71 protein-coding genes, 2 rRNA genes and 2 other annotated features (2 of these 75 only partly in view) are annotated in these 54473 nt (G+C 45.1%); of the genes, 1 reads left to right on the top strand and 72 read right to left on the bottom strand.

Annotated elements, in window-relative coordinates:
* A protein-coding gene (cwlD, locus tag H7F26_RS07110) for an N-acetylmuramoyl-L-alanine amidase CwlD (RefSeq protein WP_003178401.1) crosses the window boundary here: on the bottom strand, positions 1–90 show its start. 624 nt of this gene lie to the left of the window's left edge; 90 of the gene's 714 nt are visible here — the first part of the coding sequence; its start codon is at positions 88–90; its stop codon lies beyond the left edge, outside the window.
* Between the two features lie 92 nt (positions 91–182).
* Positions 183–626, bottom strand: a complete 444-nt coding sequence (locus H7F26_RS07105; RefSeq protein ID WP_003178399.1) for a YbaK family protein — start codon at positions 624–626, stop codon at positions 183–185.
* 111 nt (positions 627–737) lie between these two features.
* Here H7F26_RS07105 and H7F26_RS07100 point away from each other — a divergent pair, with 111 nt between their 5' ends.
* Positions 738–1196, top strand: coding sequence for a DinB family protein (locus H7F26_RS07100; RefSeq protein ID WP_009330341.1), 459 nt, complete (start codon positions 738–740; stop codon positions 1194–1196).
* Between the two features lie 50 nt (positions 1197–1246).
* Here the strand turns inward: H7F26_RS07100 and rpsI are convergent, their stop codons facing one another.
* From rpsI to H7F26_RS06750, 70 genes are all read right to left on the bottom strand, one after another.
* Complete coding sequence (gene rpsI / locus H7F26_RS07095; protein ID WP_003178395.1) at positions 1247–1639, bottom strand: 30S ribosomal protein S9; 393 nt, start codon at positions 1637–1639, stop codon at positions 1247–1249.
* Between the two features lie 20 nt (positions 1640–1659).
* Positions 1660–2097, bottom strand: a complete 438-nt coding sequence (rplM, locus tag H7F26_RS07090; RefSeq protein WP_003178393.1) for a 50S ribosomal protein L13 — start codon at positions 2095–2097, stop codon at positions 1660–1662.
* A 160-nt stretch (positions 2098–2257) separates the two neighbouring features.
* Positions 2258–3001, bottom strand: a complete 744-nt coding sequence (gene truA / locus H7F26_RS07085; RefSeq protein ID WP_017474561.1) for a tRNA pseudouridine(38-40) synthase TruA — start codon at positions 2999–3001, stop codon at positions 2258–2260.
* Between the two features lie 10 nt (positions 3002–3011).
* Positions 3012–3809 (bottom strand): energy-coupling factor transporter transmembrane component T family protein, encoded by a 798-nt coding sequence (locus tag H7F26_RS07080; protein WP_003178389.1) that lies wholly within the window; start codon positions 3807–3809, stop codon positions 3012–3014.
* Entirely contained in the window at positions 3806–4675 is an 870-nt protein-coding gene (locus H7F26_RS07075) for an energy-coupling factor ABC transporter ATP-binding protein (RefSeq protein WP_003178387.1), read from the bottom strand. The genes H7F26_RS07080 and H7F26_RS07075 overlap by 4 nt, the downstream gene beginning before the upstream one ends.
* The gene (locus H7F26_RS07070; RefSeq protein ID WP_003178386.1) at positions 4651–5496 is read right to left on the bottom strand and encodes an energy-coupling factor ABC transporter ATP-binding protein; all 846 of its coding nucleotides are present in this window, start codon (positions 5494–5496) and stop codon (positions 4651–4653) included. The genes H7F26_RS07075 and H7F26_RS07070 overlap by 25 nt, the downstream gene beginning before the upstream one ends.
* A gap of 141 nt (positions 5497–5637) precedes the next feature.
* Positions 5638–6000, bottom strand: coding sequence for a 50S ribosomal protein L17 (rplQ, locus tag H7F26_RS07065; protein WP_003178384.1), 363 nt, complete (start codon positions 5998–6000; stop codon positions 5638–5640).
* A 77-nt stretch (positions 6001–6077) separates the two neighbouring features.
* A complete protein-coding gene (locus H7F26_RS07060; protein WP_003178382.1) occupies positions 6078–7022 on the bottom strand; it encodes a DNA-directed RNA polymerase subunit alpha in 945 nt (314 codons plus the stop codon).
* Positions 7023–7196: 174 nt separating this feature from the next.
* Entirely contained in the window at positions 7197–7592 is a 396-nt protein-coding gene (rpsK, locus tag H7F26_RS07055) for a 30S ribosomal protein S11 (protein ID WP_003178380.1), read from the bottom strand.
* 20 nt (positions 7593–7612) lie between these two features.
* Complete coding sequence (gene rpsM, locus H7F26_RS07050; RefSeq protein ID WP_003178378.1) at positions 7613–7978, bottom strand: 30S ribosomal protein S13; 366 nt, start codon at positions 7976–7978, stop codon at positions 7613–7615.
* Between the two features lie 22 nt (positions 7979–8000).
* Positions 8001–8114 (bottom strand): 50S ribosomal protein L36, encoded by a 114-nt coding sequence (gene rpmJ, locus H7F26_RS07045; protein ID WP_003156543.1) that lies wholly within the window; start codon positions 8112–8114, stop codon positions 8001–8003.
* A 33-nt stretch (positions 8115–8147) separates the two neighbouring features.
* Positions 8148–8366: a translation initiation factor IF-1 gene (infA, locus tag H7F26_RS07040; protein ID WP_003178377.1), complete on the bottom strand. Its 219-nt coding sequence runs from the start codon at positions 8364–8366 to the stop codon at positions 8148–8150.
* The gene (locus tag H7F26_RS07035) at positions 8344–8673 is read right to left on the bottom strand and encodes a KOW domain-containing RNA-binding protein (protein ID WP_003178375.1); all 330 of its coding nucleotides are present in this window, start codon (positions 8671–8673) and stop codon (positions 8344–8346) included. Before H7F26_RS07035 ends, infA begins: the two co-directional genes overlap by 23 nt.
* A 10-nt stretch (positions 8674–8683) precedes the next feature.
* A complete protein-coding gene (map, locus tag H7F26_RS07030; RefSeq protein ID WP_003178373.1) occupies positions 8684–9430 on the bottom strand; it encodes a type I methionyl aminopeptidase in 747 nt (248 codons plus the stop codon).
* Complete coding sequence (locus H7F26_RS07025) at positions 9427–10080, bottom strand: adenylate kinase (protein WP_003178371.1); 654 nt, start codon at positions 10078–10080, stop codon at positions 9427–9429. The genes map and H7F26_RS07025 overlap by 4 nt, the downstream gene beginning before the upstream one ends.
* Before the next feature lie 53 nt (positions 10081–10133).
* Positions 10134–11429 carry a preprotein translocase subunit SecY gene (secY, locus tag H7F26_RS07020; protein WP_003178368.1) on the bottom strand — a complete coding sequence of 432 codons (1296 nt, stop codon included), beginning with the start codon at positions 11427–11429 and terminating at the stop codon, positions 10134–10136.
* A gap of 1 nt (position 11430) precedes the next feature.
* Positions 11431–11871, bottom strand: coding sequence for a 50S ribosomal protein L15 (rplO, locus tag H7F26_RS07015; protein WP_003178364.1), 441 nt, complete (start codon positions 11869–11871; stop codon positions 11431–11433).
* Positions 11872–11901: 30 nt separating this feature from the next.
* Positions 11902–12081: a 50S ribosomal protein L30 gene (gene rpmD / locus H7F26_RS07010; RefSeq protein ID WP_003178363.1), complete on the bottom strand. Its 180-nt coding sequence runs from the start codon at positions 12079–12081 to the stop codon at positions 11902–11904.
* Between the two features lie 13 nt (positions 12082–12094).
* Positions 12095–12595, bottom strand: coding sequence for a 30S ribosomal protein S5 (gene rpsE, locus H7F26_RS07005; RefSeq protein WP_025805814.1), 501 nt, complete (start codon positions 12593–12595; stop codon positions 12095–12097).
* A 24-nt stretch (positions 12596–12619) separates the two neighbouring features.
* Positions 12620–12982: a 50S ribosomal protein L18 gene (gene rplR / locus H7F26_RS07000; protein WP_003178358.1), complete on the bottom strand. Its 363-nt coding sequence runs from the start codon at positions 12980–12982 to the stop codon at positions 12620–12622.
* A gap of 31 nt (positions 12983–13013) precedes the next feature.
* Positions 13014–13550 carry a 50S ribosomal protein L6 gene (gene rplF, locus H7F26_RS06995; protein ID WP_003178356.1) on the bottom strand — a complete coding sequence of 179 codons (537 nt, stop codon included), beginning with the start codon at positions 13548–13550 and terminating at the stop codon, positions 13014–13016.
* Between the two features lie 29 nt (positions 13551–13579).
* Positions 13580–13978 carry a 30S ribosomal protein S8 gene (gene rpsH, locus H7F26_RS06990; protein ID WP_003178355.1) on the bottom strand — a complete coding sequence of 133 codons (399 nt, stop codon included), beginning with the start codon at positions 13976–13978 and terminating at the stop codon, positions 13580–13582.
* Positions 13979–14009: 31 nt separating this feature from the next.
* On the bottom strand, positions 14010–14195 hold the full coding sequence (gene rpsN, locus H7F26_RS06985; protein WP_003178353.1) for a 30S ribosomal protein S14: 186 nt from the start codon (positions 14193–14195) through the stop codon (positions 14010–14012).
* A 22-nt stretch (positions 14196–14217) separates the two neighbouring features.
* Positions 14218–14757: a 50S ribosomal protein L5 gene (gene rplE / locus H7F26_RS06980; protein ID WP_003178352.1), complete on the bottom strand. Its 540-nt coding sequence runs from the start codon at positions 14755–14757 to the stop codon at positions 14218–14220.
* Positions 14758–14782: 25 nt separating this feature from the next.
* Complete coding sequence (rplX, locus tag H7F26_RS06975) at positions 14783–15094, bottom strand: 50S ribosomal protein L24 (protein ID WP_003178350.1); 312 nt, start codon at positions 15092–15094, stop codon at positions 14783–14785.
* Positions 15095–15129: 35 nt separating this feature from the next.
* The gene (gene rplN, locus H7F26_RS06970; RefSeq protein ID WP_003178347.1) at positions 15130–15498 is read right to left on the bottom strand and encodes a 50S ribosomal protein L14; all 369 of its coding nucleotides are present in this window, start codon (positions 15496–15498) and stop codon (positions 15130–15132) included.
* Positions 15499–15538: 40 nt separating this feature from the next.
* Positions 15539–15802 (bottom strand): 30S ribosomal protein S17, encoded by a 264-nt coding sequence (rpsQ, locus tag H7F26_RS06965; RefSeq protein WP_003178345.1) that lies wholly within the window; start codon positions 15800–15802, stop codon positions 15539–15541.
* A 24-nt stretch (positions 15803–15826) separates the two neighbouring features.
* Positions 15827–16027 (bottom strand): 50S ribosomal protein L29, encoded by a 201-nt coding sequence (gene rpmC / locus H7F26_RS06960; RefSeq protein ID WP_003178343.1) that lies wholly within the window; start codon positions 16025–16027, stop codon positions 15827–15829.
* Complete coding sequence (gene rplP / locus H7F26_RS06955; protein WP_003178341.1) at positions 16017–16451, bottom strand: 50S ribosomal protein L16; 435 nt, start codon at positions 16449–16451, stop codon at positions 16017–16019. Before rplP ends, rpmC begins: the two co-directional genes overlap by 11 nt.
* A 1-nt stretch (position 16452) precedes the next feature.
* A complete protein-coding gene (rpsC, locus tag H7F26_RS06950) occupies positions 16453–17109 on the bottom strand; it encodes a 30S ribosomal protein S3 (RefSeq protein WP_003178339.1) in 657 nt (218 codons plus the stop codon).
* A gap of 3 nt (positions 17110–17112) precedes the next feature.
* Positions 17113–17457: a 50S ribosomal protein L22 gene (gene rplV, locus H7F26_RS06945; protein ID WP_003178337.1), complete on the bottom strand. Its 345-nt coding sequence runs from the start codon at positions 17455–17457 to the stop codon at positions 17113–17115.
* Positions 17458–17474: 17 nt separating this feature from the next.
* The gene (rpsS, locus tag H7F26_RS06940) at positions 17475–17753 is read right to left on the bottom strand and encodes a 30S ribosomal protein S19 (RefSeq protein ID WP_003178334.1); all 279 of its coding nucleotides are present in this window, start codon (positions 17751–17753) and stop codon (positions 17475–17477) included.
* A gap of 57 nt (positions 17754–17810) precedes the next feature.
* Positions 17811–18644 (bottom strand): 50S ribosomal protein L2, encoded by an 834-nt coding sequence (rplB, locus tag H7F26_RS06935; protein ID WP_003178332.1) that lies wholly within the window; start codon positions 18642–18644, stop codon positions 17811–17813.
* A gap of 31 nt (positions 18645–18675) precedes the next feature.
* On the bottom strand, positions 18676–18963 hold the full coding sequence (gene rplW / locus H7F26_RS06930) for a 50S ribosomal protein L23 (RefSeq protein ID WP_003178328.1): 288 nt from the start codon (positions 18961–18963) through the stop codon (positions 18676–18678).
* A complete protein-coding gene (rplD, locus tag H7F26_RS06925; protein ID WP_003178327.1) occupies positions 18963–19586 on the bottom strand; it encodes a 50S ribosomal protein L4 in 624 nt (207 codons plus the stop codon). Before rplD ends, rplW begins: the two co-directional genes overlap by 1 nt.
* Positions 19587–19613: 27 nt before the next feature.
* Entirely contained in the window at positions 19614–20243 is a 630-nt protein-coding gene (rplC, locus tag H7F26_RS06920; RefSeq protein WP_003178324.1) for a 50S ribosomal protein L3, read from the bottom strand.
* Positions 20244–20281: 38 nt separating this feature from the next.
* On the bottom strand, positions 20282–20590 hold the full coding sequence (rpsJ, locus tag H7F26_RS06915) for a 30S ribosomal protein S10 (protein WP_003156464.1): 309 nt from the start codon (positions 20588–20590) through the stop codon (positions 20282–20284).
* A gap of 321 nt (positions 20591–20911) precedes the next feature.
* The gene (tuf, locus tag H7F26_RS06910; RefSeq protein WP_003178321.1) at positions 20912–22102 is read right to left on the bottom strand and encodes an elongation factor Tu; all 1191 of its coding nucleotides are present in this window, start codon (positions 22100–22102) and stop codon (positions 20912–20914) included.
* A gap of 119 nt (positions 22103–22221) precedes the next feature.
* Positions 22222–24300, bottom strand: coding sequence for an elongation factor G (gene fusA, locus H7F26_RS06905; RefSeq protein WP_003178319.1), 2079 nt, complete (start codon positions 24298–24300; stop codon positions 22222–22224).
* A gap of 49 nt (positions 24301–24349) precedes the next feature.
* Complete coding sequence (gene rpsG, locus H7F26_RS06900) at positions 24350–24820, bottom strand: 30S ribosomal protein S7 (protein ID WP_003178317.1); 471 nt, start codon at positions 24818–24820, stop codon at positions 24350–24352.
* A 165-nt stretch (positions 24821–24985) separates the two neighbouring features.
* Positions 24986–25402: a 30S ribosomal protein S12 gene (gene rpsL / locus H7F26_RS06895; protein ID WP_003178315.1), complete on the bottom strand. Its 417-nt coding sequence runs from the start codon at positions 25400–25402 to the stop codon at positions 24986–24988.
* A 104-nt stretch (positions 25403–25506) separates the two neighbouring features.
* Positions 25507–25755: a 50S ribosomal protein L7ae-like protein gene (locus tag H7F26_RS06890; protein WP_011197481.1), complete on the bottom strand. Its 249-nt coding sequence runs from the start codon at positions 25753–25755 to the stop codon at positions 25507–25509.
* A gap of 119 nt (positions 25756–25874) precedes the next feature.
* Complete coding sequence (gene rpoC / locus H7F26_RS06885; protein WP_185855243.1) at positions 25875–29474, bottom strand: DNA-directed RNA polymerase subunit beta'; 3600 nt, start codon at positions 29472–29474, stop codon at positions 25875–25877.
* Between the two features lie 59 nt (positions 29475–29533).
* Positions 29534–33115: a DNA-directed RNA polymerase subunit beta gene (rpoB, locus tag H7F26_RS06880; RefSeq protein ID WP_011197480.1), complete on the bottom strand. Its 3582-nt coding sequence runs from the start codon at positions 33113–33115 to the stop codon at positions 29534–29536.
* Positions 33116–33365: 250 nt separating this feature from the next.
* Positions 33366–33971: a class I SAM-dependent methyltransferase gene (locus H7F26_RS06875; protein ID WP_003178307.1), complete on the bottom strand. Its 606-nt coding sequence runs from the start codon at positions 33969–33971 to the stop codon at positions 33366–33368.
* A 139-nt stretch (positions 33972–34110) separates the two neighbouring features.
* A complete protein-coding gene (gene rplL / locus H7F26_RS06870) occupies positions 34111–34482 on the bottom strand; it encodes a 50S ribosomal protein L7/L12 (RefSeq protein ID WP_003178305.1) in 372 nt (123 codons plus the stop codon).
* Positions 34483–34526: 44 nt separating this feature from the next.
* On the bottom strand, positions 34527–35027 hold the full coding sequence (rplJ, locus tag H7F26_RS06865; RefSeq protein WP_003178304.1) for a 50S ribosomal protein L10: 501 nt from the start codon (positions 35025–35027) through the stop codon (positions 34527–34529).
* 69 nt (positions 35028–35096) lie between these two features.
* Positions 35097–35238, bottom strand: a sequence feature (ribosomal protein L10 leader region).
* A gap of 50 nt (positions 35239–35288) precedes the next feature.
* The gene (gene rplA, locus H7F26_RS06860; RefSeq protein ID WP_003178302.1) at positions 35289–35987 is read right to left on the bottom strand and encodes a 50S ribosomal protein L1; all 699 of its coding nucleotides are present in this window, start codon (positions 35985–35987) and stop codon (positions 35289–35291) included.
* A 101-nt stretch (positions 35988–36088) separates the two neighbouring features.
* The gene (gene rplK / locus H7F26_RS06855) at positions 36089–36514 is read right to left on the bottom strand and encodes a 50S ribosomal protein L11 (RefSeq protein WP_003178300.1); all 426 of its coding nucleotides are present in this window, start codon (positions 36512–36514) and stop codon (positions 36089–36091) included.
* A 169-nt stretch (positions 36515–36683) separates the two neighbouring features.
* Positions 36684–37217 carry a transcription termination/antitermination protein NusG gene (nusG, locus tag H7F26_RS06850; protein WP_003178298.1) on the bottom strand — a complete coding sequence of 178 codons (534 nt, stop codon included), beginning with the start codon at positions 37215–37217 and terminating at the stop codon, positions 36684–36686.
* A gap of 177 nt (positions 37218–37394) precedes the next feature.
* Positions 37395–37574: a preprotein translocase subunit SecE gene (gene secE, locus H7F26_RS06845; RefSeq protein ID WP_003178291.1), complete on the bottom strand. Its 180-nt coding sequence runs from the start codon at positions 37572–37574 to the stop codon at positions 37395–37397.
* A gap of 35 nt (positions 37575–37609) precedes the next feature.
* On the bottom strand, positions 37610–37759 hold the full coding sequence (gene rpmG / locus H7F26_RS06840; protein ID WP_003178289.1) for a 50S ribosomal protein L33: 150 nt from the start codon (positions 37757–37759) through the stop codon (positions 37610–37612).
* Positions 37760–37841: 82 nt separating this feature from the next.
* Positions 37842–38513 (bottom strand): RNA polymerase sporulation sigma factor SigH, encoded by a 672-nt coding sequence (gene sigH, locus H7F26_RS06835; RefSeq protein WP_003178288.1) that lies wholly within the window; start codon positions 38511–38513, stop codon positions 37842–37844.
* Between the two features lie 63 nt (positions 38514–38576).
* The gene (rae1, locus tag H7F26_RS06830) at positions 38577–39089 is read right to left on the bottom strand and encodes a ribosome-dependent mRNA decay endonuclease Rae1/YacP (protein ID WP_003178286.1); all 513 of its coding nucleotides are present in this window, start codon (positions 39087–39089) and stop codon (positions 38577–38579) included.
* 5 nt (positions 39090–39094) lie between these two features.
* Entirely contained in the window at positions 39095–39844 is a 750-nt protein-coding gene (gene rlmB / locus H7F26_RS06825) for a 23S rRNA (guanosine(2251)-2'-O)-methyltransferase RlmB (RefSeq protein WP_003178285.1), read from the bottom strand.
* Entirely contained in the window at positions 39841–40257 is a 417-nt protein-coding gene (locus H7F26_RS06820) for a Mini-ribonuclease 3 (protein ID WP_003178284.1), read from the bottom strand. The genes rlmB and H7F26_RS06820 overlap by 4 nt, the downstream gene beginning before the upstream one ends.
* Before the next feature lie 2 nt (positions 40258–40259).
* Entirely contained in the window at positions 40260–41663 is a 1404-nt protein-coding gene (gene cysS, locus H7F26_RS06815; protein ID WP_003178283.1) for a cysteine--tRNA ligase, read from the bottom strand.
* Entirely contained in the window at positions 41660–42310 is a 651-nt protein-coding gene (gene cysE / locus H7F26_RS06810; RefSeq protein ID WP_003178282.1) for a serine O-acetyltransferase, read from the bottom strand. Before cysE ends, cysS begins: the two co-directional genes overlap by 4 nt.
* Before the next feature lie 69 nt (positions 42311–42379).
* Positions 42380–42611, bottom strand: a binding site (T-box leader).
* Complete coding sequence (gene gltX, locus H7F26_RS06805) at positions 42612–44069, bottom strand: glutamate--tRNA ligase (RefSeq protein WP_003178281.1); 1458 nt, start codon at positions 44067–44069, stop codon at positions 42612–42614.
* Between the two features lie 81 nt (positions 44070–44150).
* Positions 44151–44627, bottom strand: a complete 477-nt coding sequence (gene ispF / locus H7F26_RS06800) for a 2-C-methyl-D-erythritol 2,4-cyclodiphosphate synthase (RefSeq protein ID WP_003178280.1) — start codon at positions 44625–44627, stop codon at positions 44151–44153.
* Positions 44620–45315, bottom strand: coding sequence for a 2-C-methyl-D-erythritol 4-phosphate cytidylyltransferase (ispD, locus tag H7F26_RS06795; RefSeq protein WP_003178279.1), 696 nt, complete (start codon positions 45313–45315; stop codon positions 44620–44622). Before ispD ends, ispF begins: the two co-directional genes overlap by 8 nt.
* 16 nt (positions 45316–45331) lie before the next feature.
* Complete coding sequence (locus tag H7F26_RS06790) at positions 45332–46420, bottom strand: PIN/TRAM domain-containing protein (RefSeq protein ID WP_003178278.1); 1089 nt, start codon at positions 46418–46420, stop codon at positions 45332–45334.
* Positions 46421–46551: 131 nt separating this feature from the next.
* Positions 46552–47628 carry a DNA integrity scanning diadenylate cyclase DisA gene (gene disA, locus H7F26_RS06785; RefSeq protein WP_003178277.1) on the bottom strand — a complete coding sequence of 359 codons (1077 nt, stop codon included), beginning with the start codon at positions 47626–47628 and terminating at the stop codon, positions 46552–46554.
* Positions 47629–47631: 3 nt separating this feature from the next.
* The gene (gene radA, locus H7F26_RS06780) at positions 47632–49011 is read right to left on the bottom strand and encodes a DNA repair protein RadA (RefSeq protein ID WP_003178276.1); all 1380 of its coding nucleotides are present in this window, start codon (positions 49009–49011) and stop codon (positions 47632–47634) included.
* A gap of 79 nt (positions 49012–49090) precedes the next feature.
* Positions 49091–51523 carry an ATP-dependent protease ATP-binding subunit ClpC gene (clpC, locus tag H7F26_RS06775; protein ID WP_003178275.1) on the bottom strand — a complete coding sequence of 811 codons (2433 nt, stop codon included), beginning with the start codon at positions 51521–51523 and terminating at the stop codon, positions 49091–49093.
* Positions 51520–52611 carry a protein-arginine kinase McsB gene (locus H7F26_RS06770; RefSeq protein ID WP_003178273.1) on the bottom strand — a complete coding sequence of 364 codons (1092 nt, stop codon included), beginning with the start codon at positions 52609–52611 and terminating at the stop codon, positions 51520–51522. The genes clpC and H7F26_RS06770 overlap by 4 nt, the downstream gene beginning before the upstream one ends.
* Positions 52611–53165, bottom strand: a complete 555-nt coding sequence (locus tag H7F26_RS06765; protein WP_003178271.1) for a protein-arginine kinase activator protein McsA — start codon at positions 53163–53165, stop codon at positions 52611–52613. Before H7F26_RS06765 ends, H7F26_RS06770 begins: the two co-directional genes overlap by 1 nt.
* Positions 53166–53179: 14 nt before the next feature.
* Positions 53180–53644, bottom strand: coding sequence for a CtsR family transcriptional regulator (locus tag H7F26_RS06760; RefSeq protein WP_003178269.1), 465 nt, complete (start codon positions 53642–53644; stop codon positions 53180–53182).
* A 176-nt stretch (positions 53645–53820) separates the two neighbouring features.
* Positions 53821–53936: ribosomal RNA gene (gene rrf, locus H7F26_RS06755) — 5S ribosomal RNA — on the bottom strand.
* A gap of 131 nt (positions 53937–54067) precedes the next feature.
* Positions 54068–54473: ribosomal RNA gene (locus H7F26_RS06750) — 23S ribosomal RNA — on the bottom strand (it continues 2525 nt past the right edge of the window).

Raw genomic sequence — 54473 nt, 5'->3', positions numbered from 1 at the left:
AGAATCATCATTGTTGAATTGATATTGAAATAAACATAATAAAACGACAAAGCCGAGTAAAAACCCGAGCCATTTTATTTTTTTCTTCATCCCTTTCCCTCCCGCTCGTCCTTACTACAAGATATGGGACAAGGAAAGGAAATATGATTAAGCTTGGCCTCACTTTTTCATAAAACTTTGTTTTATCTGAGCCGAAGCTTAAAGCGTCTTTCCCGCTGGCTGAAGCCTTCCTTCCACCAGCTTTGGATGAAGTATTCGCAGGCATAATAGAGCGGTTCATAAGCAGCTTGAACATTAAAAGCCTCAGACCAGCTGACAGCATATTCATAAAGCTCGTGCAGTAGCTGTTTTTCTTCTTTTTCTGAGCGGATCATCGCTCGATGAACGGGTTCTCCGTGATAGCCGAACTTCCCGTACTCGGCTCCCAGCAAATATGCCTCAATGGCAAAGTCGATGCAGCCGTCATATAAGATATCCGTATGCTTAGAAAAAAAGTGAAAAAGAGGAGCAAAGCATTCCTCTGCAGAATTCAGCATTTTTTCCAAAGACAGTTCGCGCAGAAGCTGTTTTTCCAAATTGATCTGCTTCTTTTGTTTTTCATTGTTAAAAGATACGACCGTCCCCATAGAAACCGCCTCCTTTTTACCTTGTATTGTGCAGTCAGGAGCCGGAAATCATGCTCTTCTAAGGAAGGGAAACGGAGGAAGAAGCCGAAAATATTAGAAGAGGTGAGATGAGTGAAAGGATTGTTTCAATATAATTGGGAAGTTCGACATGCATGGTTTAAGTGGTGCCTCAGCCAGCCGCAAGAGGAGCTGGTCAAGAAGCGTTCAGGCGGAATGGGAAGCATTAAGAAAAATCTGTTTCATATTGTAGATGTGGAAGTAAGCTGGATCTACGCCATTTTAGAAAAACCGGATATTCAACCTGATTACTCTCATTACCAGACGATTCAGCAGATCGCTCGGTTTTCCGACCTGCACCGCTCAGAAATAGAAAGTGTAATTTTTAATTATTCCAGCGCCTTCGAACATCTGCCGGTTAAAGCGGCTTGGTCAGACGAAGTCTGTACGCAAGGCGATATTTTAAGGCATTTAATCGCACACGAGATCCACCATATCGGCCAAATCTCCGTCTGGACGAGGGAATCGGGCTCTGCTCCAGTATCCGCTTCATATATAGGGCGGAAAATATAATAAAAAAACTCCCAAACCAAATGGCTTGAGAGTTTTTGAAACGCCAGAAATTAACGTTTTGAGAACTGAGGTGCACGGCGTGCGCCTTTAAGTCCGTATTTTTTACGCTCTTTCATACGTGCGTCACGAGTCAGTAGACCGGCACGTTTTAGAGTTGAACGGTATTCCGGATCTGCTTCAAGCAAAGCGCGGGCGATACCGTGACGGATTGCTCCAGCTTGACCGGAGAAGCCGCCTCCATGTACGTTTACTAAAACGTCATAAGTACCAGCTGTTTCAGTCAAAGTTAATGGTTGTTTGATATCTTCGATTAGAGCTGCAGATGGGATGTGCTCGCTGATTTCACGATTATTCACGATGATACGGCCTTCTCCTGGAACTAAACGCACGCGCGCTACAGAGCTTTTACGACGGCCAGTACCGTAATATTGAACCTGTGCCAAATTGGTAACCTCCTTTTTAATTAACCGCGAAGTTCGTAAACTTCAGGTTTTTGTGCTTGGTGTGGATGCTCAGAACCACGGTATACGTTCAATTTTTTGAACATTTGACGACCTAGAGAACCTTTTGGAAGCATGCCTTTGATCGCAAGTTCAAGCATTTTCTCAGGGTAGTTTGTACGCATTTCAAGAGCAGTTCTTGATTTTAAACCGCCTGGATGTTGAGTGTGACGGTAGTAGATTTTGTCCGTTAACTTTTTACCAGTTAACTCGATTTTTTCAGCGTTGATGATGATCACATGATCTCCAGTGTCAACGTGTGGTGTGTAAGTTGGTTTATGTTTTCCGCGAAGGATAGATGCAACTTCAGTAGAAAGACGTCCTAGCGTCTTGCCAGCAGCATCAACAACTAACCACTTGCGTTCAATATTACTTGCGTTAGCCATAGGTGTTGTACGCATTAAATTTCCCTCCTAAATGATCTGCCATTTTCAATAAACTTCAATTACGTTCTATTTCAAAACACAATAAGTTTCCGGGGCTTATCGTGGGGTTGAAATACATACCATATGATATCTTATAACTTTCTGTACTCTCTGTCAAGAAAATGTTACACCTGGTTTAGTTGTCATAGATAACACGCCATAAATATAAGCCGTGTGCCGGTGCAGTGCGCCCTGCGGCATCGCGGTTTTTGGCAAGAATCATCTTTTCAATGTCACCAGGGGAAAATTTGCCGGTTCCTACATCAAGAAGCGTACCGGCAATGATTCTAACCATGTTATACAAAAATCCGCTTCCCACAATTCTCATCTGCAGTCCGTCCCCTGTGTCAGACCATTCCAGTTCATGGACCGTTCTGACTTTATCCTTCACTTCGGTTTTGGTCGCACAAAAGCTTGTGAAGTCATGGGTTCCGACCAGATAGCGGGAGGCTTCCTTAACTTTCTCCATATCAATGTCATAAGGAACATGGTATGCATAGTAGCGTTTAAAAACGTCCGGATGTCTGCCCCTGTATATCATATACCGGTATTCTTTTCTTTTCGCAGAAAACCTCGCATGAAATTGATCATTGACAGCTTCCGCCTTGCGGACCGATATATCATCGGGCAGCAGGGCATTCAATGCATACGGCCATTTCGCCTCAGGAATGGATAGCGGACTGTCAAAATGAATCGTCTGTCCGACTGCGTGGACGCCGCTGTCGGTGCGCCCGGATGAAACGACAGGAATACGCTCCTTCGCTTTATGGAGCGTTTGCAGCGCTTTTTCAAGCTCATCCTGAACCGTTCTTTGCCCAGGCTGCACTTGGTAGCCGTAAAAAAGGTGTCCGTCATATGAAATCGTGCACTTCATTCTCATCGTCCATCACCTAAGTCCGCAATAAAATTAGCAAAACGCCAAGAACAGCTAAAATGAGGAGCACGGAAGTATCCTTCCATTTCCATGTCAGCTGCCTGTATTTTGTACGGCCTTCTCCTCCCCTGTATCCTCGCGCCTCCATCGCGGTTGCAAGCTCTTCAGCTCTTTTAAAGGCACTGACAAAAAGCGGGACAAGGAGAGGAACGATCGCTTTGACGCGTTCTTTGACCGGGCCGTTCGCAAAATCGACGCCTCTTGCCATTTGCGCTTTCATGATCTTATCCGTCTCTTCGATCAAAGTCGGTATAAATCTGAGGGAGATGGACATCATGAGAGCGAGTTCATGGACGGGAAGCTTCAATTTTTTAAACGGACCGAGCAAATGCTCCAAACCATCGGTCACTTCGATTGGAGTCGTCGTCAATGTTAAAATCGTTGTGATCATGATGAGGTAAACAAAGCGCAGAGAAATAAAAATCCCTTGAACAAGCCCCTGTTCATAAATTTTAAACAGGCCGAGATCGGCGAGAACCGGTCCTTCCCTTGTCATAAAAATATGAAGCAGAAACGTAAACAGCACAATCCAGAACACCGGCTTCATTCCTTTTATAAGGAATCGCACCGGAACGCCTGACAAAGCGGCGGCTGCAACCGTAAACAGGCCGAGCAATGCATATGTTTCCGTATTATTCGCGAAAAAAACGATAAAGACAAAAAGGAAAATGGTTAACAGCTTTGTACGCGGATCGAGCCGATGAATGACCGATTTCCCGGGTACGTATTTGCCGATAATGATATTGTCCATCATAGGGCATTTTCCTCCTGAAAAAGAGCTTTAACTTCGGAGGCTGCTTCTTCAATCGTCAAAATCGGCGCTTTGAACGTAATCCCCAGCGTCTCTTCAAGGCGTTTTTGGAATTTAATCGTTTCCGGCAAATCAAGCCCTAAAGCGGCAATGTCGTCTTTCCTTGAAAAAAGCTCCCGCGGCGTCCCTTTTGCTTTGACCGTCCCTTTATGCATCACAATCAGTTCATCTGCATACGCTGCCGCGTCTTCCATACTGTGGGTGACGAGAATTGTCGTCAGGTTCCTCTGCTTATGGAGGCTGTAGAACATGTCCATGATCTCCTTGCGGCCTCTTGGGTCAAGCCCTGCCGTCGGTTCATCGAGGACAAGAACCTCAGGCTCCATCGCCAGCACTCCCGCAATGGCCACGCGGCGCATTTGCCCTCCGCTTAGTTCAAACGGAGACCTGTCGGACAGCTCTGCACCCAAACCTACCAGCTTCAGCATTTCCCTCGCTTTTTCTTCCGCCTTTTCCCGGCTCATGCCAAAGTTGATCGGACCGAATGCGATATCCTTTAAAATTGTTTCTTCAAACAGCTGATGTTCAGGAAACTGAAAGACAATGCCGACCTTTTTCCGCAAAGCTTTTAGATGTTTATTCTTTTTGCCTGCTTCAAGAACGTCCTCGCCGAGGCGTATCTGTCCTTTTGTCGGTTTTAAAAGCCCGTTCAGGTGCTGAAGCAAAGTCGATTTTCCCGATCCTGTATGGCCGATTACGGCGACATAGCTTCCTTCTTTAATCACAGCGTTGACATCATAGATCGCCAGGCGTTCAAAAGGCGTTTTCATCTGGTATCGGTGCTCTACATCTTTGATTTCAATGTCCATAGCTCATTCACCAATCCTTCTTGTGTCAGATGATCGCCTTTCAGAGCCAGACCGCTTTCCTTCAGCATTTGGGTGAGCTGAAAAGAAAATGGCAAATCAAGCCCGATTTTAATCAGATCTTGATTCAGACGAAAGACTTCCTGCGGCGTGCCTTCGGCAAATTTTCTACCGCTGTTCATGACGATGATCCGGTCGGCCTTCGCGGCTTCGTTTAAGTCATGGGTAATCGAAATGACCGTAACCATTCCTTGGTCTTTCAGCCTTCTGACCGTATCCAGCACTTCTTCCCGCCCCATCGGGTCGAGCATGGAAGTCGCTTCGTCGAGAATCATGATGTCAGGCCGGGCAGCAAGCACTCCCGCAATCGCAACACGCTGCTTTTGTCCTCCCGAGAGATGGTGCGGCTCTTGATCGAGAAATTCTTGCATGTTCACCTGTTGAACGGCCCAATCCACCCTTTCCACCATGTCTTCTCTTGGAACTCCGCTGTTTTCTAAACCAAAAGCCACATCATCGCGGACGGTTGTCCCGACAAATTGGTTATCCGGATTTTGAAACACCATGCCGACCTTTTTTCGGACATCCCAGACCGTCTCTTCCGTCAGCTTGATACCGCCTACTTTAATCGATCCTTCATCAGGCAGAATCAGTCCGTTTAAAGCACGGGCGAGCGTCGACTTTCCTGAACCGTTGTGACCGACGATCGCAAGCCATTCTCCTTTCGACACATGGAAAGATACGTGATCAAGCGCAGGCCTGTCTGCATCTTTCTGGTAGCGAAACGTGATATCTTCTGCAGCGATTAATCGCTCTTGATTCATTTGCCCGTCCGGCCTCCTCTCCTCTAAAGCTCTGCTTTTCTGACTATTCTTTTATCATAGAAAATTCCCCGGTATCTAAAAAAAGGGCATAGATCCAGTTAAAAACTGTCCCGCCCTTCTTTAGACACACAAAATATGTGATTAAACCAATTCGATGATAGCCATTGGTGCTCCGTCACCACGGCGAGGACCAAGCTTCATAATACGTGTGTATCCGCCTTGGCGCTCTTCATAACGAGGTGCTACATCAGAGAAAAGTTTTTGAAGTGCATCTTGGTTTTTCTCTGCATCTGCAACCTCATTGCGGATGTATGCAGCTGCTTGGCGGCGTGCGTGTAAATCTCCGCGCTTGCCAAGTGTAATCATTTTTTCTACAACAGAGCGAAGTTCTTTCGCGCGAGCTTCTGTTGTTTCAATTCTCTCGTTGATGATCAAGTCTGTTGTAAGATCACGCAGCATTGCTTTACGCTGTGCACTAGTGCGTCCTAGTTTTCTGTATGACATGTGGTGTCCCCTCCTTTATTGAAATACTCTATCTGAAATAAAAAACACACGAAAATCCTAGTTCACATGGAAACTAGTCAATCGTCTTTGCGAAGGCCAAGTCCAAGTTCTTCAAGTTTCGCTTTTACTTCTTCAAGCGACTTGCGGCCCAGGTTGCGAACTTTCATCATATCTTCTTCAGTTTTGTTCGCAAGTTCTTGAACTGTATTGATTCCTGCACGCTTCAAGCAGTTGTAAGAACGGACTGAAAGATCGAGTTCTTCAATAGTCATTTCAAGAACTTTTTCTTTTTGATCCTCTTCTTTTTCTACCATGATTTCAGCGTGCTGAGCTTCGTCGGTCAAACCGACAAAAATATTAAGGTGTTCAGTCAAAATCTTTGAACCAAGTGCAATAGCTTCTTTTGGTCCAGTGCTTCCATCTGTCCATACGTCAAGCGTAAGTTTGTCATAGTTTGTAATCTGACCCACACGAGTATTCTCAACTTGATAAGATACGCGAGAAACAGGTGTAAAGATGGAATCAATCGGGATGACGCCAATCGGCTGATCGTCTCTTTTATTCGCGTCAGCTGGTGTATACCCGCGACCTCTTTGAGCAGTTAAGCGAACTCGAAAACTCGCATTTTGGCCAAGAGTCGCAATGTGAAGATCAGGATTCAAAATCTCAACATCACTGTCGTGGGTAATATCAGCAGCTGTTACAACTCCTTCACCCTGAACATCAATCTCAAGCGTCTTCTCTTCTTCAGAGTAGATTTTCAGTGCAAGTTTTTTAATGTTTAAGATAATCGTTGTAACATCTTCAACAACGCCTTCGATCGTCGAGAATTCATGCAGTACACCATCTATTTGGATCGATGTTACAGCGGCACCAGGGAGTGAGGATAAAAGGATACGACGTAAGGAGTTACCCAAAGTTGTACCATATCCACGCTCAAGTGGCTCTACGACAAATTTACCATACTTGGCATCGTCGCTGATTTCAACCGTTTCGATTTTTGGTTTTTCAATCTCGATCATTTCATAAAACCCTCCTTCAAAACGTCGAAACCCCGGAAAGAATTTCTCTGATTCTATCCGAAATTCCCCATTGTTTAGTCCCGTATGTGCTCAGGCAACGAGTGTGCATTCGTTTTATAAATTAACTGTATCATAACCCATTATTGACAGGGACACAAAATCTATACAAACAAATTACACGCGGCGACGTTTTGGCGGACGGCATCCGTTATGAGGAACAGGCGTTACGTCTCTGATCGCTGTAACTTCTAGTCCAGCAGCTTGAAGTGCACGAATTGCAGCTTCACGGCCGGAACCTGGTCCTTTTACAGTAACTTCAAGAGTTTTAAGTCCATGTTCGATAGAACCTTTAGCAGCTGTTTCAGCAGCCATTTGTGCAGCGAATGGAGTGGATTTTTTAGAACCTTTAAATCCTAAAGCTCCGGCACTTGACCAAGAAAGAGCATTGCCATGAACATCTGTGATAGTAACAATCGTGTTGTTGAAAGTTGAACGGATATGAGCAATTCCAGATTCAATATTCTTTTTCACGCGACGTTTACGCGTGTTTGTTTTACGTGCAGCAGCCATTGTTTAATTACCTCCCTTGCTTATTTTTTCTTGTTAGCTACAGTACGACGCGGACCTTTACGAGTACGCGCGTTATTTTTAGTATTTTGACCGCGAACAGGCAATCCGCGACGATGACGAATTCCGCGGTAGCTTCCGATTTCGATCAGACGTTTGATGTTAAGAGACACTTCACGGCGAAGGTCACCTTCTACTTTCAATTTGTCGATCACGTCACGGATTTTACCAAGTTCTTCTTCAGTCAAATCACGAACGCGAGTATCTTCAGAAACTCCAGCTTCTTTTAAGATTTGCTGAGCCGTTGTACGACCGATTCCAAAGATGTATGTTAATGAAATAACAACACGTTTATCACGTGGGATATCTACACCAGCAATACGAGCCATCTCTCTCGCACCTCCTTAAAAATTATCCTTGTTTTTGTTTATGCTTTGGATTTTCACAGATCACCATTACTTTTCCTTTTCTGCGAATGACCTTGCATTTTTCACAGATCGGTTTAACTGATGGTCTCACTTTCATGTGTTTCCAACCTCCTTCAATTTCCGGAGTGCTTTATTTGTAACGGTACGTAATTCTACCACGAGTTAAGTCATATGGAGATAATTCTACCGTAACTTTGTCTCCAGGTAAAATGCGAATGAAGTGCATGCGGATTTTACCAGATACGTGAGCCAAAACCGTGTGGCCATTCTCAAGTTCAACTTTGAACATTGCGTTTGGCAGCGTTTCGACTACAGTACCTTCCACTTCAATTACATCGTCTTTCGCCATTCAAGTGTTCTCCCTTCTTCAAATCAGTAACTTGCTCTCTGACAAATTTCAAAAGAGAAAATCTCAATTTTCCGTTTGTCACACGCCCTGTTTCGTTTATACTGTTCTGAACTTCCGGAGATACGCAATCATAAAAGGTTAAATGATTGATATTCTTTTTCTTAGGAGAATGAAATTTACGCTTTTCTCCGTCTGCTACCAGCACATGATGATGATCGACTATATCAATAACAACTGCGTATTGGTTCATTTCGCGGCCTCTTGTCATGCGTACGAACTGTCCAATTTCAGGTGTTTTCCGATACATCTCATTTCACCTAGGCTTTTGTCAGTATCTCAAAACCGGCATCCGTAATGGCAATCGTGTGTTCAAAGTGAGCACACTTCTTCCCGTCCACAGTTACAACCGTCCAGTTGTCAGCCAATGTTTTGACATAGCGTGTACCTGCATTGACCATCGGCTCAATGGCCAAGACCATGCCAGGCTTTAAACGCGGGCCTTTGTTCGGCGGACCGTAGTGAGGAATTTGCGGATCCTCATGCAGATCCTGCCCTACCCCGTGTCCTACATATTCCCTGACGACTGAAAATTGTTCGCTTTCGACATACGTTTGTATTGCGTGGGAAATATTCGACAAACGTTCTCCCGGTTTTGCTTCCTTCAAGCCTCTATATAAAGACTCCTCTGTCACATCCAGCAGCTTCTGATCATCATCGCTGATCGTACCCACTGGATAAGTCCAAGCGGAGTCACCATGATAACCGTTTAGCTTCGCACCGATATCGATGCTGATGATGTCCCCGTCGCGAAGGACTCGTTTTCCCGGAATACCGTGCACGAGTTCTTCGTTGACCGAAACGCAAATGCTCCCGCGAAAACCATTATACCCTTTAAAAGATGGGATTGCACCTTGCTTTGTAATAAAACGTTCGGCAATTTGATCCAATTCTTTTGTCGAGATGCCGGGTTTAATGTGCTTTTTTAGCTCCTGATGAGTTAAAGCGACAATTCGTCCGGCCTCCCGCATGATTTCGATTTCTCGGGGAGTTTTACAAATAATCATTTGTCCCGGCCTCCGAGAAGCTCCTTTATATCAGCGTAAACTTCATTGATGTGCTTCTGCCCGTCAATGTTTACGAGATATCCTTTATCTTCATAGAAATCGAGTAAAGGCTGGGTTTGCTTCATGTTGACCTCTAACCGCGTGGATACGGTAGCTTCATTATCGTCTTCACGCTGATAAAGCTCTCCTCCACACTTGTCGCATACATTTTCTTTTGCAGGCGGATTAAAGACTAAATGATAAGTTGCACCGCAGTTTTTGCAGATTCTGCGTCCTGTCAGACGTTCCATCAATGCATCTTTATCGACTTGAATGTTGATGACATGGTCAATCGACTTGCCAAGTCCTTTAAGAATTTCCTCAAGTGCTTCAGCTTGAGCGACTGTTCTCGGAAATCCGTCCAGAAGAAAACCTCCGTCACAATCATTCTTGCCAAGTCTCTCCCTGACAATACCAATTGTCACTTCATCCGGAACAAGCTCGCCTTTATCAATGTATGATTTGGCTTCGAGTCCCAGATCCGTTTCTTCTTTCATCGCAGCGCGGAACATGTCTCCTGTTGAGATATGAGGTATCCCAAAATCTTCAACAATCCGTTCAGCCTGTGTCCCTTTACCGGCTCCAGGCAGTCCCATTAAGACTAAGTTCATTTCGGATTCCCCGTCCTCTCTATTTTAGAGGGAATGGGCGCGCCCCATTTCCTCTAGTGCTTCATAAATCCACGATAGTTTCGTTTTACCAGCTGGCTTTCAAGCTGCTTCATTGTTTCAAGTGCAACCCCGATGACAATCAGCAAACTTGTTCCACCAATTTGTGCAGAAGAAGGCAGCCCAGCAATATTAACGAACAAGACAGGAAGAATGGCAATCACGGCCAAGAATATGGAGCCTACAAATGTAAGTCGATACAAAATGCTCGTAATTCTATCTTGAGTCATTTTTCCTGGACGAACTCCCGGAATATAGCCGCCTTGTTTTTTAAGATTATCGGCCATTTGCTCAGGGTTAACCTGCACAAATGCATAGAAATAGGTAAAGGCGATGATCAATGCTGCATAAACTCCCATTCCGACCGGATGCGTGTAATCAAACGTTTTTTGAATCCAATTCGTGACGTCATTGGAGCCAAAGAATGTTGCCACGGTCCGCGGAGTGGTGATAAATGCTACGGCAAAGATAACCGGAATAACTCCCGCCGGGTTAACCTTCAGCGGCAAGTGTGTAGACTGGCCGCCAGGAACCGGTGAACGGCCTGAACCTTTCGCATATTGAATTGAGATTTTTCTAACCGCCTGTTGGATGAAAATAACGCCAACGACAATCGCTAAAATCGCAACCAATATAACGACAACCTTTATGATTTGCAAGAATAACTGATCTCCAGCATCTACAAACTGCTGAGCGTAGATCTGATTAATCGTCTGCGGAATACCGGCAACGATACCGGCGAAGATGATAATGGATATTCCGTTACCAACTCCATGAGACGTAATTTGTTCTCCCAGCCACATTAAAAAAGCAGTTCCAGCAGTTAGTACAATCGCAATAAGCAAATAAGTACCGACTCCCGGGTCTGTAATCAACGCGCCGCCGGCCATGTTGTTAAACCCGTAAGACATACCTAAAGCCTGGATAAATCCAAGAACGATCGTGAAGTACCTTGTGAACTGAGCTAGTTTTCGGCGACCAACTTCCCCCTGCTTAGACCATTCGGTAAACTTCGGCACAACATCCATCTGCAGGAGCTGGATGATGATAGAAGCTGTGATGTAAGGCATGATTCCCATCGCAAGAATGGAGAAGTTGAACAATGCACCGCCGCCAAATGTGTTTAGAATCCCAAATACGCTCATTTGATCCTGTGCCTTTAAAACTTCTGTGTTTACGTGCGGCACAGGAATGAACGAACCGAGACGAAAGACGATAAGCATTAAAAGAGTGAAGATAATCTTATTCCGAATATCCTTCACACGCATAAAATTGGAGATTGTCTTAAACAAGTTAGATCACCTCAGCTGTACCGCCAGCAGCCTCAATTGCTTGTTTAGCAGAAGCGGAGAATTTATTGGCTTTAACAGTTAATTTCTTTTCTAATTTACCGTCGCCAAGAATTTTCACTCCAGATTTCAACTTGCTGATTACACCTGTTTCTAAAAGAAGTTCAGGAGTAACTTCCGTCCCTTCTGCAAAGCTGTTGAGTTTGTCTAGGTTGACCACAGCGAATTCCTTGCGGTTGATGTTTGTGAAACCGCGTTTAGGAAGACGTTGGAATAAAGGCATTTGTCCACCCTCGAATCCAGGACGTACACCGCCGCCAGAACGAGCGTTTTGACCTTTATGACCTTTACCAGCTGTTTTACCGTTACCAGAACCAATACCACGACCTACGCGGTTGCGCGTTTTACGTGAACCTTCTGCGGGCTTTAATTCATGAAGTTTCATTTGGACACCTCCTTAGCCTATCGTTTATTTTTAAAGTTCTTTAACAGAAACTAAATGAGATACTTTGTTAATCATACCGCGGATTGCAGCGTTGTCTTCATGAACGACAGTTTGGTTTGTTTTCTTTAAACCAAGCGTTCTTACAGTAATGCGCTGATCTTCCGGGCGTCCGATTACACTGCGTTTGAGGGTAATTTCTAATTTAGCCATTAATGTTCCCTCCTTATCCTAACAGTTCTTCTACAGATTTTCCACGAAGCTTCGCAACGTCCTCAGCGCGTTTCAGCTCGCTTAAACCTTGGACTGTTGCACGGATCATGTTGATCGGTGTGTTAGAACCTAAAGACTTAGAAAGGATATCAGATACACCTGCAAGCTCAAGTACCGCACGTACTGGGCCTCCAGCGATGACTCCCGTACCTTCAGAAGCAGGTTTTAACAAGATGTTTCCTGCACCGAAACGTCCGATGATTTCGTGTGGAATTGTAGTTCCAACCATTGGTACTTCGATCAAATTCTTTTTCGCATCTTCAACAGCTTTGCGAATCGCTTCCGGAACTTCTTGTGCTTTACCAGTTCCGAAACCAACGTGACCGTTTTTGTCACCGACAACGACTAGAGCTGCGAAACGGAAACGACGACCACCTTTAACAACTTTCGCTACGCGGTTAACGGTAACTAAGCGTTCTTCTAACTCTAATTTGCTTGGGTCAATACGACGCATATTCATATGTCCCTCCTTCTTTTATTAAAATTCTAATCCAGCTTCGCGTGCAGCATCAGCCAATGCTTTTACACGTCCATGATAAAGGTAACCGCCACGGTCGAACACGACATTTGTGATACCTTTTTCAGAAGCGCGCTTTGCAACAAGCTCTCCAACTTTTGCAGCCGCAGCCGTATCGCTGCCATTTTCAGCGTTAAAGTCTTTATCAAGAGTAGATGCACTCACAAGTGTAACACCGTTCACGTCATCGATCACTTGTGCGTAAATATGTTTGTTTGAACGGAAAACATTTAGACGAGGTCTTTCAGGGGTTCCTGAAAGCTTCGCACGAACACGAGCGTGTCTTTTAAGACGTGCAGCATTCTTGCTTGTTTTCGTAATCATCTGGGTCACTCCTTTCTCACATTAAGCGGTTTTACTTAGCAGATTTACCTTCTTTACGACGAACCATTTCTCCTTCATAGCGGATCCCTTTGCCTTTGTAAGGCTCTGGAGAACGTACAGCGCGAATGTTTGCAGCAGTAGCTCCAACACGTTCTTTATCTGTACCTTTTACAACCACTTTTGTTTGAGATGGAACTTCGATTTCAATTCCGTTTTCAGGAACGATTTCTACAGGGTGAGAGTATCCAACGTTCAAAACAAGTTTGTTTCCGGATTTAGAAGCACGGTAACCGACACCGACTAATTCCAAACCTCTTTCAAAACCTTTAGATACACCTTCAACCATGTTTCCGATGATGCTGCGAGTTGTGCCATGCAGCGCACGGTGTTCTTTATTATCTGAAGGACGTTCTACAGTAAGTACATTGTCCTCAATTTTAATCTTCATATCAGGATGAAACGTACGAGTTAATTCTCCTTTTGGTCCTTTCACGGTTACAGTGTTGTCGTTCAGAGTAACTGTAACGCCTGAAGGAATCTCAAGTAGCTTCTTACCTACACGAGACATACCAAACACCTCCATTCATGTTAAACTTCTTACCAAACGTATGCTAATACTTCTCCGCCAGCCTGTTTAGCGCGGGCTTCTTTATCCGTTAACACACCTTGTGATGTAGAAAGAATTGCGATTCCAAGTCCGTTAAGCACGCGAGGCACTTCGTTTGACTTAGCGTAAACGCGCAGACCTGGTTTGCTGATTCTTTTAAGGCCAGTGATGACACGCTCGTTGTTTTGTCCGTATTTCAAGAAAACACGGATGATGCCTTGTTTGTTATCTTCAATGAATTCTACGTCACGGATGAAACCTTCTCTTTTCAAGATTTCAGCGATCTCTCTTTTCAACTTAGAAGCAGGAATTTCGAGCTTCTCATGACGTACCATGTTTGCATTACGAATACGAGTCAGCATATCTGCAATCGGATCTGTCATAACCATTATTTAATAACCTCCTTCCCATAAACGGGGATTACCAGCTGGCTTTTTTAACGCCAGGAATTTGTCCTTTATATGCAAGTTCACGGAAACAAATACGGCAAAGTTTAAATTTACGAATAACAGAGTGCGGACGGCCGCAGCGTTCGCAGCGAGTGTACTCTTGTACTTTAAACTTCGGTGTGCGTTTTTGTTTCGCAATCATTGACTTTTTAGCCACGATTTCGCCTCCCTTTCATTGATTATTTCTGGAATGGCATACCTAATTGAGTTAACAGTTCACGAGCTTCTTCATCAGTGTTGGCAGTCGTTACAATAACGATATCCATACCGCGAACTTTAGTTACCTTATCATAGTCAATTTCAGGGAAGATCAGCTGTTCTTTGATTCCTAGTGTGTAGTTTCCGCGACCGTCAAAAGATTTTTTTGAAATTCCGCGGAAGTCACGTACACGCGGTAAAGAAACAGAAATTAGTTTATCAAGGAAATCGTACATGCGCTCTCCGCGAAGAGTTACTTTCGCACCGATTGGCATTCCTTCACGAAGACGGAATCCAGCAATAGATTTCTTCGCACGAGTAACGACAGGTTTCTGACCAGCGATAAACGTTAGTTCTTCAACAGCGCTATCGATAGCTTTAGCGTTTTGAACAGCGTCACCAACACCCATGTTGATTACGATTTTTTCGATTTTAGGCACTTGCATCACAGATTTGTATTCGAACTTTTTCATTAATGCAGGTGTAATTTCTTTATTGTACTTTTCTTTAAGGCGGTTCATGAGATAGACCTCCCTTCCTTTATTACTAGTTATCTAGAACTTGCCCAGATTTTTTTGCAATACGAACTTTTTTGCCATTTTCTACTTTGTATCCTACGCGAGTCACTTCACCTGTTTTAGGATCGAGCGGCATTACGTTTGACACATGAATTGGCGCCTCTTGATTTAAAATTCCGCCTTGAGGGTTTGCTTGAGTCGGCTTTGAGTGCTTCTTCACCATGTTGACACCCTCAACGATTACGCGGTCTTTTTTAGGGAAAGCTGCAAGAATTACACCTTGCTTCCCTTTGTCTTTACCAGAGATAACCATTACTTTATCGCCTTTTTTAACATGCATCCTGATCGCACCTCCTTAGTCCGGCATTGATATCATTAAAGTACTTCTGGAGCTAGAGAAACAATTTTCATGAAGTTGTTATCACGAAGTTCACGTGCTACAGGTCCGAAGATACGAGTTCCGCGCGGGCTTTTGTCGTCACGGATGATAACACATGCATTCTCATCGAATTTGATGTAAGATCCGTCATTTCTGCGTGCACCGCTCTTAGAACGTACGACTACAGCTCTCACGACATCACCTTTTTTGACAACGCCTCCTGGTGTTGCTTGTTTAACCGTGCAAACAATGACATCACCAATGTTAGCTGTTTTGCGTCCAGAACCACCAAGCACCTTGATTGTTAACACTTCACGGGCACCAGAGTTATCAGCTACTTTTAAACGAGTCTCTTGTTGAATCATTATTTGTTACCTCCCTTCGGAAAAAAGTTTCCGAACTTTATTAGATAATAACAGCTTCTTCGACAACTTCAACTAGACGAAAACGTTTAGTCGCAGATAATGGACGAGTTTCCATGATCTTTACGATGTCTCCGATTTTAGCTTGGTTATTTTCATCATGTGCTTTGAATTTTTTAGAGTACTTTACGCGTTTACCGTAGAGTGAATGCTTTTTGTATGTTTCTACAACAACAGTAATGGTTTTATCCATTTTGTCAGAAACAACACGTCCTTGGTAGACTTTGCGCTGATTGCGTTCGCTCATGTTTTAGAGAACCTCCCTCCGGAATTATTTGTTGGCAGCAATTTCTCTTTCCCGAATCACAGTTTTCATGCGCGCGATTGACTTGCGCACTTCACGAATGCGAGCAGTGTTTTCAAGTTGTCCTGTCGCTAATTGAAAGCGAAGATTGAAAAGTTCTTCTTTAAGAGACTTTACTTTTTGTTCAATTTCAGCAGTGGTAAGGTCACGAATTTCATTAGCTTTCATTTGATTCACCACCAATTTCTTCACGTTTTACGAACTTCGTTTTAATTGGCAATTTGTGAGATGCAAGACGAAGAGCTTCGCGAGCGACTTCCTCAGACACACCAGAAATTTCAAATAAAACTTTGCCCGGTTTTACAACAGCTACCCATCCTTCAGGAGCACCTTTACCGGAACCCATCCGAACCTCTAGAGGCTTAGCTGTATAAGGCTTAGAAGGGAAAATTTTGATCCAAACTTTACCGCCACGTTTCATGTAACGAGTCATCGCAATACGTGCTGCTTCGATTTGGCGGTTTGTGATCCAAGAAGATTCTTGAGCTTGGATACCGTATTCACCGAAATGCACTTCAGTGCCGCCTTTCGCACGGCCGCGCATTTTTCCGCGATGCTCTCTGCGATATTTAACGCGTTTTGGCATTAACATATTATTTTCCTCCTTCCTCAGTTTTCTTCTTAGTAGGAAGAACCTCTCCACGATAGATCCAGACTTTTACACCAAGCTTACCGTAAGTTGTGTCAGCTTCAGATGTAGCATAGTCGATGTCTGCACGAAGTGTGTGCAATGGAACAGTTCCTTCACTGTAGTATTCAGAACGAGCGATGTCAGCGCCGCCAAGACGACCGGAAACCATTGTTTTAATTCCTTGTGCACCAGCGCGCATTGTGCGTTGGATTTGTTGCTTTTGCGCACGACGGAAAGAGATACGGTTTTCCAATTGACGAGCAATGTTATCAGCAACTAGCTGAGCATCAAGATCAGCTCTTTTGATTTCAAGAATGTTAATGTGTACACGCTTGCCAGTAAGGCTGTTAAGGGCTTTGCGAAGCGCTTCGACTTCGGAACCGCCTTTACCGATAACCATACCAGGCTTAGCTGTGTGGATCGTAATATTTACACGGTTTGCCGCACGCTCGATTTCTACTTTAGAAACTGAAGCGTCAGACAGGCGTTGATTAATAAATTCACGGATTTTCAGATCTTCGTGAAGGAAGTCAGCGTAATCTTTGCCAGCGTACCACTTAGATTCCCAATCACGTATAACCCCAATACGAAGACCGACTGGATTTACCTTTTGACCCACGAGTTATCCCTCCTTCTTTTCTGATACAACGATAGTAATGTGGCTCGTACGTTTGTTGATTTGGCTTGCACGTCCCATAGCGCGCGGACGGAATCTTTTCAACGTAGGGCCTTCGTTCACGTAAGCTTGAGTAACAACCAGGTTGTTTGCATCCATTTCGTAGTTGTGCTCAGCGTTGGCGATAGCAGATTTTAAAACTTTTTCAATAATCGGGGAAGCAGCTTTTGGCGTATGGTTTAAGATCGATACTGCTTCACCTACTTGCTTGCCTCGAATCAGGTCCATTACTAGACGTGCCTTACGAGGAGCAATACGGACTGTTCTTGCGACAGCTTTAGCTTGTTGCATTTAAAAGCCTCCTCTCATTAGCGTCTTGTTTTCTTGTCATCACTAGCATGACCTTTGTAAGTGCGAGTCGGTGCGAATTCACCCAACTTGTGACCTACCATATCTTCAGAGATGTAAACAGGCACATGTTTGCGTCCATCATAGACTGCGATTGTGTGACCGATAAATTGCGGGAAAATAGTAGAACGGCGAGACCAAGTTTTCACAACTTGTTTCTTATCCGCTTCATTTAATTTCTCGATTTTTGTCATTAGATGATCATCGACAAATGGTCCTTTTTTTAAGCTGCGAGCCATTTTGGAACCTCCCTTCGTGATTGCACTACGGTCCGATATGAACCGTAGACAACCCCGTTATTTATTTTTACGACGACGTACGATGAATTTATCTGATTTGTTCTTTTTCTTACGAGTTTTGAATCCAAGAGTTGGTTTACCCCATGGAGACATAGGTGATTTACGTCCGATTGGAGCGCGTCCTTCACCACCACCGTGCGGGTGATCGTTAGGGTTCATAACAGAACCGCGAACTGTAGGGCGAACGCCTTTCCAGCGAGAACGTCCGGCTTTACCGATGTTGATCAGTTCATGCTGTTCGTTACCCACTTGACCGATTGTTGCGCGGCAAGCAGAAAGAATCATGCGAACTTCACCGGAGTTAAGACGTACAAGAACGTATTTACCTTCTTTACCAAGAACTTGAGCAGATGTACCAGCTGAACGTACAAGCTGTCCGCCTTTTCCAGGTTTTAATTCAATGTTGTGCACAACTGTACCAACAGGGATGTTGATCAGTGGAAGTGCGTTACCTACTTTAATGTCAGCTTCTGGACCTGACATGATTTCAGTGCCTACTTGAAGCCCCTTAGGAGCTAGGATGTAGCGTTTTTCTCCGTCTACATAGTTAATTAGAGCAATGTTAGCTGAACGGTTTGGATCGTACTCAACTGTAGCAACGCGTCCAGGTATACCATCTTTATCGCGCTTGAAGTCGATAATACGGTATTGGCGTTTATGTCCGCCGCCTTGATGACGTACAGTTAATTTACCTTGGTTGTTGCGTCCGCCTTTTTTGTGAAGCGGGGCAAGCAAGGATTTTTCCGGCTGATCTGTCGTGATTTCCGCGAAATCAGAAGAAGTCATGCCGCGACGTCCGTTAGAGGTCGGTTTGTACTTTTTAATCGCCATTTTGAATTTCCCTCCTTCTTTTTACAAGTGATTAAGCTTCAAAAATTTCGATTTCTTTGCTGTCTTCAGTAAGCTTAACAATCGCTTTTCTGCGTTTGTTTGTCATACCAGAGTAGCGGCCGACACGTTTGAATTTCCCTTTGTAGTTCATGATGTTGACTTTTTCAACTTTCACTCCAAAGATTTGTTCAACAGCGTCTTTCACTTCTGTTTTGTTGGCTTTTACGTCAACTTCAAACGTATATTTTTTTTCAGTCATTAAATCAGCAGAACGTTCAGTAATGACGGGGCGCTTTAGAACATCACGAGGATCTTTCATTATGCAAGCACCTCCTCTACTTTTTCAACCGCTGCTTTCGTCATCACAAGCTTCTCGTGACCGACAACATCGAGGACGTTGATTCCGTTAGCTTCAACAACAGTAACTCCTGGAAGGTTGCGAGCAGATAGTTCAACTGTCTCGTTTGCATCCGCAGTTACGATTAAAGCTTTCTTCTCGATAGACAGACCTTTAAGGATAGCTGCCATTTCTTTTGTTTTAACCGCATCAAGATTAAGATCTTCAAGAACGATCAAGTTGTTGTCATTCACTTTAGAAGACAATGCTGATTTGATAGCCAAGCGGCGAACTTTTTTCGGTAATTTATATGCATAGCTGCGTGGTGTAGGACCGAATACGATACCACCTCCGCGCCATTGCGGTGAACGGATAGATCCTTGACGAGCACGGCCGGTACCTTTTTGACGCCAAGGTTTGCGACCTCCGCCACGTACTTCCGAACGATTTTTTACTTTATGAGTTCCTTGACGCAAGGAAGCTCTTTGCATAAGAATAGCGTCGAATACTACGCTCTCATTTGGCTCGATTCCAAATACAGAGTCGTTTAATTCGATATCACCAGCAGTAGAACCGTTTTGGTTATATAAAGCTACTTTTGGCATGATCAATTTCCTCCTTTCCTAAGAGAATTATTTAGATTTAACAGCACTTTTAACAGTGACTAGTGATTTTTTGGCACCAGGAACGTTACCTTTAACTAAAAGAAGGTTGCGCTCTGCATCTACTTTTACGATTTCAAGGTTTTGAACAGTGATTTGCTCTCCGCCCATACGTCCAGGCAACAGCTTTCCTTTGAATACACGGTTAGGGTCTACCGGTCCCATTGAACCAGGACGGCGGTGGTAGCGTGAACCGTGAGACATTGGTCCGCGAGATTGTCCGTGGCGTTTGATAGCGCCTTGGAAACCTTTACCTTTCGATGTTCCTGTTACATCTACGATTTCTCCGTTAGAGAAAATATCAACTTTGACTTCCTGACCAACTTCATACGCATCCATATCCACTCCGCGTAATTCCTTAACGAAGCGCTTAGGAGCAGTTTCCGCTTTTGCAACGTGTCCTTTTTCTGGTTTGTTGGCAAGCTTTTCACGCTTGTCGTCAAAACCGATCTGAATCGCTTCATAGCCGTCGTTTTCAGAAGTTTTCTTCTGAAGCACAACGTTAGGAGCAGCTTCGATAACAGTTACCGGAATAAGATCACCGTTTTCTGCGAAAACTTGCGTCATACCAATTTTTCTTCCTAAGATTCCTTTGGTCATTCGTCACACCTCCTATAAAGATCATTCTATATTTTAGATTAAAGTTTAATTTCGATATCGACACCAGATGGTAAATCTAATCGCATTAGAGCATCAACAGTTTGTGGTGTTGGGTTCACAATGTCGATCAAACGTTTATGTGTACGCATTTCGAATTGCTCACGAGAATCTTTGTATTTGTGCACCGCACGAAGGATTGTGTAAACTGATTTCTCAGTTGGCAACGGAATCGGACCAGAAACGCTGGCTCCGGAACGTTTAGCCGTTTCAACAATCTTCTCAGCAGATTGATCAAGGATTCTATGATCATACGCTTTTAAACGAATACGAATTTTTTGTTTTGCCATTATTTTCCCTCCTTTTCGCCTACTTACATTAGACAATTCTCCGTGAGAAAAACCTGAATCACCTTGCCATGGCAAAGCGGCCGGGTGTGTCAGCAACCTCTCACTTCATCGCAGTCAAAGACCAACATGCACTATTATACAAAATTTATAGGCATGTTGCAAGGTAATATTGAATATTACCGGCTTTTGCACACTTTTTTTATTATACAGATTCAAGCAGTGTTAATCAAGGACTTACAGGCGGAAAATAAATCCCTTTAGCATAGCGGCTCAAAATAAAAAACGAGACCCGGCTGGATCTCGTTTTTTATTTTATAAGTATTATTCGATGATTGAAGAAACAACGCCAGAACCAACTGTACGTCCGCCTTCACGGATAGAGAAGCGAGTTCCGTCTTCGATCGCGATTGTTGAAATCAATTCAACAGTCATTTCGATGTTGTCTCCAGGCATAACCATTTCTACGCCTTCTGGAAGCTGAATGATACCAGTTACGTCAGTTGTACGGAAGTAGAACTGAGGGCGGTAGTTAGAGAAGAATGGAGTGTGACGTCCACCCTCTTCTTTAGAAAGAACGTAAACTTCAGCTTTGAATTTTTTGTGCGGAGTGATTGTACCTGGTTGAGCAAGTACTTGACCGCGTTGGATTTCTTCACGAGATACACCGCGAAGAAGTGCACCGATGTTGTCTCCAGCTTCTGCATAGTCAAGAAGCTTGCGGAACATTTCAACACCTGTAACAGTTGTTTTCTTGTTTTCTTCTTGAAGACCGATGATTTCAACTTCGTCACCGACTTTAACTTGTCCGCGCTCTACGCGTCCAGTAGCAACTGTTCCACGACCTGTGATTGAGAATACGTCCTCAACAGGCATCATGAATGGCTTGTCAGTTTCACGCTCTGGAGTTGGGATGTACTCGTCAACAGCAGCCATCAGTTCAAAGATTTTTTCTTCGTACTGAGCATCTCCTTCAAGAGCTTTAAGAGCAGAACCTTTGATAACTGGTACATCGTCACCAGGGAACTCATACTCAGAAAGAAGATCGCGAACTTCCATTTCAACTAGCTCAAGAAGCTCTTCGTCGTCTACCATGTCGCATTTGTTCAAGAATACTACGATGTAAGGCACACCTACGTTACGAGAAAGAAGGATGTGCTCACGAGTTTGTGGCATTGGGCCGTCAGCAGCAGAAACAACAAGGATCGCACCGTCCATTTGCGCAGCACCAGTGATCATGTTTTTAACATAGTCAGCGTGTCCTGGGCAGTCAACGTGTGCATAGTGACGGTTGTCAGTTTCGTACTCAACGTGTGCAGTAGAAATTGTGATACCGCGCTCGCGCTCTTCTGGAGCACCGTCGATTTGGTCGTATGCCATAGCAGTACCTTTACCAGATTTCTTATGAAGCACAGTAGTGATAGCAGCTGTTAATGTAGTTTTACCATGGTCAACGTGTCCAATTGTACCAATGTTGGCATGTGATTTGGAACGGTCGAATTTTTCTTTAGCCATTCTGAAAATCCTCCTTAAAAAGGTTAGTTTTTGTTATATAGAGTGATAGAAAGTGAAAGCAATGTTTCACTTTCTCATCTTACAATAGTAGTTATACTTTAATGAAGAGGCAAAATCAATTATTCACCTTGATTTTTTTTGATGATCTCATCAGCGATGCTCTTAGGCACTTCTTCATAGTGGTCAAAGACCATTGTGAACGTACCGCGTCCTTGTGTGTTTGAACGGAGAGCCGTAGCGTAACCGAACATTTCAGAAAGTGGAACCATCGCGCGAACGACCTGAGCGTTTCCGCGTCCTTCCATACCTTCTACGCGACCGCGGCGTGACGTAATGTCGCCCATGATGTCTCCCATGTATTCTTCTGGGATAACGACTTCAACTTTGGAGATCGGCTCAAGAATAACTGGGTTACACTTGCTTGCCGCGTTTTTAAGCGCCATGGAAGCAGCGATTTTAAACGCCATTTCGTTAGAGTCGACATCGTGGTAAGAACCGTCAAAAAGTTTCGCTTTGATGTCGATAACAGGGTAACCTGCGACTACACCGTTTTGAAGTGCATCTTCAAGTCCTGCTTGAACAGCCGGAATGTATTCACGAGGAACGACACCACCGACGATTGCGTTTTCGAACTCAAAGCCTTTTCCTTCTTCGTTTGGAGAGAATTCGATCCAAACGTGTCCGAACTGTCCGCGTCCACCAGACTGACGTACGAATTTACCTTCAACTTGCGCGCTCGCACGGAATGTTTCACGATACGCAACTTGAGGAGCACCGACGTTGGCTTCAACTTTAAATTCGCGTTTCATACGGTCAACGATGATATCAAGGTGAAGCTCACCCATACCGCCGATGATCGTTTGACCTGTTTCAGGGTCAGTATGCGCACGGAATGTTGGATCCTCTTCAGCCAATTTAGCCAGTGCAGTAGACATTTTGTCTTGGTCAGCCTTAGATTTAGGCTCGATTGCAACGTGGATAACAGGCTCAGGGAATTCCATTGATTCCAGGATAACAAGGTTTTTCTCGTCGCAAAGCGTGTCCCCTGTAGTCGTGTCTTTCAAACCTACAGCAGCAGCGATATCCCCTGCGTACACAGTAGAGATTTCTTCACGGCTGTTGGCGTGCATTTGCAGGATACGGCCGACGCGCTCACGTTTGCCTTTTGTTGAGTTTCTTACGTATGAACCGGAATCAAGTGTTCCTGAGTACACACGGAAGAACGTCAATTTACCAACGTAAGGGTCAGTCATAACTTTAAATGCAAGCGCTGAGAAAGGTGCATCGTCAGAAGACTCACGAGTAACCTCTTCATCAGAATCAGGCAGAGTACCTTTGATTGCTGGTACGTCAGTTGGAGCTGGCAGGTAGTCAAGAACTGCGTCAAGCACTAATTGAACACCTTTGTTTTTGAAAGCTGAACCACATAGAACCGGATAGAACTCAACGTTACAAGTTCCTTTGCGGATTGCTGCTTTCAGCTCGTCAACTGTGATTTCTTCACCTTCCAAGTACTTCATCATAAGCTCTTCATCAAGCTCAGCAACAGCTTCAATCAAGCTAGCGCGAAGCTCTTCAGCTTTGTCTTTGTACTCAGCAGGGATTTCACGCGCTTCAGAGCGTGTTCCAAGGTCATCTTCATAGTAGTACGCAACGTTTTCTACAAGGTCGATGATCCCTTCGAAATTGTCTTCGGCGCCAATCGGTAATTGGATCGCGTGAGCGTTCGCCTCAAGACGGTCTCTAAGAGTTCCTACAGAGTAAAGGAAGTCCGCACCCGTTTTGTCCATCTTGTTGACAAATACGATACGAGGTACTCCGTAAGTTGTCGCCTGACGCCAAACTGTTTCAGTTTGCGGCTCAACGCCTGATTGTGCGTCAAGAACGGCAACGGCACCATCAAGTACGCGCAGGGAACGTTCAACCTCAACTGTGAAGTCTACGTGTCCTGGTGTGTCGATGATGTTTACGCGGTAGCCTTTCCACTGTGCAGTTGTTGCAGCAGATGTGATTGTGATACCGCGTTCTTGTTCCTGCTCCATCCAGTCCATTTGGGAAGCCCCTTCGTGAGTTTCACCAATTTTATGGATACGGCCTGTGTAGAACAAGATACGTTCAGTTGTTGTCGTTTTACCGGCATCGATGTGAGCCATGATTCCGATATTACGAGTTTTTTCTAAGGAGAACTCTCTTGCCATTGGGTCTTTTCTCCTTCCTTCTTAGGGAATAATATTTTGTCGTGTGAGATTACCAGCGATAGTGAGCGAACGCTTTGTTTGCTTCAGCCATCTTATGAGTATCTTCACGTTTCTTAACAGCAGCACCAGTGTTGTTAGCTGCATCAAGGATTTCGTTAGCTAAACGCTCTTCCATCGTTTTTTCTCCGCGAAGACGAGCGTAGTTTACTAACCAGCGAAGTCCAAGAGTCGTACGGCGTTCAGGACGAACCTCTACAGGTACTTGGTAGTTCGCACCACCTACGCGGCGTGCTTTAACTTCAAGCACTGGCATGATGTTCTTCAATGCTTGTTCGAAAACCTCCATTGCATCGTTGCCGGTACGTTCTTTAATAATATCGAATGACTTGTATAGGATTGTTTGAGCTTTACCTTTTTTACCGTCGATCATCATTTTGTTGATCAAACGAGTAACCAGTTTAGAGTTGTAAAGCGGATCAGGTAAAACGTCTCTTTTTGCTACAGGACCTTTACGTGGCATCTGATTATCCTCCCTTCTCTTGTTACGGGTTTACAGCAAGCAGAGGGATTTCACGGTTCAGCTGCCGGGATCAAACTGACGCTTGGCGCGAAAAGCCCGACGCCCTTAACAGCATTGCCAGAACTCCTTGCTTTTAAAAACCCTTTTATTTGTATTCAAACGGAATTATTTTTTCTTAGGACGTTTTGTACCGTATTTAGAACGGCCTTGTGCACGGTTTTCAACTCCGGCAGTATCAAGTGCGCCACGCACGATGTGGTAGCGTACCCCCGGTAGGTCTTTTACACGTCCACCGCGGATCAATACGACACTGTGCTCTTGCAGGTTGTGTCCGATACCAGGAATGTAGGCTGTAACCTCGATTCCGTTAGTTAAGCGAACACGGGCATATTTACGAAGCGCTGAGTTCGGCTTCTTCGGTGTCATTGTACCAACACGGGTACATACTCCGCGTTTTTGTGGTGAAGATACGTTAGTGTGCTCTTTCTTGAAGCTGTTGTATCCTTTGTTAAGTGCTGGAGACTTAGAAGTTTCAACTTTGCTTACGCGTCCTTTGCGGACTAGCTGATTAATTGTAGGCATTTTGTATTTCCTCCCTTCATTACGTTTTATAACCCACATACCCAGGTGGTTCATTTAAAAGCAAAAAACAATGCCTTTGCATAAAAGCAAAAACAACGAGTACGTTATTGAATAATGGCAACAGCTGCAGCTCCGACTTCAATTCCGCAGGCTTTGCCGAGCTTTTTCATGGACTCTGCCATTGAGACTGGAACCCCTTGTTCATTTGCCAGATTGATAACACCTGACGTCAGACAAGGATCAGCGTCCTTTGCTACGACGACTTCCTTAACAGAATTGCGCTTCAGTGCTTTGACTGTCTGCTTCGTACCGATAATAATAGATTGAGCCTGTGATACTTTATCATAAGACATCATATATCCTCCAAAGTAACAGGTTTAAATTGAGCACCTTGGTTATATTATCATCCTGAAAGAAGGATGTCAACATATGATGACAATTTTTAGTGACATCCTTCTTTAGGATTTTTTATTTATTCAGCCGGAACCATTTCATCAGATGATTGGACTTGCAATACCGGCTTCACTTTACGATAGTTCAGCATACCCGTTCCAGCAGGAACAAGCTTACCGATGATAACATTCTCTTTCAGGCCGAGAAGCTCGTCACGTTTTCCTTTGATCGCTGCATCTGTCAGGACACGTGTTGTTTCCTGGAATGACGCGGCAGACAGGAAGGAATCCGTTTCAAGCGATGCTTTGGTGATACCGAGAAGCACCGGACGGCCAGTTGCAGGGCGTTTGCCTTCAAGCAGAACTTTTTTGTTTGCTTCTGTAAACTGGTGAATATCGAGCAGCGTGCCTGGCAGCACTTCCGTGTCGCCGGCATCGATGACGCGCACTTTGCGAAGCATCTGGCGAACCATAACCTCGACGTGCTTATCTCCGATTTCAACCTCCTGCATACGATAAACCTTCTGCACTTCATGAAGCAGGTATTCTTGGACCGTGGTGATGTCAGTGACTTTCAGAAGCTCTTTCGGATCAACCGAACCTTCTGTCAGCACTTGACCACGAGAAATCTTCTCTCCTTCAGTGACTTTCAAGCGCGCGTTGTAAGGCGCCGTATATGAACGGCTTTCGACTTCGCCCTGAACGACGATTTCCTGCTGTTTATCGCGAACCTCATTGATTTCGGCCACGACACCGTCAATTTCAGAGATCGTCGCTTGACCTTTAGGGTTTCGCGCTTCAAACAATTCCTGGATACGCGGCAAACCTTGTGTAATATCGTCTCCGGCAACCCCGCCCGTATGGAAGGTACGCATCGTTAACTGTGTACCCGGCTCACCAATGGACTGGGCAGCGATGATTCCGACTGCTTCTCCGACTTCGACATCGGTTCCTGTTGCCAGGTTGCGGCCGTAGCATCGTTTACATACACCATGTGACGTATTACATGTAAATGCGGAGCGGATCCACACTTCTTCAATGCCTGCTTCGACAATTTCAATCGCTTTATCTTCGTCGATCAGCTCGTTTTCATTCACGAGCACTTCACCTGTTTCCGGATGTTTAACAGGCTTTCTCGCGAATCGGCCGACAAGACGCTCTTCAAGACGCTCGATCACTTCTGTGCCTTCCGTGATGGCTTTGGCAAGAATGCCTCGGTCTGTGCCGCAGTCAGTCTCACGAATGATGACGTCTTGGGCTACGTCTACGAGACGGCGTGTCAGGTAACCTGAGTCGGCTGTCTTAAGGGCCGTATCCGCAAGACCTTTACGCGCACCGTGAGTAGAGATAAAGTACTCGAGTACCGTTAAACCTTCACGGAAACTTGACTTGATCGGAAGTTCGATGATCCGTCCGGCCGGGTTGGCCATCAGACCGCGCATACCCGCAAGCTGCGTAAAGTTTGATGCGTTACCCCGGGCTCCGGAATCACTCATCATGTAGATCGGGTTGATTTCATCCAAGGATTTCATCAGCTTGCCTTGGATCGTATCCTTAGCTGCACTCCAGATGGAAATGACCCGTTCATAACGCTCTTCTTCAGTAATCAGACCGCGTCTGAACTGCTTCATCACGTTATCGACTTTTCCTTGCGCTTCTTCAAGGATTTCCTGTTTGTCGTCCAATACGACGATATCGGAAACACCGACCGTAATTCCGGCTTTTGTAGAGTATTTAAAGCCGAGGTTTTTCATGCGGTCAAGCATTTTTGATGTTTCTGTAATATGGAACCTTTTGAAGATCTCCGCAATGATTTTACCCAAAATGCCTTTTTTGAACGGCGGGTTGATTTCTTGGTTCTTAATGGCTTCTTTAACATCTGCACCGTAATCCAAGAAGAAACGGTCAGGCGTTTTTTCTTCAATGTTGCTCTTCGTCGGTTCGTTCATGTATGGGAACGACGGCGGAAGAATTTCGTTGAAGATCAGTTTTCCGACAGTTGTAATGAGCAGCTTGGAACGCTGTTCTTCGGTAAACGTTTCATTTTTCAATGAGTTAACCGCGACGGCTACTCTCGTATGCAAATGAACATATCCGTTTTGGTAAGCAAGCAGCGCTTCATCCGTATCTTTGAAAATCATACCTTCGCCGACTGCACCAGGGCGTTCTAGCGTCAGATAGTAGTTTCCAAGTACCATATCCTGAGACGGTGTAACAACCGGTTTTCCGTCTTTAGGGTTCAGGATGTTTTGCGCAGCAAGCATAAGGATGCGCGCCTCAGCTTGCGCTTCTGCTGATAAAGGAACGTGAACCGCCATTTGGTCACCGTCAAAGTCAGCGTTGTATGCCGTACATACAAGCGGATGAAGACGGATGGCACGGCCTTCAACAAGCGTTGGTTCAAACGCTTGAATACCTAATCTGTGAAGCGTAGGTGCACGGTTGAGAAGCACAGGGTGTTCTTTGATAACTGATTCAAGGACATCCCAGACTTCCGGCTGAACGCGCTCAATTTTACGCTTCGCGCTCTTAATATTGTGGGCAAGGCCCTTTTCAACAAGCTCTTTCATGACGAATGGCTTGAACAGTTCCAGCGCCATTTCTTTCGGAAGACCGCATTGATACATTTTCAGGTTCGGACCTACGACGATAACCGAACGTCCTGAGTAGTCAACACGTTTACCGAGAAGGTTTTGACGGAAACGGCCTTGTTTACCTTTCAGCATGTGAGAAAGGGATTTTAACGGTCTGTTTCCTGGACCTGTAACAGGACGTCCTCTGCGTCCGTTATCGATCAATGCGTCCACGGCTTCCTGAAGCATGCGCTTTTCGTTTTGAACGATAATGCTTGGCGCTCCAAGGTCCAGAAGACGTTTTAAACGATTGTTACGGTTGATTACGCGGCGATACAAATCGTTCAGATCGGAAGTTGCAAAACGTCCACCGTCAAGCTGTACCATTGGTCGCAGCTCAGGCGGAATGACCGGAAGAACGTCGAGGATCATCCATGACGGCTTATTTCCGGAATTGCGGAAGGCTTCCAATACTTCCAGACGTTTGATCGCACGTGTGCGGCGCTGTCCTTGTGACGTTTTAAGCTCTTCTTTCAGCATATCCACTTCTTTATCGAGGTCGATATCTTGAAGGAGCTTATGAATCGCTTCAGCACCCATTGACGCTTGGAATTTATTTCCGTATTTATCGAGGTACGCCCGATACTCTTTTTCAGAAAGAAGCTGTTTTTTCTCGAGCGGTGTATTGGCCGGATCTGTTACGACGTAAGAAGCAAAGTAAATGACTTCTTCCAATGCGCGCGGAGACATATCCAGCACAAGACCCATACGGCTCGGAATTCCTTTAAAATACCAGATGTGAGAAACCGGGGCTGCCAGCTCGATATGCCCCATTCTCTCACGACGGACTTTAGCCCGGGTTACTTCAACTCCACAACGGTCGCAGACTACGCCTTTATAACGAACCCGCTTGTACTTTCCGCAGTGGCATTCCCAGTCCTTTTGAGGACCGAAAATGCGCTCGCAGAATAGACCATCTTTTTCAGGTTTCAAAGTACGATAGTTGATTGTTTCAGGCTTTTTCACTTCTCCGTAAGACCATGAACGGATTTTGTCAGGTGAAGCGAGACCGATGTTCATATACTCAAAATTGTTCACATCCAGCAAGGGGCCTACCTCCCTTTTTATCTTCGGGTTATACCCTGTCACTTGCGTATAAAATTCGTTTATTCTTTTGTAACGACATCGCGTTCTGCGTCAGCAGAAACCAACTCTTCGGACTCTTCATCATTCGGCAGAGAAAGCCCTTCGTTTTGTTTCGCGTCTTCGTCGTCTTCCAAGTCTCTCATTTCGATTTCTTCTTCGTCGCTTGATAGAATTTTGACGTCCATACCTAAGCTTTGAAGCTCTTTGATCAATACTTTGAACGATTCCGGAACACCAGGTTCTGGAACATTGTCGCCTTTTACGATGGCTTCATATGTTTTCACACGGCCTACGACATCATCCGATTTAACAGTCAGGATCTCTTGTAGCGTATATGCTGCACCATAAGCTTCAAGCGCCCAAACTTCCATCTCTCCAAAACGCTGTCCGCCGAACTGCGCTTTACCTCCGAGAGGCTGCTGGGTAACGAGTGAGTAAGGACCGGTTGAACGTGCGTGCAATTTGTCGTCAACCATGTGTGCCAGTTTGATCATGTACATGATGCCGACAGAAACCCGGTTGTCAAACGGCTCCCCAGTTCGGCCGTCGTAAAGGACGGTTTTTGCGTCTCTTGACATGCCGGCTTCTTCAAGGGTTTCCCACACATCTTCTTCGCGGGCACCGTCAAATACAGGTGACGCGACATGCAGACCGAGGCGGCGTGCAGCCATACCAAGGTGCAGCTCCAACACCTGCCCGATGTTCATACGCGATGGTACGCCCAGCGGGTTTAACATGATGTCAATCGGCGTTCCGTCAGGCAGATACGGCATATCTTCCTCCGGAAGAATTTTCGAAATAACACCTTTGTTACCGTGGCGTCCGGCCATTTTGTCCCCTTCAGAAATTTTACGCTTCTGAACGATGTAGACGCGGACGAGCTGGTTAACGCCCGGAGGCAGTTCGTCTCCGTCTTCGCGGTTGAACACTTTTACATCAAGGATGATACCGCCGCCTCCGTGAGGTACACGCAGCGACGTATCACGCACTTCACGCGCTTTTTCCCCGAAGATGGCATGAAGCAGGCGTTCTTCCGCCGTAAGCTCTGTAACACCTTTAGGGGTTACTTTACCAACAAGAAGATCTCCGTCTTTTACTTCAGCACCGACACGGATAATTCCGCGTTCATCGAGATTGCGAAGAGCGTCCTCACCGACGTTCGGAATATCGCGAGTGATTTCTTCAGGTCCGAGTTTTGTATCCCGGGCCTCTGATTCGTATTCTTCAATATGAATAGACGTGTATACGTCGTCTTTTACAAGGCGTTCGCTCATGATGATGGCATCCTCATAGTTGTAGCCATCCCATGTCATAAAGCCGACCATGACGTTGCGTCCAAGGGCAAGCTCACCTTTTTCCATGGACGGACCGTCAGCTAAAATTTCACCTTTTTCAACCTCATCACCGACGCTTACGATCGGACGCTGGTTGTAGCAAGTTCCCTGGTTGGAACGGACAAACTTCAGCAGGCTGTATTTATCAAGGTTCCCTTTGACTTTCTGGCCGTCGACTTCTTCATAGCGGCGCACCCAGATGTTCTTCGCTTCCACCCGTTCAACGATTCCAGGGTGGCGGCAAATAACAGCGGCACCGGAGTCTTTCGCAGATACATATTCCATCCCGGTTCCGACGATCGGCGATTCAGGCTGCATAAGAGGTACGGCCTGACGTTGCATGTTCGCTCCCATAAGGGCGCGGTTTGAGTCATCGTTTTCCAAGAAAGGAATACATGCAGTCGCGGCAGAGACAACCTGTTTAGGCGAAACGTCCATATAGTCGACGCGGTCTTTCGGAACAACGGTGTTCTCCCCTCTGAAACGGGCGACGATGCTGTCATCCACAAAAGAACCGTCATCATTCAGGCGTGCGTTTGCCTGGGCAACGACATAGTTGTCTTCTTCATCAGCTGTCAAGTAATCGATTCTCGGCGTTACTTTTCCAGTTTCAGGATCGACGCGGCGATACGGCGTTTCGATGAAGCCGAAACGGTTCACTTTCGCGAATGAAGAAAGCGAGTTGATCAAGCCGATGTTTGGACCCTCAGGGGTTTCAATCGGACACATCCGGCCGTAGTGTGAATAGTGAACGTCACGGACTTCCATTCCGGCGCGCTCACGAGTCAAACCGCCCGGTCCGAGCGCTGACAGACGGCGCTTATGCGTCAGCTCAGCAAGCGGATTCGTCTGATCCATAAACTGAGAAAGCTGCGAGCTTCCGAAAAACTCTTTGATTGATGCGATGACAGGGCGAATATTGATCAGCTGCTGCGGCGTGATCGTGTTTGTATCTTGAATAGACATTCTTTCACGAACAACGCGCTCCATTCTGCTTAAACCAATACGGAATTGGTTTTGCAGAAGCTCTCCCACTGAACGGAGACGGCGGTTTCCTAGATGGTCGATATCGTCGGTATCGCCCACTCCGTGAAGCAGGTTAAAGAAATAGCTGATGGAAGCGATAATATCAGAAGGTGTAATATTCTTAACGCCTTCTTCGATATAAGCATTTCCAATCACATTGATTGTCTGCTCCCCTTCTTGGTCTGTCGGAGCATAGATTTTGATAGACTGAAGCGTTACTTCGTCTTCGACAACTCCGCCGTTCGGATAAAGCTTTTTAAAACCGATTCCGTTTTCAAGGTACGGCAGAACTTTATCAAGCGTTCTTCTGTCTAAAATCGCTCCTTTTTCGGCAAGGATTTCGCCTGTTTCAGGGTCGACTAGCGTTTCAGCAAGCCGCTGATTAAAAAGTCGGTTTTTGATGTGAAGCTTTTTATTAATTTTATAACGTCCTACACTCGCAAGGTCATATCTTTTCGGATCAAAGAACCTTGAATCAAGCAGGCTTTTTGCGTTTTCTACGGTAGGCGGCTCCCCTGGACGAAGACGCTCGTAGATTTCAAGAAGCGCTTTATCGGTGTTTTCCGTATTATCTTTATCAAGCGTATTGCGCAGATACTCGTTTTCACCGATGAGATCAATGATCTCTTGGTCAGATCCGAAGCCAAGAGCACGCAAAAGAACCGTAACCGGCAACTTACGTGTGCGATCGATGCGTACGTAAACAACATCTTTCGCATCAGTCTCGTATTCTAACCATGCGCCACGGTTTGGAATGACAGTCGCGGTAAAACCTTTCTTACCGTTTTTGTCTACTTTACCACTAAAATATACACTTGGAGAACGAACGAGCTGAGATACGATGACCCGTTCTGCACCGTTGATAATGAAGGTTCCAGTGTCTGTCATAATAGGGAAATCGCCCATGAAGACATCCTGATCCTTTACTTCGCCGGTTTCTTTGTTGATTAAGCGGACTTTAACCCGCAGCGGAGCTGAATAGGTCACATCCCGCTCTTTTGATTCTTCTACCGGATACTTAGGCTCGCCCAAGCTGTAGTCGATAAATTCCAGAGAGAGGTTACCAGTGAAATCCTCAATTGGCGATATGTCTTGAAACATCTCTCTAAGACCCTCATCAAGAAACCACTGATAAGAAGAGGTTTGAATTTCAATGAGATTTGGTAATTCTAACACTTCGCTAATGCGTGCATAGCTTCTGCGCTGGCGGTGTCGTCCATACTGAACTAGTTGACCTGTCAACTGATTCACCCCTCAAATCATGCGTAATATATGTGTAACAAGCATTTCTTCCTCAAATATGTAAGAAATACTTTTACAAGACAAAAGAAAAAAGGGTTTCTAATTTAGAAAACCACATCCAAAAACAAAATACCGATTTTATTAGTGTTCCCAATAATGTATATTTTATACAAACCTAGGCGTTTCTTAAAAACGGCAGCAAAATATATACATTGGCATTTTATAATGTTAACATAGCTGAAAATCCGAGTCAAACTTTTTTTGCTTTGATGATATAGTACCCTTTCTTTTTTTGAACGACTTCAACGTCCGCAAAAAGTTCTTTTAATTTTTCAATGGCAGAAGGCCCGCCTTGTTTTTTCTGAATGACGACCCACAGCTCTCCTGAAGGCCGCAAATGTTCAGCGCTTTTTTCAAAGATGGCGTGCACAGTTTTTTTCCCGGCGCGTATGGGGGGATTAGTAATAATAGAAGCGAATTTTTTTGCAGGTTCGACGTTGGCAAACAGATCACTCTGGTAGATCTTTATGTTGTCGATCTGATTATTTAACGCGTTTTCCTTCGAAAGTTCGACAGCTCTTTCATTAACATCGATCATGTGAACCATTCGATCTTCGAAATCCGCAGCAAGCGAAAGACCAATCGGGCCATAGCCGCAGCCTACATCCAAAAAATCACCTTCTGCATCCGGTTCCCGGAAAGCTTCAATCAGCAGCCTTGAGCCAAAGTCCACTTCTCTTTTTGAAAAAACTCCGCTGTCGCTGATAAAAGTAAACGTCCGGTTTCTCAAGCGAAATGCCCACATTGATCTGCTGCTTTTTGCTGAAGGTTTTTCCGAATAATAATGGTCAGTCATCACAGAACCTCCTCAGTTGGTGAACTCTCCAGATATCTTGAAACAAGATGGCTTATCTTATGCGGAAGGGACTACAATTAATTAGCAAAGAAAAAGCCCGCTTTTAAAAGCGAGCTTTCCCCTAAAGATTAGGTGAAGATTACTTAACTTCTACAGAAGCGCCAACTTCTTCAAGTTTAGCTTTAAGCTCTTCAGCTTCTTCTTTCGCAATACCTTCTTTAAGAGGTTTTGGAGTGTTGTCAACAAGTTCTTTAGCTTCTTTCAAGCCAAGACCAGTGATTTCACGAACAACTTTGATAACTTTGATTTTTTGATCTCCTGCACCAGCAAGAACAAGATCAAATTCAGTTTTTTCTTCAGCAGCACCGCCTGCAGCAGCTCCGCCAGCTACAGCTACAGGAGCAGCAGCAGTTACGCCGAATTCTTCTTCGATTGCTTTTACTAAGTCGTTCAGTTCAAGTACAGTTGCTTCTTTAACGGAAGCAATGATTTCTTCGATATTTAAAGCCATTTGTAATTCCTCCATTTTGTTTTATTTTTTAGATACTGATGCTATTAAGCGCCTTGTTCTTCCTTTTGTTCTGCAACAGCTTTAGTTGCAAGAGCAAGATTGCGAACTGGAGCTTGAAGTACGCTAAGCAACATAGAAAGCAAGCCTTCGCGAGATGGAAGTTCAGCAAGAGCTTTCACTTCTTCAACTGTGGACACTTTGCCTTCGATTACGCCCGCTTTGATTTCAAGAGCTTCGTGCTTTTTAGCAAACTCGTTAAGAACTTTAGCTGGAGCGACAACATCTTCAGTGCTGAATGCAATCGCATTCGGTCCTGTTAAGAAATCGTTCAAACCATCAAGTTCAGCTTGTTCAACCGCACGGCGAGTCATCGTGTTTTTGTACACTTTGAACTCAACGTTAGCTTCGCGAAGCTGTTTACGAAGTTCTGTTACTTCAGCTACGTTAAGGCCGCGATAGTCAACGATGATCGTTGATTTACTTTCTTTCAGTTTAGAAGTAATTTCTTCAACAACAACTTTTTTTGTTTCAATTGCGCTGCTCATGGTTACACCTCCTGTAAGATTCATCTGTGTAACACTTATACCGTTCGGTGATCACGTTCTTTAACGACATGTTCCATATAAAAAGCCTCCATTCGACATGGAGGCTGTATATACAAGCATACGTAACGCTAGAGCTGTGATATATATACACCTCGGTAGGAAATTAAGCCTTATCAGCACCTACTGTCTACGGTATAAATGGACATATTTTATTTTTACAACGTTTTGAATTATATCAGAACGTCTTATCAAAAGTCAATATTATTTTACGTTGAAAGTTGAAGGGTCCACTTTGATTCCAGGTCCCATTGTAGATGTAACAGAAACGTTTTTCACGTATACACCTTTAGCAGCAGCAGGCTTCGCTTTCAAAATTGTGTCGTACATTGTCGCGAAGTTCTCTACAAGCTTGCCTTCTTCGAAAGACACTTTTCCGATTGGAACGTGGATGTTTCCTGCTTTATCAACGCGGTATTCAACTTTACCCGCTTTGATTTCGTTGACTGCTTTTTCAACTTCAAATGTAACCGTTCCTGTTTTAGGGTTTGGCATAAGACCTTTTGGTCCAAGCACGCGTCCGATTTTACCGACTTCACCCATCATGTCAGGAGTCGCAACGATCACATCAAAATCAAACCAGCCTTGCTGAATTTTGTTGATGTAATCTGCATCGCCTACGTAGTCTGCACCAGCAGCTTCTGCTTCTTTCGCTTTTTCACCTTTAGCGAAAACAAGAACGCGCTGAGTTTTGCCTGTTCCGTTTGGAAGTACAACTGCACCGCGGATTTGCTGGTCGTTTTTACGAGGGTCAACACCTAAACGAAATGCCGCTTCAACAGTAGCATCGAATTTAGCTGTGTTTGTTTTTTTCACAAGCTCAATCGCTTCGTTTACGTCGTAAGCTTTTGTACGATCTACAAGCTTGGCAGCTTCGACGTATTTTTTACCTTTTTTAGCCATTTTAAAATTTCCTCCTTAGTGGTTTTAGCGGAATAACCTCCCACGAATAAGGGTTGCGAACTTGTCTGATCCAAACTCGCAACCCAGCAAAGAGACAAAAATTAGTCTTCGATCACAATACCCATACTGCGGGCAGTTCCTTCAACCATACGCATAGCCGCTTCAACATCTGCCGCATTTAAGTCAGGCATTTTTGTTTCGGCGATTTCACGTACTTTATCGCGTTTAACGGTTGCGACTTTATTACGGTTAGGCTCACCAGAACCTGACTCAATTCCAGCCGCTTTTTTAAGCAATACAGCAGCAGGCGGAGTTTTTGTGATAAATGTAAATGAACGGTCTTCGTAAACCGAAATTTCTACAGGAATGATCAGACCAGCTTGGTCAGATGTACGAGCGTTAAACTCCTTACAGAATCCCATGATGTTAACACCGGCTTGACCTAACGCAGGACCAACTGGCGGAGCTGGATTCGCTTTTCCAGCAGGAATTTGCAATTTTACAACTTTAACTACTTTTTTAGCCACGAGACACACCTCCTTAAGTCCGTGATGTGGTAATAGGGTGAACCCTCCCACTCAAGGTCTCATTCTTTATATGAATGATGAAAATATCAAGCTAGCTGCCTTGACCTTTTTGCCAAGACGCACCTTTGTATATTACCACTTTTATATAGTGATTTCAAGCGCTTTTCCATTACAATTTGTCAACTTGAGTAAATTCGAGCTCAACCGGGGTCTCTCTTCCGAACATATTAACAAAAACTTTGACTTTATTTTTGTCGTGGTCGATCTCTTCGATCGTCCCTGTGAAATCAGCAAACGGGCCGTCGATAACCTTGACGGTTTCTTTTAATTCAAAGTCGATTTCTGTTTTTCTTTCTTCAAGCCCCATCCGCTTCAGGATTTTTTCCGCTTCGCCCGGAAGCAGTGCAGTCGGCTTTGAACCTGATCCGGCTGAACCGACAAACCCGGTCACACCAGGCGTATTTCGAACAACATACCAGGAATCATCCGTCATGACAAGTTCGACAAGTACATAACCAGGGAAGACTTTCTTTTTAACGACTTTTTTCTTGCCGTTTTTAATATCGGTTTCTTCCTCTTCAGGTACAACGACGCGGAATATCTTATCTTGCATCCCCATCGATTCTACCCGCTTTTCCAAATTCGCCTTTACTTTATTTTCATAGCCGGAGTACGTATGAACCACATACCATTTCTTTTCCATTCTCATTCAGGACCCTTTCAGTCCTTCCCTCCCCACACCTTAAAAGTTTATTGGCCGTACCGGGAAACTGACACTTTCTTTTATACGAGCCTCATATTTTGAAACAATGAAAAAACCCGTTGAACGGGTTTTTTGGCAAGTCATATTTAGATCTATTATAACACGTTATGCTGATCATTATTCAACTATTAAACGAATTAATTGCGTAATACCCGAATCGATGAGTGCAAAAAAGATGGCGAAAAAGATAACGGTGGTGATAACAGTGATCGTATAGCGCGTTAGTTCTTTTCCTTTAGGCCAGGTGACCTTTTTCATTTCTTTTCCGACATTCTTTAAAAATTTGATAATACCCATGGTAAGAAACCTCCACAACCTAAAAACAAAAACATCTATTTTGTTTCCAGATGTACTGTATGTGAATTGCAGTTATTGCAGTATTTCTTTACTTCGAGCCGTTCAGCCAAAGCTGCGGAGCTTTTCATTGTCGTATAATTACGATTTCCGCAATTTTTGCAGGCTAACGTTACTTTTTTCTTCATGTTTACACCTTTTTCTGGACGTTCATTTCCTAAGTAACATATCACAGTCATAAAATGACTGTCAATATGCCATAAGCATCGGCTACAAGCTGATTTCGCGGAGCTCCAGGTACTTTTCAAGCTTCCTTTTGACACGCTGGAGCGCATTATCGATCGATTTTACATGGCGGTTTAATTCTTCGGATATTTCCTGATAGGATCTTCCGTCGAGATAGAGCGCAAGAACTTTTCTTTCTAAATCACTAAGCAATTCTCCCATTTTCAGCTCGATATCATCGAATTCTTCCTGATTGATGATCAGCTCTTCAGGATTCATGACCTTGGCCCCTGAAATCACGTCGAGAAGCGTCCGGTCTGATTCCTCGTCATAAATGGGCTTGTCCAGCGACACATAAGAATTGAGCGGAATATGTTTCTGGCGAGTAGCTGTTTTGATAGCGGTAATAATTTGGCGGGTAATGCATAATTCTGCAAAAGCTTTGAATGAAGTCAGCTTGTCCTCTCTAAAATCACGGATAGATTTGTAGAGTCCAATCATGCCTTCCTGAACGATATCTTCCCGATCAGCCCCGATTAAGAAGTAGGATCTTGCTTTTGCCCTTACAAAATTACGGTACTTTGTAATCAAGTAATCTAACGCATCACTGTCTCCGACATGAACCATTTCAATGACCTGCTCGTCTTCCAACTGGCAAAAACGTTCTTTGCTGAACTGTTCTTTGCTGAATTTTCCCTGGTTGTTTTGTAAGTTCACTCCGATCCCCCCGACCGCACGTAGATAGAAATATTATACAGTAATGGACAAAAAAGCGTCAACCTAATCCAAGTCGCCACGCCGCCATTTTTCGAAGATCCTCAAGACGTCTTCTGACAATGGAATTTTCCCTGCGGGACGCTCTGAGGTGATTTGTTTCACCCTGTTTTCAATTTGCCTTTCGATCGCTTCGACCTCCCTGAGCAGCTCTCTGGCCGATTTGCGCAGGGCCCCCTGGCCAAAAATCGCCCACTGCTCTGTGTAATCGGATGTGGCAACATGGATCTGCGTCTGAATACTATTCAAGTCTGACACCAGTTTCTCGATCCGTTCATCAGCCGTTTCATTTTCCCTTGTGAATATCACTTCTACGCGATGATTGACCTTCTTTTTCTCGATTCCTTTAACGAGATGCGCATCAAAGACAACGATTACCCGAAACCCTGTATACGATTGATATTCCGCCATCTTCTGAATCAACAGGTCCCTTGCTTCTTCAAAACTGTTTTCTTTTAAATCTTTCAGCTGAGGCCAAGCCCCAATCATGTTATAACCGTCGACCAACAGGATGTCCATTCCGTCTATTCTCCCAGAGGGCTTCGTTTCCGGTACACTTCATACATCAGCAGGCCGGCTGCAACTGAGGCGTTCAGGGATGTGACCTTTCCCGCCATCGGCAGGCGAATGAGAAAATCACATTTCTCTTTAACAAGCCTTCCCATGCCTTTTCCTTCGCTGCCGATGACAAGCGCAAGCGGCATATTTCCGTCCAGCGACCTGTAGTCCTGTTGTCCAGACGCATCGGTACCGACGACCCAAATGCCCCGTCCCTTCATTTCTTCCAGGGTCCGCGACAGATTGGTCACCTTGACGACCGGAATATGTTCGATGGCTCCTGTCGAGGCTTTGGCGACAGTCGTTGTAAGGCCGACCGCGCGCCTTTTCGGAATGACGATGCCGTGAGCCCCGACCGCGTCTGCGGTGCGCATAATAGAGCCCAGGTTGTGCGGATCCTCAATTTCGTCTAATACAAGGATAAACGGCTGTTCATTTCTGTCTTCGGCCTTTTGAAAAAGATCATCCAGCTCGGCATACTCGTAAGCCGCTACCTGGGCGACGACGCCTTGATGCTGTCCGGAAACCATTTGATCGAGTTTTTTTCTTGGGACATAATGAATCGTGACGCCTTTTTTGGCGGCGAGATCGACGACTTGCTGAGCCTGTCCCTTCACTGTGTTTTCCGCCATCCACAGCTTATACAATTCCCGGCCGGACTTTAATGTTTCGATGACCGCGTTTTTTCCTATGACGTAATCATGCTGCTGACTCATTTTACTTCCTCCCTGCCATCCCGTTTTTCCAGCGCTGCTTTGATGAGTTCATTAAGCCTATCTTCCCTGTTCTCAAGAAAAAGATACCCGATGACCGCCTCAAAAGCCGTACTGTAACGATATGTTTGGACATCCGTGTTTTTCGGTACCGTTCCGGATTTGGCATTCCGCCCTCTTCTCAGCACAGCCTGTTCTTCCTCGGTGAAAAATTCCTGCTCCTCAAGCGCAAACAGCATGCTTGCCTGCGACTTGGCGGAGACATATCGCCTCGACTGCCGGTGCAGATCATTGGGCCTTGTCATGCCTTGCTTTAAGAGGTGATGCCTCACATATACCTCCAAAACGGCATCACCCATGTAAGCAAGCGCCAAACCATTCAGCTGTTTGGCGTCTTTAATGGTTTCCAAATTCATGTTTATGATTCTCCTCTTTTCCAGCGCGTGCCCTGCGGAGTGTCCTCCAAGATAATATTCATGCTTTTCAACTGGTCGCGAATCTGATCAGATGTTGCAAAGTCGCGGTTTCTCCGGGCCTCATTCCGCTTCTCGATCAGTTCTTCAATGTCTTTATCCAAAAGTTCCTGTTCCTTGAGGGAGAAGCCGAGCACTGAGCAGATCTCGTCAAACAGCTGTATAAACGCCTGAATGACATGTTCTGCAGTATTCTTTTCCTGCAAATAGTAGTTGGCATGTTTGGCCAGGTCAAACAGGACGGAAATGGCATTCGCTGTATTGAAATCATCATCCATAGCCGTTTGGAAGGCTTTTCGCTGCTCTTCGATTTTTTCAAGCCATTCTGAATCGCCCTCTGTTAAATTTGTACTGCTTTTTAGGCGATGCTGCAAATTGCTATAAGCTGTTTTTAGACGTCCAAAAGCGTTTTTTGTGTTCTCGAGAAGTTCGACCGAATAGTTTATCGGATGTCTGTAATGAACAGACAGCATGAAAAACCGCAGCACTTGGGGGTCATGCTCTTTAATAATGTCATGCACAAGAACAAAGTTGCCGAGCGATTTTGACATTTTCTCATTATCGATATTAATGTAGCCGTTATGAAGCCAATATTTCGCGAAAGGCTTCCCTGTTAATGCTTCCGATTGGGCAATTTCGTTTTCATGATGCGGGAAGGCCAGATCCTGACCGCCGGCGTGAATGTCGATCGAATCGCCCAGATATTTTCTCGCCATCGCAGAGCACTCGATATGCCAGCCGGGACGGCCTTTTCCCCAAGGGCTATCCCAGGAGATTTCGTTATCTTTAGCCGCTTTCCATAGTGTGAAATCGAGCGCATCTTCTTTCTTTTCGCCCACTTGAATTCGGGCGCCTGATCTCAGCTCATCGACCGATTGATGCGACAGCTTTCCATAGCCTTCAAACGATCTTGTTTTATAATAAACATCTCCGTCCGCCTCATAGGCATAGCCCTTATCGATCAGCGTCTGAATAAAGTCGATGATCTCATCCATGTTTTCAGTGACGCGCGGATGGCAGTCAGCTTTTGTGCAGCCCAGTGAACCGACATCTTCGAAGTATGCCTTAATAAAGCGTTCGGCGATGACCGGCACTTCCTCTCCATGTTCATTTGCCGCTTTAATTAATTTGTCATCGACATCTGTAAAATTGGAGACATATTGGACTTCATAGCCTTTATACTCTAAATACTTTCTGACAGTGTCAAACACGATAGCCGGCCTTGCGTTTCCGATATGGATGTAGTTATATACTGTCGGACCGCACACATACATTTTGACCTTGCCTTCTTCAAGAGGCACAAACGGCTCTTTTTTTCGTGTGAGAGTATTATACAATGTTAGTGTCACAGCTCATCTTCCCTTTCTTTTCTCCGGAGCTCTTGTTTCAGCTGCCTGATTTCGTTTTCCAATTCTCTGAAGCGGTCAGCCACCGGATCCGGCAAATCCTGGTGATTCAAGTCGCGTCTGATTTTCTTTCCGTTTTGTACGACGACCCGGCCCGGGATGCCGACAACGGTGGAGCATTCAGGCACATCGTGCAGGACGACGGAGCCTGCACCGATTTTCGCCCCTCTTCCGACTGTAATGGATCCAAGCACTTTGGCCCCTGTTGAGATCAGGGCATCGTCCTCGATTGTCGGATGCCTTTTGCCTTTTTCTTTTCCTGTTCCCCCAAGCGTCACGCCCTGAAAAACCGTGACATTGTTTCCGATCTCACAGGTTTCGCCGATCACAACCCCCATGCCGTGATCAATGAAAAATCTCCTGCCGATCTTGGCACCCGGGTGAATTTCGATTCCCGTAAAGAAGCGGGCGATTTGAGAGATCGCTCTGGCGATGAAAAACCTTTTTCTTTTATATAAAGCATGTGCAATTCGATGTGCCCATATAGCATGCAAACCTGAATAAGTTAAGATGACTTCAATGTAGCTTCTCGCAGCCGGATCTTGGTCAAATACGACATCTACATCTTCTTTCAGCATTTTAAAGAACACATGATTCCCCCCGTTCCCCGCTTCCTTTGTCTCTATTGTCAAACCATATAAAAAACGCCTCTGTCTGATGACAGAGACGCTTTTTGACGCGCGGTTCCACTCTGTTTAGAAAACAGCACAGCTGTTTTCTCAACTCTCATCCATAACGGCGGATACCGCCTTTGAATACTTGTTATAAAAACGTTCTTCAAAGGTCTCAAGAGGTGCATTTCTAAAGCCCGGCGCTTAAGTCTTTTCCAGCCGATGAAGACTCTCTCTTTAAAGGCCCTGGCTTTATACTTATCCCTGTCAACGATTTATCTTATTGAATAATGTTATGCAGCCGTTTTAAAACGGTGTCTTTCCCCAATAATTCAATGGACTGAGGCAGTTCAGGACCGTGGGTCTGGCCTGTCGTCGCTACGCGGATCGGCATAAACAGCTTTTTCCCTTTATGTCCTGTTTCTTTTTGAACGGCTTTGATGGATGCCTTGATCTCATCTGCCGTAAACGAGTCAAGCTGCTCAAGCTTTTCGGCAAATACGCGAAGCACTTCCGGAACCTGCTCTTCTTCTAAAACTGTTCTTGCTTCACGATTATACTGGATATCGTCTTTAAAGAACAACTCTGTTAACTCGACGATTTCAGCGCCGTAGCTCAGCTGTTCCTGATATAGGGAAATCAGCTTGCGCACCCATTCCTGTTCGCTGCCTGAAAGCTCTTCTGAAACCTTGCCCGCTTTTTGCAAATGCGGCACGGTCAATTCGATGACCTGATCAAGATCAAGTTTTTTCACATACTGGTTGTTGACCCATTTCAGTTTATGCGTATCAAACACCGCTGGTGATTTTGACAAACGGTTTACATCAAATATCTCAATAAACTGTTCTTTTGTAAACAGTTCTTCTTCTCCGACCGGCGACCAGCCTAGAAGAGTGATGAAGTTAAACAATGCTTCCGGCAAATAGCCGAGCTCTTCGTACTGCTCGATAAACTGAATGATGGACTCATCACGTTTGCTCAGTTTTTTGCGGCTTTCATTGACGATTAATGTCATATGTCCAAATGCCGGGATATCCCAGCCAAGGGCGTTGTAAATCATGATCTGCTTTGGCGTATTGGAAATGTGGTCTTCGCCGCGCAGGACATGCGTCATTTTCATTAAATAGTCATCGACCGCTACGGCAAAGTTGTAAGTAGGCGTTCCGTCTTTCTTCACGATGACGAAGTCGCCGATTCCGTCTGTTTCAAAAGAAATTTCTCCTTTGACGATGTCATCAAAGCGGATGACTTCACCTTGAGGCACTTTAAAGCGGATGCTCGGCTGTCTTCCTTCAGCTTCGAGCTTTTCCTGCTCTTCTTTTGTTAAATTGCGGCACTTGCCGGAGTAGCGCGGCATTCCTCCGCGGGCAGCCTGTTCCTCACGCTCTTTCTCAAGCTCTTCTTCCGTGCAGTAGCATTTGTAGGCTAGCCCTTTTTCAAGAAGCTCCTCGTAATATGTTTTGTAAATGTCGTTTCTTTCGGATTGGCGGTATGGTCCGTATTCTCCTCCGACATCCACGCTTTCATCCCAGTCGATGCCCAGCCATTTTAAATAGTTCAGCTGGCTTTGCTCCCCGCCTTCAATGTTGCGCTTGCGGTCCGTATCTTCAATGCGGATGATGAATTTTCCGCCTTGGCTCCGGGCAAACAAATAATTAAAAAGAGCGGTTCTGGCATTTCCGATATGTAAATGGCCTGTTGGGCTCGGCGCATAACGAACCCGAACTTCGTTTCCCATCTGTCTAACTTCCTTTCGTCTCTAGCAGAGTTCAAATTTATTTCCTATTCTATCATCAAATGAACCTGTCTTCAAAATGAATTATACCTTTTGGAGCAGAACGGAAGCCTGGGCGGCGATTCCTTCGGCTCTTCCCGTAAATCCGAGCTTTTCGGTTGTGGTCGCTTTTACGTTAATTTGGGAAATTTCCGCCTCTAGCCCTTCGGCAATTCTGGCTCTCATGTCTTCGATATACGGCGCCATTTTAGGCTTTTGGGCGATGATTGTACAATCCAGGTTCCCTAGCGTATAGCCTTTTTCCTTCACGATCATCCAGACGTGGCGAAGGAGTTTGAAGGAGTCGGCATCTTTGAATTCAGGATCGGTATCCGGAAAGTGTTTTCCGATATCGCCCTCGCCGACGGCACCGAGACATGCATCCGCAATCGTGTGCAAAAGCACATCTGCATCTGAATGTCCGAGAAGGCCTTTTTCGTAAGGAATCGTAATTCCCCCGATTATGAGCGGCCTGCCTTCCACTAGTTGATGGACGTCAAATCCTTGGCCTATTCTAAACATGTTCATTCCTCTTTTCCGCTTCTAATATCGCTTCTGCGACAAGCAAGTCATCCGGGGTCGTCAGTTTGATGTTTTGATAATCCCCTTGAATGATTGCAACCGTACCTCCGGCTTCCTCGACAAGACTGGCGTCGTCCGTACCGAGGAAACCTTTTGCTTCAGCCTCAAGGTGAGCATTCATCAGAATAGAAAGACGAAAAGCTTGTGGGGTTTGAGCGGCCCACAAGCTTGAACGTTCAATCGTTCCGGCTATCTCACCGTCTTGAACGCGTTTGATCGTGTCTTTAACAGGAACGGCAACGATGGCTGCCCCTGTTTCCTTTGCTTTCTCGACAAGCTGTTCGATATATTCCCGTTTAATAAAAGGTCTTGCTCCGTCATGGACGAGGACCGTTTCCTCTTTGCCGGCCGCTTTAATGCCCGCAAAAACGCTTTGCTGGCGTTCTCTTCCGCCCGGCACCATCTCGATCGGAGTCGTAAAATGATAGGTTTTTAAAAGGGTGTTGAATTCACCGAATTCCTGTTCATTGATGACAAGAATGATCCTTTTGCAGGCATCATGGTTTTCAAACACCTTTAATGTATGAATAATCACAGGTATTCCTTTCGCCTCGATAAACAGTTTGTTTTTCCCGGCATTCATTCGTTTACCTTGTCCGGCGGCAGGAATGACGACTTCATAATTCATTTTATTTCTCCCTTTTTCAAAGCGCCTTTTCCAGCAGTTTCGGCTTGGCGAATATCATTCTGCCTGCCGCTGTCTGCAGCACGCTGGTCACGAGCACGTCGATATGTTTGCCAATATAATTTCGCCCTTCTTCAACGACAATCATCGTGCCGTCGTCCAGATAAGCCACGCCCTGATTATGTTCTTTTCCGTCTTTGATGACCTGCACCTTCATTTCTTCTCCCGGAAGCACGACAGGCTTGACGGCGTTGGCAAGGTCGTTGATGTTCAATACGGCAACCTTTTGGAGCTCGCATACTTTGTTCAAATTGAAATCGTTTGTGACGACAACGCCCGAGGTCAGCTTCGCCAGTTTGACGAGCTTGCTGTCGACCTCTTGGATGTCTTCAAAATCGCCTTCATAAATTTCAACTTTAATATCAAGCTCTTTCTGGATACGGTTTAAAATATCCAGTCCTCTCCGCCCTCTGTTTCGTTTGAGGACGTCTGAAGAGTCGGCGATATGCTGCAGTTCCTCAAGCACAAACTGAGGAATCACAATGACGCCTTCAAGAAATCCGGTCTGACAAATATCAGCAATTCTCCCATCTATAATAACACTTGTGTCTAAAATTTTCAGCTTTTTGTCTTCTTCCGGACGCTCTTCCTCAGCAGAACCTTTTTTCTTTCTCGATGCAAAAAGTGTCAGCATTTCATCCTTTTTCTTGAAACCCACACGGAATCCGAGATAGCCGAGAAATGCGGCCAACACAATCGGAATGACCGTGCTGATTAACTGATAAGGGATGTCTTTTAACGGAATGACGTTGACGATAAGATAAGCGAGCATAAGTCCGAAGATTAATCCCAAAGAGCCGAACAACAAGTCTGAGACAGGTGCTTTGATCAAGGAATCCTCAATCTGTTTCACCCAGTTGATGACGTGATCCGCACACCAGATGCCCAGAAGAAAAAAGATGATAGCTCCTAAACAAGCGGACGCATACGGGTTTGTTACTAAAGGTATGTCCTGTACATTTAACAGTACAAACAATTCCGGTATGAGAAAAATACCGATAACGCCTCCCAAAATCGCAAAGAACGCTTGAACTATTCGTTTTAACATACCTTCACCTCCTTTAAAATAATCGTTTTAATTTTTATAAATGCAGCTGTTTCCACGTGAAAAAGGGAAAACAAAAAGTAAGAATAATATACCCATAAATTGCAAATTTTAATCACTTCTAGAAAATTTTCTCACAGCTGCCTGTCAGTATAATGTTTCTCCTGAAGTCTCTTTAACCCTTTCTTTATCTTTTGGGCACGAACAGCCCCAATTCCTTCCACTTCATCCAAATCTTTTACATCCGCTTCGATAATGAGCTTTAAATGGCCGAATGCTTCGACAACATTTTCGACGATCGGCATCGGGAGGCGGGGAATTTTGTGGAGAAGCCTGTAGCCTCTCGGAAAAACGTATTCTTCCATGTTCGTAGTTGCTGAATAGCCTAAAAGCTTAAGGAGAATCGCATCATCCAGCAATTCGAAACTCGACATATCCTGAAGCTGTTTCAGCAGAACAAACGGGTCTTTGATTTTTTCTTTCACATAATCTTTGACGAACAGCGCCGCTTCCTGCTCCATATCGGTGATCAGTTCGCTAACCTGGAGTCTGATGAGATGGCCTTCTGTTCCAAGCTCTTTAATATACATATTAATTTCGTTTTTGATTCTGAGCACCATTTCATATCGATGCAGAACGGAGATGACATCCCCAAATGTAACAAGCTCTTCAAATTCCAGCGCGTTCAAATTGGAAATCGCATGGTCCAAAATGAGTTTGTATTTTTCGAGCGTCTGAATCGCCTGATTGGCTTTTGTTAAGATAAAGCCGATATCTTTGAGTATATATTTCATATTTTCCTGATAGAGCGTAATCACATTCCGTCTTTCAGAAATCGCGATGATCAGACAGCCGGTCTGCTTGGCCACACGCTCGGCTGTTCTGTGTCTCATGCCCGTCTCAGAGGAGGGAATCGTCGCCTCAGGCATGAGCTGTGTATTGGCATATAGAATTTTTTGCCCTGAATCGCTGAGAATGATCGCCCCGTCCATTTTAGCCAGCTCGTACAGATGAGCCGGAGAGAAAGAAGAATTTATGTGGAACCCTCCGTCAACCACTTCTTTCACTTTATCGTTGAAGCCGACCACGATTAATCCGCCTGTTTTGGCCCGAAGGACGTTTTCGATTCCTTCGCGAAGAGGCGTGCCGGGGGCGACAAACTGCAATATTTCTGAAAGATCCTGTTTCGCTCCTTTTTTGTCTTTGTCCATATATTATGATCCTCCTAATGAAGCTCGAAGGGCCTCAGCTACATTTTCAACGCCGACGACTTCGATTCCTTTCGGCTTTGTCCATCCTTCTACATTTGCAGAAGGAATAATCATTCTTTTAAAACCAAGCTTCGCCGCTTCCTGCACCCTCTGTTCTATCCTTGATACTCTGCGGACCTCCCCTGTCAATCCGACTTCTCCGATAAAACAATCCGTCGGATGAGGCGGGGTGTCTCTGAAGCTTGAGGCGATGCTCACTGCAACGGCGAGGTCAATCGCTGGCTCGTCCAGCTTGACGCCTCCGGCGACTTTTAAATAGGCGTCTTGATTTTGCAGCAGCAGTCCAACCCTTTTTTCTAAAACTGCCATTAGCAATGAGACGCGGTTATGATCAATCCCGGTTGCCATCCGGCGCGGATTCCCAAAGCTCGTGGGGGAAATCAGCGCCTGAATCTCTACTAAGACTGGCCTCGTGCCTTCCATTGAGGCCACGACACTCGATCCGGCCGCTCCCGCCGAGCGCTCTTCGAGAAAGATTTCTGACGGATTCAGCACCTCTGTCAGGCCCTCTTCCCTCATTTCAAAGATTCCCATTTCATTCGTTGATCCAAACCGGTTTTTGACGGCTCTTAAAATCCGAAATGTATGATGCCGCTCACCTTCAAAGTAAAGGACGGTGTCGACCATATGTTCCAGAAGTCTCGGTCCGGCAATCGAACCTTCTTTTGTGACATGCCCGACGATAAATATTGGAATCCCTTTCGTTTTTGCAATTCTCATCAGCTCAGCGGTGCATTCCCTGACCTGGGAGACGCTGCCCGGAGCGGATGTGATATCACTTTGGTAAACGGTTTGAATCGAATCAACCACTACGAATGATGGGTTCATCTCTTCTATAGAAGACGTAATATACTCCATATCGGTTTCAGATAAAACGTGAAGAGTGGGACTGTTGATACCTAGACGGTCTGCTCTCAGCTTTGTCTGCTTGACCGATTCTTCGCCTGAGATGTACAGGACATTTTCTTTTGAATCAGCGAGCTGGGCAGATACTTGAAGCAGCAAGGTTGATTTCCCGATGCCGGGGTCGCCTCCGATTAAAACAAGTGAACCTTTGACGATGCCGTTTCCCAAGACGCGGTTGAATTCGCCAAGTTTCGTTTTAATTCGCGGCTCTTCTGTTGTTTCAATTGAAGTGAGAGGTGAAGGCTTTTGCACTGTTTGAACGGAATGTGAAAAAGCGGTTCTTCTGTTGGCGGCGGGTTTTTTTATCGTTTCTTCCACCATGGTATTCCATGCACCGCATCCGGGGCATTTCCCCATCCACTTGGCGGATTCGTAGCCGCATGAGTGACAAATGAATTTAGTCTTTGTTTTAGCCATTGATTTTTCAAAACGCTCCCTTTATAAGAAAGTGAGGCATACTGATGAACATCGTATGCCTCTTTCTTTTGTCTCTATATTAGTTCGTTTTAGCTTCGGTTTTTACGACAAATTCTCCGTCTTCTACATCCAAAACAATATGCTGGCCTTTTTGAATATGGCCTTTTAGGAGCTCTTCTGACAGCCGGTCTTCCACGTGTTTTTGGATTGCTCTTCTGAGAGGGCGCGCTCCGTATTCGAGATCCACGCCTTCATCGGCGATTTTTTCTTTAGCCGCTTCAGTCAGCTCAATTGAAAGATCCTGTTCTTTCAGACGCTTGGTCAATTGGTCTGACATGAGGGATACAATATCTTTCAAATGTTTTTTCTCCAAAGAGTGGAAGACGATGATCTCATCAATCCGGTTGATAAATTCAGGTCTAAAGGCGCGTTTTAGTTCACCCATGACTTTGTCTTTCATATCTTTATAATTCTGGGTTTCATCCTGCACATTAAACCCGACGTATTTATTTCTTCTCAGTTCGCTCGCACCGACGTTTGATGTCATGATCAAAATCGTATTCCTAAAGTCAACCGTGCGCCCTTTTGAATCAGTCAGACGGCCGTCTTCAAGCACCTGCAGCAAAATATTGAAGACATCTGGGTGAGCTTTCTCGATTTCATCAAGCAAGACGACGGAATACGGTTTTCTTCTCACTTTTTCAGTGAGCTGTCCGCCTTCATCATAGCCGACATATCCAGGAGGTGAACCGACGAGTCTTGATGTTGAATGTTTTTCCATGTACTCGGACATATCGATGCGAATCATTGCTTCTTCATCGCCGAAAATGGACTCGGCAAGTGCACGGGCAAGCTCCGTTTTCCCTACGCCTGTTGGGCCAAGGAAAATAAACGAACCGATAGGACGTTTTGGATCTTTTAAGCCGGCACGCGCGCGTCTGACTGCTTTTGCAACTGCAACGACAGCCTCATCCTGGCCGATAACGCGGGAATGAAGAATGCTCTCCATGTTCAGCAATTTGTCTGTTTCGGTCTGCGCAATTTTGGAAACCGGCACTCCGGTCCAGCTTGATACAACCATTGCAATATCGTCGACGGTCACTTCGGAATTTTCTTGACCTTGCTTTTCTTTCCAGGTTTTCTTGGTTTCTTCGACCTGTTCACGCAAGCGCTGCTCCGTATCACGTAAAGACGCTGCTTTTTCGAATTCCTGGCTTTGAACAGCGGCATCTTTTTCTTTCCTTACCTCATCAAGCTTTTGTTCAAGCTCTTTTAAGTTAGGAGGCGTTGTGAATGAACGCAGTCTAACCTTTGAGCCGGCTTCATCGATTAAGTCGATCGCCTTGTCAGGCAGAAAACGGTCCGAAATGTAGCGGTCTGACAGCTTTACTGCCGCTTCGATCGCTTCATCCGTAATCGATACGCGGTGATGGGCTTCATAGCGGTCTCTGAGCCCTTTCAATATTTGAATGCTTTCTTCAGGAGACGGCTGGTCAACCTGAATCGGCTGAAAACGCCGTTCTAGTGCAGCATCTTTTTCAATGTATTTGCGGTATTCATCAAGGGTTGTCGCCCCGATGCATTGCAGCTCTCCGCGCGCCAGCGACGGTTTAAGGATATTGGAGGCATCGATGGCCCCTTCCGCTCCTCCGGCTCCGATGAGAGTATGCAGCTCATCGATGAAGAGGATGATATTTCCCGCTTGACGAATTTCGTCCATCACTTTTTTCAGGCGGTCTTCAAATTCACCGCGATATTTCGTGCCGGCGACAACCGTTCCCATATCAAGTGTCATGACGCGCTTGTCGCGTAAAATCTCCGGTACTTCGTTATTGATGATCTGCTGGGCCAGGCCTTCGGCAATCGCAGTCTTACCGACACCAGGCTCCCCGATTAACACAGGGTTATTTTTCGTTCTGCGGCTCAACACTTCAATCACGCGTTGAATTTCTTTGCTTCTGCCGATCACGGGATCAAGGCTGTCTTCTTTTGCAATCGCCGTGAGATCCCGGGCAAGACTGTCTAAAGTTGGTGTGTTGGCGCTACTGTTGGCGCCTGAAGCAGCGCCTCCGCTCTCATTGCTGCCCAACAGCTGCAATACTTGCTGTCTCGCTTTGTTTAAGCTGACGCCTAAATTATTCAGCACCCTTGCCGCAACACCTTCCCCTTCGCGGATTAAGCCAAGGAGGATGTGTTCAGTTCCAACGTAGGAGTGGCCAAGCTTTCTCGCTTCATCCATCGCCAATTCGGTCACTTTCTTGGCTCTCGGTGTGTAATGGATCGATTGTGACATTTCTTGTCCGCGGCCGATGAGGCTTTCAACTTCTTTTTGAATCTTGTCAGGGCTGAGTCCTAACGCCTGCAGCGCTTTCGCAGCAATTCCTTCTCCCTCGCGGACAAGGCCGAGGAGAATATGTTCTGTTCCAATGTTATTATGGCCCAGACGCAGAGCTTCTTCTTGAGCAAGCGCCAATACTTTTTGTGCTCTTTCTGTGAATCTTCCAAACATCATATCGTTTCATCCTCCTGTCTATTGCCGTTGTTTTCTAATTTCAAGCGCTCCCTGATAAGAGCAGCCCGCCTGATGTCCCTCTCGTTTGGCCTTAAGGCTCCTCCGGAATATTGCTGGAGAAATCCAGGCTGTGTCAGGATCATCAGCTCATTAAGTATATTGCTGGAAAGACCTTTTATTATCCCCAGGTCAATTCCAAGACGAACGTCTGAAAGACATCTTGCTGTTTCTTTCGACTCGATCATCCGGCAATTGGACAGTACGCCGTAAGATCTGTAGACGCGGTCTTCAAGTTCGATTTGCGAAGTCTGATAAAGCGCCTTTCTTGCTGAACGCTCTTGTTCGATCAGCTGGGCAACGACACTGTTCAGATCTTCGACAATGTCGTGTTCCGATTTACCGAGGGTAATTTGGTTGGAAATTTGAAAGATATTCCCTAATGCTTCGCTGCCTTCACCGTAAATTCCTCTAACAACAAGCCCTAATTGATTAATTGCCGGAATAATTCTGTTTATTTGCCTAGTTAACACTAAAGCAGGAAGGTGCATCATGACAGAAGCTCTAAGCCCTGTTCCGACATTTGTAGGGCAGCTGGTCAAGTAGCCTCTTTGTTCGGAAAAAGCGTAGTCGATCCGGTCTTCAATCCAATCGTCCACCTGATTTGCTGCTTTCAATGCTTCTGACAGCTGAAATCCCGGAAATAGACATTGAATGCGAATATGATCTTCCTCATTCAGCATAATACTCACTTCTTCATTTTCAGAAAGAAGGCATGCGCCAAAGGAAGCTTCCGTCAAATGCGGACTGATCAGATGTTTTTCCACAAGAACCCTTTTTTCCAAAGGCTGGACCTGATCCATTTTCACAAGCTCAAACTTCCCGATACCGGGCACTTCATAGCCTGTGAACTGTTCTTCAAACAATGCTATAATCGCTGAAGCCTCTTCATTTGAAAAAAGCGTTGGAAAACGGACTTTATCCAAATTGCGCGCAAGACGGATCCGGCTGCTAAGCACGATGTCACTCTCAGGGCCTTCTTGCCGCATCCAATTGCTTAAAGCATTCTGAATAAAATGCTGCAGTGACATCAGTCCTCCTCCTCCTTGTTTGCATTCAGGTTTTGTTCAAGCGATCTGATCTGATCTCTGATGTTGGCTGCTTTTTCAAATTCCTCCTGCTGAATTAATTCTTTCAGCTCTTTTTTTAATGCTTCAATTTGTCTTCTTACATGCAGATTACCGCCGATCCGCTTTGGTATTTTACCCGCGTGGACCGTGTTCCCGCTGTGAACTTTTCTTAAAACCGGAGTGATATAGGAGTGGAAGGTTTTATAACATTCCGAACATCCAAACCGGCCGGTTTTTCGAAATTCCGGGAACGTCATATTGCATTTTTTGCATCGCAAAACCTGATCCGGCTGTTGAAAAAGCTGCGCCTCGCTGCTGTTTGTAAAAGACGAGTCAAAATTAAGCAGTCCGGATAATAAATTATGGATGGAAAATCCGCCACTTTCATTCATAGAATATGACTCGCTGTTCTCTTTCGCACATTGTTCACAGATGTGCATTTCTTTTTTTTCACCATTAATAACTTTCGTAAAGTGAAAAGTTGCCGGTCTTTCTTTACACTCTTGACATATCACGCTTCTCACCCGCTTTACTTAAATTTAAGTGACGTAAGCATGGCTTTCATCATTCTTGCTCTTAATTCGTCTCGTTCAGGCAAATCAATATATAAAACAGAACGGTCCATGACACTCACCATCAATTTCGCTTCGCTTTCTGTAATGACACCATTTTCTAACAGCCTTAAAATGATGTCATCTGAAGCAGCCTGGGAGAGCCTTGTATAGATTTGATTCATAATATTGTTAATCAAATCAATTTTGTCGTTCATTTTAATTTTAATAATTCGGATATAACCGCCGCCGCCTCTTTTGCTTTCGACAATATATCCGCGCTCGCTCGTAAAACGCGTATTGATTACGTAATTGATCTGAGAAGGAACACACTGAAATTTATCGGCTATTTCGCTCCGTTTAATCTCTAATATTTCTTTCCCGTTCTGTTCTAATATTTGTTTCAAATACTGTTCGATTATGTCAGAAATATTTTTCCCCACTCAGCCCCCTCCTTCACTTGACTTTGACTATATTTGACTTTAACTTTACTATAAGTGGTTTTCGTTTTTTTTTCAACTAATTGCTCTTCGTCCTTTATTATTTCCACTTTTAGCTGTCATAAAACCTTAGGGAAAAGAAAAAAGACCAGCTTTTATATAAGCTGGTCTTTCTAAGCGCTTGGCGGCGTCCTACTCTCACAGGGGGAAGCCCCCAACTACCATCGGCGCTGAAGAGCTTAACTTCCGTGTTCGGCATGGGAACGGGTGTGACCTCTTCGCTATCGCCACCAAACTATGCCTTCAGGACGAAGGTACTGGGCGTTCCTCACAGGATGTGAGGGCCTTTAGCCGAGTTTCCTTGCCTTTGGCTTTCTGAGAGCATTCTCTCAAAACTAGATAACGGACAGACGATTCACAAATATTTAGGTTAAGTCCTCGATCGATTAGTATCTGTCAGCTCCATGTGTCGCCACACTTCCACCTCAGACCTATCAACCTGATCATCTTTCAGGGATCTTACTTCCTTATAGGAATGGGAAATCTCATCTTGAGGGGGGTTTCATGCTTAGATGCTTTCAGCACTTATCCCGTCCGCACATAGCTACCCAGCGATGCCCTTGGCAGAACAACTGGTACACCAGCGGTGCGTCCATCCCGGTCCTCTCGTACTAAGGACAGCTCCTCTCAAATTTCCTGCGCCCGCGACGGATAGGGACCGAACTGTCTCACGACGTTCTGAACCCAGCTCGCGTACCGCTTTAATGGGCGAACAGCCCAACCCTTGGGACCGACTACAGCCCCAGGATGCGATGAGCCGACATCGAGGTGC

The organism is Bacillus sp. PAMC28748, assembly GCF_014250415.1.
Taxonomy (GTDB): domain Bacteria; phylum Bacillota; class Bacilli; order Bacillales; family Bacillaceae; genus Bacillus; species Bacillus licheniformis.
This window is presented reverse-complemented; position numbering and strand designations above follow the sequence as displayed.

What these genes read in the sequence shown, in the direction of transcription:
- H7F26_RS07105 (WP_003178399.1), bottom strand. Translation starts at nt 626, where the DNA reads ATGGGGACGGTCGTATCTTTTAACAATGAAAAACAAAAGAAGCAGATC.
- rplM (WP_003178393.1), bottom strand. Translation starts at nt 2,097, where the DNA reads ATGCGTACAACACCTATGGCTAACGCAAGTAATATTGAACGCAAGTGG.
- truA (WP_017474561.1), bottom strand. Translation starts at nt 3,001, where the DNA reads ATGAGAATGAAGTGCACGATTTCATATGACGGACACCTTTTTTACGGC.
- H7F26_RS07080 (WP_003178389.1), bottom strand. Translation starts at nt 3,809, where the DNA reads ATGATGGACAATATCATTATCGGCAAATACGTACCCGGGAAATCGGTC.
- H7F26_RS07075 (WP_003178387.1), bottom strand. Translation starts at nt 4,675, where the DNA reads ATGGACATTGAAATCAAAGATGTAGAGCACCGATACCAGATGAAAACG.
- H7F26_RS07070 (WP_003178386.1), bottom strand. Translation starts at nt 5,496, where the DNA reads ATGAATCAAGAGCGATTAATCGCTGCAGAAGATATCACGTTTCGCTAC.
- rplQ (WP_003178384.1), bottom strand. Translation starts at nt 6,000, where the DNA reads ATGTCATACAGAAAACTAGGACGCACTAGTGCACAGCGTAAAGCAATG.
- H7F26_RS07060 (WP_003178382.1), bottom strand. Translation starts at nt 7,022, where the DNA reads ATGATCGAGATTGAAAAACCAAAAATCGAAACGGTTGAAATCAGCGAC.
- rpsK (WP_003178380.1), bottom strand. Translation starts at nt 7,592, where the DNA reads ATGGCTGCTGCACGTAAAACAAACACGCGTAAACGTCGCGTGAAAAAG.
- rpsM (WP_003178378.1), bottom strand. Translation starts at nt 7,978, where the DNA reads ATGGCTCGTATTGCTGGTGTAGATATCCCACGTGATAAACGTGTTGTT.
- rpmJ (WP_003156543.1), bottom strand. Translation starts at nt 8,114, where the DNA reads ATGAAAGTGAGACCATCAGTTAAACCGATCTGTGAAAAATGCAAGGTC.
- infA (WP_003178377.1), bottom strand. Translation starts at nt 8,366, where the DNA reads ATGGCGAAAGACGATGTAATTGAAGTGGAAGGTACTGTAGTCGAAACG.
- H7F26_RS07035 (WP_003178375.1), bottom strand. Translation starts at nt 8,673, where the DNA reads ATGTATCGGAAAACACCTGAAATTGGACAGTTCGTACGCATGACAAGA.
- map (WP_003178373.1), bottom strand. Translation starts at nt 9,430, where the DNA reads ATGATTATTTGTAAAACTCCCCGAGAAATCGAAATCATGCGGGAGGCC.
- H7F26_RS07025 (WP_003178371.1), bottom strand. Translation starts at nt 10,080, where the DNA reads ATGAACTTAGTCTTAATGGGACTGCCTGGAGCCGGTAAAGGGACACAG.
- rplO (WP_003178364.1), bottom strand. Translation starts at nt 11,871, where the DNA reads ATGAAACTTCATGAATTAAAGCCCGCAGAAGGTTCACGTAAAACGCGC.
- rpmD (WP_003178363.1), bottom strand. Translation starts at nt 12,081, where the DNA reads ATGGCTAAATTAGAAATTACCCTCAAACGCAGTGTAATCGGACGCCCG.
- rpsE (WP_025805814.1), bottom strand. Translation starts at nt 12,595, where the DNA reads ATGCGTCGTATTGACCCAAGCAAATTAGAGTTAGAAGAACGCTTAGTT.
- rplR (WP_003178358.1), bottom strand. Translation starts at nt 12,982, where the DNA reads ATGATTACGAAAACAAGCAAGAATGCTGCACGTCTTAAAAGACACGCT.
- rplF (WP_003178356.1), bottom strand. Translation starts at nt 13,550, where the DNA reads ATGTCTCGTGTAGGTAAGAAGCTACTTGAGATTCCTTCAGGCGTTACA.
- rpsH (WP_003178355.1), bottom strand. Translation starts at nt 13,978, where the DNA reads ATGGTTATGACAGATCCGATTGCAGATATGCTGACTCGTATTCGTAAT.
- rplE (WP_003178352.1), bottom strand. Translation starts at nt 14,757, where the DNA reads ATGAACCGCCTTAAAGAAAAGTACAATAAAGAAATTACACCTGCATTA.
- rplX (WP_003178350.1), bottom strand. Translation starts at nt 15,094, where the DNA reads ATGCATGTTAAAAAAGGCGATAAAGTAATGGTTATCTCTGGTAAAGAC.
- rplN (WP_003178347.1), bottom strand. Translation starts at nt 15,498, where the DNA reads ATGATTCAACAAGAGACTCGTTTAAAAGTAGCTGATAACTCTGGTGCC.
- rpsQ (WP_003178345.1), bottom strand. Translation starts at nt 15,802, where the DNA reads ATGAGCGAACGCAATCAGCGCAAAGTCTACCAAGGACGTGTTGTTTCT.
- rpmC (WP_003178343.1), bottom strand. Translation starts at nt 16,027, where the DNA reads ATGAAAGCTAATGAAATTCGTGACCTTACCACTGCTGAAATTGAACAA.
- rplP (WP_003178341.1), bottom strand. Translation starts at nt 16,451, where the DNA reads ATGTTAATGCCAAAACGCGTTAAATATCGCAGAGAGCATCGCGGAAAA.
- rplV (WP_003178337.1), bottom strand. Translation starts at nt 17,457, where the DNA reads ATGCAACAAGCTAAAGCTGTCGCAAGAACAGTCCGTATTGCTCCTCGT.
- rpsS (WP_003178334.1), bottom strand. Translation starts at nt 17,753, where the DNA reads ATGGCTCGCAGCTTAAAAAAAGGACCATTTGTCGATGATCATCTAATG.
- rplB (WP_003178332.1), bottom strand. Translation starts at nt 18,644, where the DNA reads ATGGCGATTAAAAAGTACAAACCGACCTCTAACGGACGTCGCGGCATG.
- rplW (WP_003178328.1), bottom strand. Translation starts at nt 18,963, where the DNA reads ATGAAAGATCCTCGTGATGTTCTAAAGCGCCCCGTCATTACTGAACGT.
- rplD (WP_003178327.1), bottom strand. Translation starts at nt 19,586, where the DNA reads ATGCCAAAAGTAGCTTTATATAACCAAAACGGTTCTACTGCTGGTGAT.
- rplC (WP_003178324.1), bottom strand. Translation starts at nt 20,243, where the DNA reads ATGACCAAAGGAATCTTAGGAAGAAAAATTGGTATGACGCAAGTTTTC.
- rpsJ (WP_003156464.1), bottom strand. Translation starts at nt 20,590, where the DNA reads ATGGCAAAACAAAAAATTCGTATTCGTTTAAAAGCGTATGATCATAGA.
- tuf (WP_003178321.1), bottom strand. Translation starts at nt 22,102, where the DNA reads ATGGCTAAAGAAAAATTCGACCGTTCCAAATCACATGCCAACATTGGT.
- fusA (WP_003178319.1), bottom strand. Translation starts at nt 24,300, where the DNA reads ATGGCAAGAGAGTTCTCCTTAGAAAAAACTCGTAATATCGGAATCATG.
- rpsG (WP_003178317.1), bottom strand. Translation starts at nt 24,820, where the DNA reads ATGCCACGTAAAGGTCCTGTAGCAAAAAGAGACGTTTTACCTGATCCG.
- rpsL (WP_003178315.1), bottom strand. Translation starts at nt 25,402, where the DNA reads ATGCCTACAATTAATCAGCTAGTCCGCAAAGGACGCGTAAGCAAAGTT.
- H7F26_RS06890 (WP_011197481.1), bottom strand. Translation starts at nt 25,755, where the DNA reads ATGTCTTATGATAAAGTATCACAGGCTCAATCTATTATTATCGGTACG.
- H7F26_RS06875 (WP_003178307.1), bottom strand. Translation starts at nt 33,971, where the DNA reads ATGACTGACCATTATTATTCGGAAAAACCTTCAGCAAAAAGCAGCAGA.
- rplL (WP_003178305.1), bottom strand. Translation starts at nt 34,482, where the DNA reads ATGGCTTTAAATATCGAAGAAATCATTGCTTCCGTTAAAGAAGCAACT.
- rplJ (WP_003178304.1), bottom strand. Translation starts at nt 35,027, where the DNA reads ATGAGCAGCGCAATTGAAACAAAAAAAGTTGTTGTTGAAGAAATTACT.
- rplA (WP_003178302.1), bottom strand. Translation starts at nt 35,987, where the DNA reads ATGGCTAAAAAAGGTAAAAAATACGTCGAAGCTGCCAAGCTTGTAGAT.
- nusG (WP_003178298.1), bottom strand. Translation starts at nt 37,217, where the DNA reads ATGGAAAAGAAATGGTATGTGGTTCATACGTACTCCGGCTATGAAAAT.
- secE (WP_003178291.1), bottom strand. Translation starts at nt 37,574, where the DNA reads ATGGGTATTATCAAATTTTTAAAGAATGTCGGAAAAGAAATGAAAAAG.
- rpmG (WP_003178289.1), bottom strand. Translation starts at nt 37,759, where the DNA reads ATGAAGAAAAAAGTAACGTTAGCCTGCAAAAATTGCGGAAATCGTAAT.
- rae1 (WP_003178286.1), bottom strand. Translation starts at nt 39,089, where the DNA reads ATGGACATCCTGTTGGTCGACGGTTATAACATGATTGGGGCTTGGCCT.
- rlmB (WP_003178285.1), bottom strand. Translation starts at nt 39,844, where the DNA reads ATGAGTCAGCAGCATGATTACGTCATAGGAAAAAACGCGGTCATCGAA.
- H7F26_RS06820 (WP_003178284.1), bottom strand. Translation starts at nt 40,257, where the DNA reads ATGAATTTGGAAACCATTAAAGACGCCAAACAGCTGAATGGTTTGGCG.
- gltX (WP_003178281.1), bottom strand. Translation starts at nt 44,069, where the DNA reads ATGGGAAACGAAGTTCGGGTTCGTTATGCGCCGAGCCCAACAGGCCAT.
- ispF (WP_003178280.1), bottom strand. Translation starts at nt 44,627, where the DNA reads ATGTTTAGAATAGGCCAAGGATTTGACGTCCATCAACTAGTGGAAGGC.
- ispD (WP_003178279.1), bottom strand. Translation starts at nt 45,315, where the DNA reads ATGAATTATGAAGTCGTCATTCCTGCCGCCGGACAAGGTAAACGAATG.
- H7F26_RS06790 (WP_003178278.1), bottom strand. Translation starts at nt 46,420, where the DNA reads ATGTTAAAACGAATAGTTCAAGCGTTCTTTGCGATTTTGGGAGGCGTT.
- disA (WP_003178277.1), bottom strand. Translation starts at nt 47,628, where the DNA reads ATGGACAAAGACAAAAAAGGAGCGAAACAGGATCTTTCAGAAATATTG.
- radA (WP_003178276.1), bottom strand. Translation starts at nt 49,011, where the DNA reads ATGGCTAAAACAAAGACTAAATTCATTTGTCACTCATGCGGCTACGAA.
- clpC (WP_003178275.1), bottom strand. Translation starts at nt 51,523, where the DNA reads ATGATGTTTGGAAGATTCACAGAAAGAGCACAAAAAGTATTGGCGCTT.
- H7F26_RS06770 (WP_003178273.1), bottom strand. Translation starts at nt 52,611, where the DNA reads ATGTCACTGCAGCATTTTATTCAGAATGCTTTAAGCAATTGGATGCGG.